General features: G+C 66.3%; 56 protein-coding genes and 1 riboswitch (2 of these 57 cut by a window edge). Of the genes, 28 read left to right on the top strand and 28 right to left on the bottom strand.

The annotated features are described in order from the left end of the window. Positions 1 to 329 carry the end of a sodium:proton antiporter gene (locus CAG29_RS02665; RefSeq protein WP_085630024.1) on the top strand. The gene continues 934 nt to the left of window position 1, outside the view, so 329 of the gene's 1,263 nt are visible here — the last part of the coding sequence; its start codon lies off the left edge, out of view; its stop codon occupies positions 327 to 329. Positions 330 to 391: 62 nt separating this feature from the next. Here the strand turns inward: CAG29_RS02665 and CAG29_RS02660 are convergent, their stop codons facing one another. Together CAG29_RS02660 and CAG29_RS02655 are read right to left on the bottom strand one after the other, a co-directional pair. Next, positions 392 to 1,675 (bottom strand): amidase, encoded by a 1,284-nt coding sequence (locus tag CAG29_RS02660; RefSeq protein ID WP_085693830.1) that lies wholly within the window; start codon positions 1,673 to 1,675, stop codon positions 392 to 394. Further along, positions 1,662 to 2,078, bottom strand: coding sequence for a VOC family protein (locus tag CAG29_RS02655; protein ID WP_085630436.1), 417 nt, complete (start codon positions 2,076 to 2,078; stop codon positions 1,662 to 1,664). The genes CAG29_RS02660 and CAG29_RS02655 overlap by 14 nt, the downstream gene beginning before the upstream one ends. Before the next feature lie 112 nt (positions 2,079 to 2,190). On the opposite strand from CAG29_RS02655, the gene CAG29_RS02650 reads away from it, so the two are divergent. Further along, positions 2,191 to 3,051, top strand: a complete 861-nt coding sequence (locus CAG29_RS02650) for a LysR family transcriptional regulator (protein ID WP_085580764.1) — start codon at positions 2,191 to 2,193, stop codon at positions 3,049 to 3,051. A gap of 11 nt (positions 3,052 to 3,062) precedes the next feature. On the opposite strand, the gene CAG29_RS02645 is transcribed toward CAG29_RS02650, so the two are convergent. Next, positions 3,063 to 3,944: a formate/nitrite transporter family protein gene (locus tag CAG29_RS02645; RefSeq protein ID WP_085580766.1), complete on the bottom strand. Its 882-nt coding sequence runs from the start codon at positions 3,942 to 3,944 to the stop codon at positions 3,063 to 3,065. Between the two features lie 175 nt (positions 3,945 to 4,119). Further along, positions 4,120 to 4,524 (bottom strand): acyl-CoA thioesterase, encoded by a 405-nt coding sequence (locus CAG29_RS02640; RefSeq protein WP_085580768.1) that lies wholly within the window; start codon positions 4,522 to 4,524, stop codon positions 4,120 to 4,122. Between the two features lie 198 nt (positions 4,525 to 4,722). Then, positions 4,723 to 4,822, top strand: a riboswitch (S-adenosyl-L-homocysteine riboswitch). A 23-nt stretch (positions 4,823 to 4,845) separates the two neighbouring features. Here CAG29_RS02640 and ahcY point away from each other — a divergent pair. From ahcY to CAG29_RS02620, 4 genes are all read left to right on the top strand, one after another. Next, positions 4,846 to 6,255: an adenosylhomocysteinase gene (gene ahcY, locus CAG29_RS02635; RefSeq protein ID WP_085580770.1), complete on the top strand. Its 1,410-nt coding sequence runs from the start codon at positions 4,846 to 4,848 to the stop codon at positions 6,253 to 6,255. 192 nt (positions 6,256 to 6,447) lie between these two features. Continuing rightward, positions 6,448 to 7,293 (top strand): methylenetetrahydrofolate reductase [NAD(P)H], encoded by an 846-nt coding sequence (gene metF, locus CAG29_RS02630; RefSeq protein WP_085630028.1) that lies wholly within the window; start codon positions 6,448 to 6,450, stop codon positions 7,291 to 7,293. A 159-nt stretch (positions 7,294 to 7,452) separates the two neighbouring features. Then, positions 7,453 to 8,262, top strand: a complete 810-nt coding sequence (locus CAG29_RS02625) for an ABC transporter substrate-binding protein (RefSeq protein ID WP_085580774.1) — start codon at positions 7,453 to 7,455, stop codon at positions 8,260 to 8,262. 224 nt (positions 8,263 to 8,486) lie between these two features. Beyond that, positions 8,487 to 10,322 carry a DEAD/DEAH box helicase gene (locus tag CAG29_RS02620; RefSeq protein WP_085693829.1) on the top strand — a complete coding sequence of 612 codons (1,836 nt, stop codon included), beginning with the start codon at positions 8,487 to 8,489 and terminating at the stop codon, positions 10,320 to 10,322. Positions 10,323 to 10,575: 253 nt separating this feature from the next. Here the strand turns inward: CAG29_RS02620 and CAG29_RS02615 are convergent, their stop codons facing one another. The 3 genes from CAG29_RS02615 to CAG29_RS02605 all read right to left on the bottom strand — a co-directional run bounded on the left by CAG29_RS02615 (position 10,576) and on the right by CAG29_RS02605 (position 13,878). Continuing rightward, positions 10,576 to 11,169, bottom strand: coding sequence for a YceI family protein (locus tag CAG29_RS02615; protein ID WP_085580779.1), 594 nt, complete (start codon positions 11,167 to 11,169; stop codon positions 10,576 to 10,578). A gap of 30 nt (positions 11,170 to 11,199) precedes the next feature. Next, the gene (locus tag CAG29_RS02610; protein WP_085580781.1) at positions 11,200 to 11,751 is read right to left on the bottom strand and encodes a cytochrome b; all 552 of its coding nucleotides are present in this window, start codon (positions 11,749 to 11,751) and stop codon (positions 11,200 to 11,202) included. Positions 11,752 to 12,090: 339 nt separating this feature from the next. Then, positions 12,091 to 13,878: a flavin monoamine oxidase family protein gene (locus tag CAG29_RS02605; protein WP_085580783.1), complete on the bottom strand. Its 1,788-nt coding sequence runs from the start codon at positions 13,876 to 13,878 to the stop codon at positions 12,091 to 12,093. Positions 13,879 to 14,099: 221 nt separating this feature from the next. On the opposite strand from CAG29_RS02605, the gene CAG29_RS02600 reads away from it, so the two are divergent. Both CAG29_RS02600 and CAG29_RS02595 read left to right on the top strand, forming a co-directional pair. Further along, positions 14,100 to 15,506, top strand: a complete 1,407-nt coding sequence (locus CAG29_RS02600) for an adenosylmethionine--8-amino-7-oxononanoate transaminase (protein WP_085580785.1) — start codon at positions 14,100 to 14,102, stop codon at positions 15,504 to 15,506. A 134-nt stretch (positions 15,507 to 15,640) separates the two neighbouring features. After that, positions 15,641 to 16,360 (top strand): 16S rRNA (uracil(1498)-N(3))-methyltransferase, encoded by a 720-nt coding sequence (locus CAG29_RS02595; protein WP_085580787.1) that lies wholly within the window; start codon positions 15,641 to 15,643, stop codon positions 16,358 to 16,360. Positions 16,361 to 16,496: 136 nt separating this feature from the next. Here the strand turns inward: CAG29_RS02595 and CAG29_RS02590 are convergent, their stop codons facing one another. After that, positions 16,497 to 17,411, bottom strand: coding sequence for a transporter substrate-binding domain-containing protein (locus CAG29_RS02590; RefSeq protein WP_085693828.1), 915 nt, complete (start codon positions 17,409 to 17,411; stop codon positions 16,497 to 16,499). A gap of 29 nt (positions 17,412 to 17,440) precedes the next feature. Further along, positions 17,441 to 18,679 (bottom strand): D-amino acid dehydrogenase, encoded by a 1,239-nt coding sequence (locus CAG29_RS02585; RefSeq protein WP_085693827.1) that lies wholly within the window; start codon positions 18,677 to 18,679, stop codon positions 17,441 to 17,443. 108 nt (positions 18,680 to 18,787) lie between these two features. Between CAG29_RS02585 and CAG29_RS02580 the strand changes: the two genes are divergently transcribed. Further along, positions 18,788 to 19,705, top strand: coding sequence for a LysR family transcriptional regulator (locus CAG29_RS02580; RefSeq protein WP_085636967.1), 918 nt, complete (start codon positions 18,788 to 18,790; stop codon positions 19,703 to 19,705). Between the two features lie 15 nt (positions 19,706 to 19,720). Here the strand turns inward: CAG29_RS02580 and CAG29_RS02575 are convergent, their stop codons facing one another. Next, a complete protein-coding gene (locus CAG29_RS02575; RefSeq protein ID WP_085580795.1) occupies positions 19,721 to 20,338 on the bottom strand; it encodes a hemolysin III family protein in 618 nt (205 codons plus the stop codon). Between the two features lie 141 nt (positions 20,339 to 20,479). Between CAG29_RS02575 and CAG29_RS02570 the strand changes: the two genes are divergently transcribed. Next, complete coding sequence (locus CAG29_RS02570; protein WP_085580797.1) at positions 20,480 to 21,394, top strand: LysR substrate-binding domain-containing protein; 915 nt, start codon at positions 20,480 to 20,482, stop codon at positions 21,392 to 21,394. A gap of 58 nt (positions 21,395 to 21,452) precedes the next feature. Here the strand turns inward: CAG29_RS02570 and madM are convergent, their stop codons facing one another. The 15 genes from madM to pilG all read right to left on the bottom strand — a co-directional run bounded on the left by madM (position 21,453) and on the right by pilG (position 38,796). Beyond that, positions 21,453 to 22,217 carry a malonate transporter subunit MadM gene (madM, locus tag CAG29_RS02565; protein WP_085580799.1) on the bottom strand — a complete coding sequence of 255 codons (765 nt, stop codon included), beginning with the start codon at positions 22,215 to 22,217 and terminating at the stop codon, positions 21,453 to 21,455. A gap of 1 nt (position 22,218) precedes the next feature. Then, positions 22,219 to 22,635: a malonate transporter subunit MadL gene (gene madL, locus CAG29_RS02560; protein WP_085636973.1), complete on the bottom strand. Its 417-nt coding sequence runs from the start codon at positions 22,633 to 22,635 to the stop codon at positions 22,219 to 22,221. Positions 22,636 to 22,701: 66 nt separating this feature from the next. Beyond that, a complete protein-coding gene (mdcH, locus tag CAG29_RS02555; RefSeq protein WP_085693826.1) occupies positions 22,702 to 23,622 on the bottom strand; it encodes a malonate decarboxylase subunit epsilon in 921 nt (306 codons plus the stop codon). After that, positions 23,619 to 24,242: a malonate decarboxylase holo-ACP synthase gene (locus CAG29_RS02550; RefSeq protein WP_371916607.1), complete on the bottom strand. Its 624-nt coding sequence runs from the start codon at positions 24,240 to 24,242 to the stop codon at positions 23,619 to 23,621. The genes mdcH and CAG29_RS02550 overlap by 4 nt, the downstream gene beginning before the upstream one ends. Beyond that, on the bottom strand, positions 24,239 to 25,024 hold the full coding sequence (gene mdcE / locus CAG29_RS02545; RefSeq protein WP_085693824.1) for a biotin-independent malonate decarboxylase subunit gamma: 786 nt from the start codon (positions 25,022 to 25,024) through the stop codon (positions 24,239 to 24,241). The genes CAG29_RS02550 and mdcE overlap by 4 nt, the downstream gene beginning before the upstream one ends. Next, positions 25,021 to 25,872 (bottom strand): biotin-independent malonate decarboxylase subunit beta, encoded by an 852-nt coding sequence (locus tag CAG29_RS02540; RefSeq protein ID WP_085693823.1) that lies wholly within the window; start codon positions 25,870 to 25,872, stop codon positions 25,021 to 25,023. The genes mdcE and CAG29_RS02540 overlap by 4 nt, the downstream gene beginning before the upstream one ends. Next, a complete protein-coding gene (locus tag CAG29_RS02535; protein ID WP_085630038.1) occupies positions 25,865 to 26,164 on the bottom strand; it encodes a malonate decarboxylase subunit delta in 300 nt (99 codons plus the stop codon). Before CAG29_RS02535 ends, CAG29_RS02540 begins: the two co-directional genes overlap by 8 nt. After that, positions 26,164 to 27,036 (bottom strand): triphosphoribosyl-dephospho-CoA synthase, encoded by an 873-nt coding sequence (locus CAG29_RS02530; protein WP_085693822.1) that lies wholly within the window; start codon positions 27,034 to 27,036, stop codon positions 26,164 to 26,166. Before CAG29_RS02530 ends, CAG29_RS02535 begins: the two co-directional genes overlap by 1 nt. Further along, positions 27,036 to 28,706: a malonate decarboxylase subunit alpha gene (mdcA, locus tag CAG29_RS02525; RefSeq protein WP_085580815.1), complete on the bottom strand. Its 1,671-nt coding sequence runs from the start codon at positions 28,704 to 28,706 to the stop codon at positions 27,036 to 27,038. The genes CAG29_RS02530 and mdcA overlap by 1 nt, the downstream gene beginning before the upstream one ends. Before the next feature lie 130 nt (positions 28,707 to 28,836). Then, the gene (locus tag CAG29_RS02520) at positions 28,837 to 29,307 is read right to left on the bottom strand and encodes a chemotaxis protein CheW (RefSeq protein WP_085580817.1); all 471 of its coding nucleotides are present in this window, start codon (positions 29,305 to 29,307) and stop codon (positions 28,837 to 28,839) included. After that, complete coding sequence (locus CAG29_RS02515) at positions 29,300 to 35,197, bottom strand: Hpt domain-containing protein (RefSeq protein ID WP_085693821.1); 5,898 nt, start codon at positions 35,195 to 35,197, stop codon at positions 29,300 to 29,302. The genes CAG29_RS02520 and CAG29_RS02515 overlap by 8 nt, the downstream gene beginning before the upstream one ends. A 20-nt stretch (positions 35,198 to 35,217) precedes the next feature. Further along, positions 35,218 to 37,278, bottom strand: coding sequence for a methyl-accepting chemotaxis protein (locus CAG29_RS02510; RefSeq protein WP_085580821.1), 2,061 nt, complete (start codon positions 37,276 to 37,278; stop codon positions 35,218 to 35,220). A 140-nt stretch (positions 37,279 to 37,418) separates the two neighbouring features. Beyond that, the gene (locus CAG29_RS02505) at positions 37,419 to 37,958 is read right to left on the bottom strand and encodes a chemotaxis protein CheW (RefSeq protein WP_085580823.1); all 540 of its coding nucleotides are present in this window, start codon (positions 37,956 to 37,958) and stop codon (positions 37,419 to 37,421) included. Between the two features lie 10 nt (positions 37,959 to 37,968). Then, complete coding sequence (gene pilH, locus CAG29_RS02500; RefSeq protein WP_003229091.1) at positions 37,969 to 38,334, bottom strand: twitching motility response regulator PilH; 366 nt, start codon at positions 38,332 to 38,334, stop codon at positions 37,969 to 37,971. 60 nt (positions 38,335 to 38,394) lie between these two features. Next, complete coding sequence (gene pilG / locus CAG29_RS02495; protein ID WP_085580825.1) at positions 38,395 to 38,796, bottom strand: twitching motility response regulator PilG; 402 nt, start codon at positions 38,794 to 38,796, stop codon at positions 38,395 to 38,397. Between the two features lie 225 nt (positions 38,797 to 39,021). Between pilG and gshB the strand changes: the two genes are divergently transcribed. The 7 genes from gshB to CAG29_RS02460 all read left to right on the top strand — a co-directional run bounded on the left by gshB (position 39,022) and on the right by CAG29_RS02460 (position 44,985). Continuing rightward, complete coding sequence (gene gshB / locus CAG29_RS02490; protein ID WP_085580827.1) at positions 39,022 to 39,972, top strand: glutathione synthase; 951 nt, start codon at positions 39,022 to 39,024, stop codon at positions 39,970 to 39,972. 107 nt (positions 39,973 to 40,079) lie between these two features. Continuing rightward, entirely contained in the window at positions 40,080 to 40,979 is a 900-nt protein-coding gene (locus tag CAG29_RS02485) for an energy transducer TonB (protein WP_085580829.1), read from the top strand. 111 nt (positions 40,980 to 41,090) lie between these two features. Further along, positions 41,091 to 41,663 (top strand): YqgE/AlgH family protein, encoded by a 573-nt coding sequence (locus CAG29_RS02480; RefSeq protein ID WP_085580831.1) that lies wholly within the window; start codon positions 41,091 to 41,093, stop codon positions 41,661 to 41,663. Then, entirely contained in the window at positions 41,663 to 42,100 is a 438-nt protein-coding gene (gene ruvX, locus CAG29_RS02475) for a Holliday junction resolvase RuvX (protein ID WP_085580833.1), read from the top strand. The genes CAG29_RS02480 and ruvX overlap by 1 nt, the downstream gene beginning before the upstream one ends. Positions 42,101 to 42,181: 81 nt before the next feature. After that, positions 42,182 to 42,685, top strand: a complete 504-nt coding sequence (gene pyrR, locus CAG29_RS02470; RefSeq protein ID WP_085580835.1) for a bifunctional pyr operon transcriptional regulator/uracil phosphoribosyltransferase PyrR — start codon at positions 42,182 to 42,184, stop codon at positions 42,683 to 42,685. 27 nt (positions 42,686 to 42,712) lie between these two features. Continuing rightward, positions 42,713 to 43,717: an aspartate carbamoyltransferase catalytic subunit gene (locus tag CAG29_RS02465; RefSeq protein WP_085693820.1), complete on the top strand. Its 1,005-nt coding sequence runs from the start codon at positions 42,713 to 42,715 to the stop codon at positions 43,715 to 43,717. Further along, positions 43,714 to 44,985 carry a dihydroorotase gene (locus tag CAG29_RS02460; RefSeq protein WP_085580840.1) on the top strand — a complete coding sequence of 424 codons (1,272 nt, stop codon included), beginning with the start codon at positions 43,714 to 43,716 and terminating at the stop codon, positions 44,983 to 44,985. Before CAG29_RS02465 ends, CAG29_RS02460 begins: the two co-directional genes overlap by 4 nt. A gap of 40 nt (positions 44,986 to 45,025) precedes the next feature. Here the strand turns inward: CAG29_RS02460 and CAG29_RS02455 are convergent, their stop codons facing one another. Beyond that, positions 45,026 to 45,457, bottom strand: coding sequence for a TM2 domain-containing protein (locus CAG29_RS02455; protein WP_085580842.1), 432 nt, complete (start codon positions 45,455 to 45,457; stop codon positions 45,026 to 45,028). A gap of 248 nt (positions 45,458 to 45,705) precedes the next feature. Between CAG29_RS02455 and CAG29_RS02450 the strand changes: the two genes are divergently transcribed. After that, positions 45,706 to 46,323: a C40 family peptidase gene (locus CAG29_RS02450; RefSeq protein WP_085580844.1), complete on the top strand. Its 618-nt coding sequence runs from the start codon at positions 45,706 to 45,708 to the stop codon at positions 46,321 to 46,323. A gap of 44 nt (positions 46,324 to 46,367) precedes the next feature. Here CAG29_RS02450 and CAG29_RS02445 read toward each other — a convergent pair whose 3' ends face one another. After that, positions 46,368 to 47,402 carry a type IV pilus twitching motility protein PilT gene (locus CAG29_RS02445; RefSeq protein WP_085580846.1) on the bottom strand — a complete coding sequence of 345 codons (1,035 nt, stop codon included), beginning with the start codon at positions 47,400 to 47,402 and terminating at the stop codon, positions 46,368 to 46,370. Positions 47,403 to 47,458: 56 nt separating this feature from the next. On the opposite strand from CAG29_RS02445, the gene CAG29_RS02440 reads away from it, so the two are divergent. From CAG29_RS02440 to CAG29_RS02395, 10 genes are all read left to right on the top strand, one after another. Next, positions 47,459 to 48,151: a YggS family pyridoxal phosphate-dependent enzyme gene (locus CAG29_RS02440; RefSeq protein ID WP_085580848.1), complete on the top strand. Its 693-nt coding sequence runs from the start codon at positions 47,459 to 47,461 to the stop codon at positions 48,149 to 48,151. 9 nt (positions 48,152 to 48,160) lie between these two features. After that, entirely contained in the window at positions 48,161 to 48,979 is an 819-nt protein-coding gene (gene proC / locus CAG29_RS02435; RefSeq protein ID WP_085580850.1) for a pyrroline-5-carboxylate reductase, read from the top strand. 24 nt (positions 48,980 to 49,003) lie between these two features. Beyond that, the gene (locus CAG29_RS02430) at positions 49,004 to 49,591 is read left to right on the top strand and encodes a YggT family protein (RefSeq protein WP_085630048.1); all 588 of its coding nucleotides are present in this window, start codon (positions 49,004 to 49,006) and stop codon (positions 49,589 to 49,591) included. Then, positions 49,591 to 49,884, top strand: coding sequence for a DUF167 domain-containing protein (locus tag CAG29_RS02425; protein ID WP_085580854.1), 294 nt, complete (start codon positions 49,591 to 49,593; stop codon positions 49,882 to 49,884). The genes CAG29_RS02430 and CAG29_RS02425 overlap by 1 nt, the downstream gene beginning before the upstream one ends. Positions 49,885 to 50,117: 233 nt before the next feature. After that, a complete protein-coding gene (locus CAG29_RS02420) occupies positions 50,118 to 51,257 on the top strand; it encodes a homoserine O-acetyltransferase (protein ID WP_085580857.1) in 1,140 nt (379 codons plus the stop codon). A 7-nt stretch (positions 51,258 to 51,264) separates the two neighbouring features. Beyond that, positions 51,265 to 51,885 (top strand): methionine biosynthesis protein MetW, encoded by a 621-nt coding sequence (metW, locus tag CAG29_RS02415; RefSeq protein ID WP_085580859.1) that lies wholly within the window; start codon positions 51,265 to 51,267, stop codon positions 51,883 to 51,885. Positions 51,886 to 51,911: 26 nt separating this feature from the next. Then, positions 51,912 to 52,346: a DUF4426 domain-containing protein gene (locus CAG29_RS02410; protein WP_085637010.1), complete on the top strand. Its 435-nt coding sequence runs from the start codon at positions 51,912 to 51,914 to the stop codon at positions 52,344 to 52,346. Next, positions 52,343 to 52,939 carry an RdgB/HAM1 family non-canonical purine NTP pyrophosphatase gene (rdgB, locus tag CAG29_RS02405; protein ID WP_085637013.1) on the top strand — a complete coding sequence of 199 codons (597 nt, stop codon included), beginning with the start codon at positions 52,343 to 52,345 and terminating at the stop codon, positions 52,937 to 52,939. Before CAG29_RS02410 ends, rdgB begins: the two co-directional genes overlap by 4 nt. Beyond that, positions 52,936 to 54,141 carry a radical SAM family heme chaperone HemW gene (gene hemW, locus CAG29_RS02400; protein ID WP_085637016.1) on the top strand — a complete coding sequence of 402 codons (1,206 nt, stop codon included), beginning with the start codon at positions 52,936 to 52,938 and terminating at the stop codon, positions 54,139 to 54,141. Before rdgB ends, hemW begins: the two co-directional genes overlap by 4 nt. Positions 54,142 to 54,163: 22 nt before the next feature. Beyond that, a complete protein-coding gene (locus CAG29_RS02395; protein WP_011336381.1) occupies positions 54,164 to 54,487 on the top strand; it encodes a DUF3392 domain-containing protein in 324 nt (107 codons plus the stop codon). Between the two features lie 131 nt (positions 54,488 to 54,618). Here CAG29_RS02395 and trmB read toward each other — a convergent pair whose 3' ends face one another. Then, a protein-coding gene (gene trmB / locus CAG29_RS02390) for a tRNA (guanosine(46)-N7)-methyltransferase TrmB (protein WP_085580866.1) crosses the window boundary here: on the bottom strand, positions 54,619 to 54,839 show its 3' end. Its footprint extends 505 nt past the window's final position; the window shows 221 of its 726 coding nt (coding positions 506-726); its start codon lies off the right edge, out of view; it ends in the stop codon at positions 54,619 to 54,621.

Below are 54,839 nucleotides of genomic sequence, written 5' to 3'. Positions count from 1 at the left end.
ACTGGCTGCACGTGGCGGCGGCGAGTCTGCTGGCGCTGGCGATCCTGCTGTCGCGCCTGCTCACCGTGGCCCCGGCCATCGTCCTGCTGCGACGCTGGCGCACGGTGCCGCGCGGCACCATCCGGATCCTGACCTGGGGCGGCCTGCGCGGCGGCGTCTCGGTGGCGCTGGCCCTGTCGCTGCCGCTGGGCGCTGAACGGGATTTGTTGCTGAGCATCACCTACATCGTCGTGCTGTCATCGATTCTGGTGCAGGGCCTGACCATTGGCCGGGTTGTCCGTAGGGTGACGACTCCACAAGACACCGCCACGGCCAATGTTGCGCACTGACACTGGATCGGACTCCGTCGCAGCGCACCCGCGCTGCGACGGCACTCGCAATATCTCCTTCATCAGTCCGCCGCTCTCAGTACCGCCTCCACCTGCTCGGCCGCGTGCAAAAGAATGCTGTCGTCTCTGAAACCGCCAATCATTTGCAGGCCAGCCGGCAACGCCCCGGCATTGCGCACGAGCGGGATGTTGATCTGAGGTAAACCGAACGCCATCCAGAACTTACTGAAATCGGAAGGCCCGGTCGCGCCAAGGCCCAACGGGGCGACGATGCCGCAGCTCGCACCGAGCATGGCATCAAACGGTTTGAATAGGGCTTCAAGCACAGGAGCCAAAGTTGCCAAGCGCTTCTTCGCCGCAGACTCCTGCTCCCACGTTGTCTGGCGGGCCCGTTCGATCATGGCCAACACTTCATCGCTGAGCAGCTCAGGTCGCGCTTGCAGCTCCTTGGCCAGTGACCGCGCCCCCTCGCAATCGTTGATCAGCAAATGGTCATCGAATACCGTCGCAAACGCCTGCGGCAACTCCACCTCACTCACCTGATGTCCGGCCCGGCGCAGATCTTCAACGGCAGCGTCCAGCGATCTGGCGATGTCCTCATCGACCTGATCCCAGCGCGCTGTACGACAGAAGCCGAACTTGCCTGGACGACGCTCATCAGTACGCTGCGCAATGCCGGGGATCAACACCTCAGCCAACAGTTGCAGGTCACGAACCGAGCGGCCGTACCAGCCCACCGTGTCAAAACTCGGCGCAAGTGGTTTTACCCCCTCCAGAGAAACCAGCCCATAGGTCGGTTTGAAAGCATACAGTCCGCAATACGAGGCGGGTTTGATCAACGACCCGGCAGTCTGCGTGCCCAAGGCGATCGGGAAAAACCCGGCCGCCATCCCCGCCGCCGAGCCGGCACTGGAGCTTCCCGGCGTCCGTTCGAGATCATGCGGATTGCGGGTCGGCCCAGTGTGCATGTAGGCGAATTCGGTGGTGTGGGTCTTGCCCATGATCACCGCGCCGGCCTGACGCAACAGCGCCACAACGTGTGCGTCACGTGAAGGACGGTTGTCCGCATAGATCGGGGAGTAAAACCCCGTGGGATGATCGGCGGTGTCGAAGATGTCTTTGATGCCCACGGGCACGCCGGCGAGAGGGCCTTTGAAGTGGCCATTGTTCAACTGGCGAACTTGAGCGCGCACCTGACCCGGGTCGAACGCTGCAAAGGCTTTTATGCTGGGCTCCCGCGCTTCGACACAGCCCAGAAAATGCTCGGCGACCGACTCTGCGCTCACGGCCTGCGACCGAACGCTCTCGGAAATATCGCTCGCGTCCATCTGATTAAAATTGCGCATAGATACCCTGCAGGTCAGTGAAGCCTTTTATCTCGATCGGGTTTCCGGCGGGATCGAGGAAAAACATGGTTGCCTGCTCACCGGGCTGGCCGGCAAAACGAATGCCGGGTGGCAGAACAAACTGCACCTGGGCCTCGATCAAGCGATCTCTCAAAACGCGCCAGTCCGACATTTCGAGGATCACGCCAAGGTGCGGCATCGGCACGTCGTGATCACCAACCTTACCGGTGTTACTGACTGCAAAAGGCTCGCCCAGATGCAACGACAATTGATGCCCGAAAAAATTGAAATCGACCCAGGAGTCAGTGCTGCGCCCCTCTTCGCACCCCAGTAAATCCCCATAGAACTGGCGCGTAACCTGCAAATCACGGACATGCATAGCAAGATGGAAAATCGACTGCATAAAGAACTCCTGACGATCGCCGGACGAGAGAAACCTCTCAACGGTTGAAGACTGTGCGGTTTTCATCAAAACAGATAGCCTGTAATTCTTTCCACCATCGAAAGCATTTCTTATGGACTCGCGCTATCTGAGAAGTCTGATCACCGTCGTCGAGTGTGGCTCGATTGCCAATGCCGCGCGTGTCGAAGGGTTGACGGCCGCAGCGATCAGCCAGCGCATTCTCGCGCTCGAACGGCAACTCGGCTTTGAGCTGTTGTCCCGCGTCGGCCACGCCGCCAAGCCGAGCCAGGCCTGCCTCGATTTACTGCCCCGGGCCAGGCGCATCGTTCGTGAAGTAGCGCTATTGGCGGGAGATGCCGACGTCGCAGGGCTGACGGGACAGTTGCGCATCGGCGCAATCTCCACGGTTCTGACCGGGCTGTTGCCGGGAGCACTGCGAGCACTGACCGAGCTGGCGCCGGGGCTGACGCCAGTGATCGTGCCGGGAACATCGCGGTCGTTGTATCAAGCCCTGCTCTCGGCTGAGGTGGATGCGGCAATCCTCGTGGTTCCACCGTTCGAGTTGCCCAAAGCGCTGCAAGTGGTGTCCCTGCGCAAAGAACCGCTGGTGTTTCTGTCAAAGGAGAAGTCCACGCAAAGCATCCCCGCACAATTGATGAGCCAGCCCTACATCCGCTATGACCCTGACGCGTGGGGCGGACGGCATGCCGAGCAATATCTGGCGGATCAGGGACTGACGCCGACGCCGCTGGTCGATCTTGATGCGCTGGAGACCATTGCCATGCTCGTGACAGGCGGGATGGGCGTGAGCCTCGTGCCCCTTTGGTCCGGCTTTGAACAATGGGGTCATCAATGTGCGGTGAGCCCGATTGGTTCTGACCGATACGACCGAGAGATTGTGCTGATCAGCCCTGCCCAGACCGATCGGCCGAACATGATCAGCGCCTTGTGCAAGACGCTTTCAAGTGCCTAGCCTGAGCGCACTCAATCCTTCTTCGACTCGCCCCGGTCTTCTTCAGGGGCGTCGGGTGTCGGTGCGCCGCTCTCGCTGCGGATCTGCGCATGGCTGATCAGGGCGAAGATGCAGCTGCCGCCGATGATGTTGCCCGCCAGCGTCGGCCCGGCGAACACCGCCCAGAAATCGCTCCACGGCAGTTCGCCGGCGAACACCAGGTACGACACTTCCGCCGAGCCGACCACGATGTGGGTGAAGTCACCCAAGGCCATGAGGTAGGTGATGAGGATGATGATCCACATCTTCGCGCTCTCCATGGACGGGATCATCCAGACCATGGTGGCGATCATCCAGCCGGAAACGATGCCCTTGGCGAACATCTGGCTGGCGTGGTTCTCCATGACCTTGCGCCCGATCTCAAGGAAGGCCTCGTCGGTCTTGCTGTCGAAGATCGGCAGTTCGAGCATCACGTAGGCCACCAGCAACGTGCCGCACAGGTTGCCGGCCAGCACCACCGTCCACAGCCGGACCAGGCGGCCGACATTGCCCAGGGTCGGTCGGGTCATCACCGGCAGCACGGCGGTCAGGGTGTTTTCGGTGAACAGTTGCTGGCGCGCGAGGATCACCGCGAGGAAGCCTGCGCAGTAGCCGAAACTGGCGATCACCTTGAACTCGTCGCCTTCGGGCAGGCGTGAGTTGAGCAGGCCCATCCCCATCAGCGACAGGCCCATGGTCAGGCCCGCCGCCAGCGCCGACCACCACAGCGCGGCGATGCTGCGCTCCAGTTCCTGGTCGCCCTGGGTGCGGATGATTTCGTGCAGCACGGCCGCGCGGGGCGGCTGGCTCTTCTCGACTTCGTGCCGTTCCTTGGGCGAAAGATCCGGGGTCTTGCCGTCTGTCGGAGTGGTCATGGCAGGCAATCCGGTGGCAGGGTTGTTTAGCTACGACCCGCGCCGCTCGGGACTGTTCACCGGCCTGGAGAATCTTCGTGACTGTGCGGCCGCCATCGCGGGCAAGCCCGCTCCCACAGGGAGCAGCGCTGTCCTTGTGGGAGCGGGCTTGCCCGCGATGGGAGCGAAACCGGTCTTACTGGACCGGCACGTCATCCTTGAACTGGTCTTTGACGTACTTGATCTCGGTGCGCCCGTGCGGCGCCGGCAGGCCGTCTTCGCCGAGGTTGACGAAGACCATCTTCTCCACGGTCAGGATGCTCTTGCGGGTGATCTTGTTGCGCACCTCGCAGGTGAGGGTGATCGAGGTGCGGCCGAACTCGGTGGCGGTGATGCCCAGTTCGATGATGTCGCCCTGGCGCGAGGCGCTGACGAAGTTGATCTCGGAGATGTACTTGGTCACCACGCGCTGGTTGCCCAACTGGACGATGGCGTAGATCGCCGCCTCTTCGTCGATCCAGCGCAGCAGGCTGCCGCCGAACAGGGTGCCGTTGGGATTGAGGTCTTCGGGTTTTACCCACTTGCGGGTGTGGAAATTCATCTTCACTCCTGAGCGTCTTGCCGAATGATGGTCGCCATCATGTCAGACCGAACAGTCACGCTCCATGAGCCATCCGCTATGGCCATCATTGGCAATCTTCATTTGGCCGACAGAAACCCTTTGGAAGATCAGTCTAGACGGCTATAATCGCCCCCGTTTCAAAACGGTAACCTTCACGCGCTACCGTTTTCCCGCCACCTGTCCGAGGGGCGCTGCAGCAGGTTCCACCTGTCAGGCTCGGATGGGGCGTTGACCGGCCTTGCGCCGGACACCAAACGCACAACGGCGCCCATTCGCATACATTACGAATGGAGGCTCTTCATGAGCGCTGTAATCACGCCTGCAGATTTCACCGACTACAAGGTCGCCGACATGTCCCTGGCTGCCTGGGGCCGTCGCGAAACCATCATCGCCGAATCGGAAATGCCTGCCCTGATGGGTCTGCGCCGCAAGTACGCTTCCGAGCAGCCGCTCAAAGGCGCCAAGATCCTCGGCTGCATCCACATGACCATCCAGACCGCCGTGCTGATCGAGACCCTGGTCGCCCTGGGTGCCGAAGTGCGCTGGTCGTCCTGCAACATCTTCTCCACCCAGGACCAGGCCGCCGCGTCCATCGCCGCCGCCGGCATCCCGGTCTTCGCCTGGAAAGGCGAGACTGAAGAAGAGTACGAGTGGTGCCTGGAGCAAACCATCCTGAAGGATGGCCAGCCATGGGACGCCAACATGATCCTCGACGACGGCGGCGACCTGACCGAGCTGCTGCACAAGAAGTACCCGCAGGTGCTGGATCGCGTCCACGGCGTGACCGAAGAGACCACCACCGGCGTTCACCGCCTGCTGGACATGCTGGCCAAGGGCGAGCTGAAGATCCCGGCCATCAACGTCAACGACTCGGTGACCAAGTCCAAGAACGACAACAAGTACGGCTGCCGTCACAGCCTGAACGACGCCATCAAGCGCGGCACCGACCACCTGCTGTCCGGCAAGCAAGCGCTGGTCATCGGCTACGGTGACGTGGGCAAGGGCTCGGCCCAGTCCCTGCGTCAGGAAGGCATGATCGTCAAGGTGTCGGAAGTCGACCCGATCTGCGCCATGCAGGCCTGCATGGACGGCTTCGAACTGGTCTCGCCGTTCATCGACGGCATCAACGACGGTTCCGAAGCGAGCATCGACAAGGCGCTGCTGGGCAAGATCGACCTGATCGTGACCACTACCGGCAACGTCAACGTGTGCGACGCCAACATGCTCAAGGCCCTGAAGAAGCGCGCCGTCGTCTGCAACATCGGTCACTTCGACAACGAAATCGACACCGCTTTCATGCGCAAGAACTGGGCATGGGAAGAAGTGAAGCCACAGGTGCACAAGATCCACCGCACCGGCCCAGGCGCCTTCGACGCGCAGAACGACGACTACCTGATCCTGCTGGCCGAAGGCCGTCTGGTGAACCTGGGCAACGCCACCGGTCACCCGAGCCGCATCATGGACGGTTCGTTCGCCAACCAGGTGCTGGCGCAGATCTTCCTGTTCGGCCAGAAGTACGCCGACCTGTCGCCGGCCCAGAAAGCCGAGCGCCTGACCGTTGAAGTGCTGCCGAAGAAACTCGACGAAGAAGTGGCCCTGGAAATGGTGCGCGGCTTCGGCGGCGTGGTCACCCAACTGACCAAGCAACAGGCTGACTACATCGGCGTGACCGTCGAAGGCCCGTTCAAGCCGCACGCTTACCGCTACTAAGACACGAGCAGCTGCGAGCCTCAGGCTTCAAGCGGCAAGCAAGGCCAAAAGCCGAACTTGCCGTGCGAGGCCTGAGGGCTCCGCCACTATTTCAGAACAGTTTCAGGCAACAGGCCTGCGGCACAAGGGATCAGCGCATCTCCGCTTCTCTTGCGGCCCAAAGCTTGCGGCTTGCAGCTGGAGGCTCCCTCCATGTCCCAAGAACGTCGCTACAGCTTCGAGTTCTTCCCGACCAAGACCGATGCTGGGCATGAAAAGCTCCTCGCCACTGCCCGTCAGTTGGCCACCTACAACCCTGACTTCTTTTCCTGCACCTACGGCGCAGGCGGTTCGACCCGTGACCGCACGCTCAACACCGTCCTGCAGCTGGAAAGCGAAGTCAAAGTCCCGGCCGCCCCGCACCTGTCGTGCGTCGGCGACAGCAAGGCCGACCTGCGCGGCCTGCTGAGCCAGTACAAGGCAGCGGGCATCAACCGCATCGTCGCCCTGCGCGGCGACCTGCCGTCCGGCATGGGCATGGCCAGCGGCGAGCTGCGACACGCCAACGAGCTGGTCGAATTCATCCGTGAAGAGACCGGCGACCACTTCCACATCGAAATCGCCGCCTACCCGGAGATGCATCCGCAGGCGCGCAACTTCGAGGACGACATCGCCAACTTCGTACGCAAGGCCAAGGCCGGCGCCGACAGCGCGATCACCCAGTACTTCTTCAACGCCGACAGCTACTTCTACTTCGTCGACCGCGTGAAGGCCCTGGGCGTGGACATCCCGGTCGTGCCGGGGATCATGCCGATCACCAACTACAGCAAACTGGCGCGCTTCTCCGATGCCTGCGGCGCGGAAATCCCGCGCTGGATCCGCAAGCAGCTGGAAGCCTACGGCGATGACACCCAAAGCATTCAGGGCTTCGGCGAACAGGTCATCACCGAGATGTGCGAACGCCTGCTGCAGGGCGGTGCGCCGGGGCTGCACTTCTACACCCTGAACCAGGCCGAACCGAGCCTGGCGGTGTGGAACAACCTGAAGCTGCCGCGCTAACGGCAGTCAGCTTCACGGGGCAAGCAAGAAGGGAAATCGCAGTTTGGGAAAACGCCTACGGAAGTTTTCGCAACTGCGATTTTTTGCTTTCAACGCCCGAAACAGAGCTTCTGCCGCCGCTTTCTGGCTCTTTCCCGATTCTCGTCGTACTCTCCAGTCATGCCTTTGATCGCGCAGTTTTTCACCGTGCTGGTTTTCGCTTGCCTGAGCTTCGCCGCCCGGGGCGAGAAATTGCGTATTGTCACCGAGCCCTGGGCGCCCTACGTCTATGAGGACGGCGGCAAGAACCTGGGGCTGGACTACGAAGCCACCGCCATCGTCTTCAAACGCCTGGGCATCGAGGTCGAATGGCAGTTCCTGCCCTGGAAGCGCTGCCTGTCGATGCTCGAGACCGGCCAGGCCGACGGTGCGCTGGACATCTTCCACAGCGACGAGCGCGACGCCACCCTGCTCTACCCCAGCGAGCCGCTGTCGGTGGTGGAATTCGTGATGTTCTACGCCAACGAGCGGCCGCACCCGTTCCGCACCCTCGACGAACTCAAGGGCCTGACCGTCGGCACCTCCCCCGGCTACCTGTACAGCCAGGACTTCAGCGAGTCGCCGCTGTTCACCCGGGAACCGGCCCCGACCCACGAGGCCAACTTCGGCAAACTGGTGCGCGGGCGCATCGACCTGCTGATCACCGATCGCCGGGTCGGCCAGCACCTGCTGGACCAACTGGAGATCCGCGACCAGATCACCGAGAACCCGACGGTCATCAGCCGCCAGAGCCAGTACCTGGCCGTGCGGCGCAACGCCGGGATGGATCTGCTGGTGCAGCGTTTCGGCGCCGAACTCAAGCGGTTCAAGCGCGAACCGGCCTACGCCGAGCTCAGCGCACGCTACGGAGCGGCCCCTGCCGCCGCGCCGCTGGAAAGCGCCAGCACCGCCGGCAAGGCCGTTGAGCAGCAGGAACGCAGCGCACAGTGATTGCTCTGTTATACTCCGGCGTTCCCGCCAGGCTCACGCCCGGACGCCCGGATCCGTAACAGGCCTCCCGACCCGCTACAGCGCAGCTTTTCAGCCCGCGCGAGCGCTCCGGACGAGCCTTCGGATGCGCCGCAGGACCGGACGGGACCGCGTCACGTTAAACGCGGTTCGCGCCAGGCAAGACTCCCATTGGGCCCAGCCCTAACTAAAAAACAGGATTACTCATGTCCTTTGCTTCCCTCGGTCTCTCCGAGGCTTTGGTCCGTGCTATCGAAGACGCGGGCTATACCGAGCCTACTCCGGTGCAACAGCGGGCCATTCCCGCCGTGTTGCAAGGTCGCGACCTGATGGTCGCGGCACAGACAGGTACCGGTAAAACCGGCGGTTTCGCCCTCCCGATCCTGGAGCGGCTGTTCCCCAACGGTCACCCGGACAAGTCCCAGCGCCACGGCCCGCGCCAGCCGCGCGTGCTGGTGCTGACCCCGACCCGCGAACTCGCGGCCCAGGTGCACGACAGCTTCAAGATCTACGCCCGTGACCTCAAGTTCGTCAGCGCCTGCATCTTCGGCGGCGTCGGCATGAACCCGCAGGTCCAGGCCATGGCCCGTGGCGTGGACGTGCTGGTGGCGTGCCCCGGCCGTCTGCTGGACCTCGCCGGCCAAGGCAGCATCGACCTGTCCCACGTCGAGATCCTCGTGCTGGACGAAGCCGACCGCATGCTCGACATGGGCTTCGTGCACGATGTGAAGAAAGTCCTCGCCCGCCTGCCGGCCAAGCGCCAGAACCTGCTGTTCTCGGCGACCTTCTCCAAGGACATCACCGACCTTGCCGGCAAGCTGCTGCACAACCCTGAGCGCATCGAAGTCACGCCGCCGAACACCACGGTCGAGCGCATCGAACAGCGCGTGTTCCGCCTGCCGGCCAGCCACAAGCGTGCGCTGCTGGCCCACCTGATCACCGCCGGCGCGTGGGAACAGGTGCTGGTGTTCACCCGCACCAAGCACGGCGCCAACCGCCTGGCCGAATACCTGGACAAGCACGGCCTGCCGGCCGTGGCGATCCACGGCAACAAGAGCCAGAACGCCCGCACCAAGGCCCTGGCCGACTTCAAGGCCAACGAAGTGCGCATCCTGGTGGCCACCGACATCGCCGCCCGTGGCCTGGACATCGACCAACTGCCCCACGTGGTCAACTACGAGCTGCCGAACGTCGACGAAGATTACGTGCACCGCATCGGCCGCACCGGCCGGGCCGGCCGTTCGGGCGAGGCGATCTCGCTGGTCGCGCCGGACGAAGAGAAGCTGCTCAAGAGCATCGAGCGCATGACCAAGCAGAAGATCGCCGACGGCGACCTGATGGGCTTCGATGCCAGCGCCGTGGAAGCCGAGAAGCCGGAGACCCGCGAGCGTCCCGACGGCCGCAACCCGCGCAACGCCCGCAGCCCGCGCGGCGAAGGCCAGAACGGCGGCGGCCGCAAGGACAAAGGCAAAGACAAGGACAAGGAAAAGGACAAGTCCGCTTCCGGCGAGAAATCCGAGCGCGGCGAGCGTCCGGCCCGCCAGCCGAAGCAACGTGAAGGCAGCCGTCAGCAGCGTCAGTCGAGCCAGCCGCCGCGCCCGGCCCCTGACCGCGCCCCGGACGAGTTCCTCGACGACGACATCGACAACTTCGGCAACCGCGTCGACTACGTGCCCAAGCAGGTTCCGGCAGCGGGCCGCGGCCGTCGTCCCGGCGGTTCCGGCCAAGGCCAGGGCTCCGGCGCACCGCGCAACGGCCAGTCCCAGGGCCGCCAGAACGGCCAGCCACGCAATGGCGGCGGCGGATCGCGCAGCGGTTCGTCCCGTGACGGCCAGGGCCGCCGCGACGAGTCGCGCAACCGCCGTCCGAACCGCGACGAAGGCTCCCGCGCCGAACCGGCCGTGCAGAACCCGCGCAGCACCGGGCCGAAGATCATGCACAAGGAGTCCAAGACCGACCGCTTCCCGACCCCTGAGCAGCTCGATCAACTGCCAAGCCGCCCGCGTGGCGAGAAACCGGCGTTGCTGACCCGCAACCGCTGATCTCGCGCCGCTGATGAAAATGCCCTGGTTCGCAAGAACCGGGGCATTTTTGCAAAAGCCATGGGCGATCCTGCCCCTTGTGGGAGCCAGCCCGCTGGCGCTGGGGCCGGCATGTCCAAGGCATTTGCCGACTGACCCACCGCTATCGCCAGCAGGCTGGCTCCCACAGGGGTGCTGCGGCGACGGCAGTCATCCGCAAGGCAAAAAAAACCCTGGCCGCAAGGCCAGGGTTTTTTTGCGCATCGGGCGAAAGTTACTTCGCTTTCACGCCTTCGAACGAGATGTACAGGTCGACGTTGTCGGACTGCGGGCCCAGGTCCATCATCTTGCCGAAATCGGAACGCTTGATGCTGGTGGTGCCTTCGAAGCCAGCGCGGTAGCCGCCCCACGGATCCTTGCCCTCGCCCAGGAACACGGCCTTGACCACGATCGGCTTGGTCACGCCGTGCAGGGTCAGGTCGCCGGTCACGTCGGCGGTGTCTTTGCCGGCGGCGTTCTTGCCGGTGGACTTGACGCTGGTGGAGACGAACTTGGCGTCAGCGTATTTGCCCACGTCCAGGAAGTCTTTGCTGGCGATGTGCTTGTCACGCTCGGCATGGTTGGTGAACACGCTGGCGGTCTTCACGTCGAACTCGATCTTGCTGTCTTCTGGCTTGGCGGCGTCGAAGCTGAACTTGCCGCTGATGTCCTTGAAGGTACCGGTGATGAAGCTGTAGCCCAGGTGGCTGATCTTGAAGTCGACGAAGGCGTGCTGGCCTTCCTTGTCGACGGTGTAGTCAGCGGCCATCACGTTGGCGGACAGCACAGCGGAGCCGATGGCCAGAGCGGCCAGAGTCTTTTTCAACATGCTTTCTTTTCCTTTGAGTCGAGGTTGAGTTCAGGCTTTGCGGCCCAGCATTCGGGTGAGGGTCGCATCACGATCGATAAAGTGGTGCTTCAATGCAGCCAACGCATGGAGGCCGGAAAAAATTACCAGCGCCCAGGCCAGGTACAGGTGAATCGCACCGGCGGTGTCAGCCTGGTCCGGTAGTCCGGACACCAGGGCAGGAACTTCGAACAAACCAAACACCGGGATCCCGACACCGTCTGCGGTGGAAATCAGGTAACCGGCGATCATCACGGCGAACAGGCCGAAATACAGGAACGCATGGCCGAACTTCGCGCCGATGCGGGTCATCCGGCTGTAGCTCTGCAGCGTCGGCGGCGGCGGGCTGACGAAGCGCCACAGCACCCGCAGCACCATCACCGCCAGCAGCACCAGGCCGATGCTCTTGTGCAGGTCCGGCGCGTCTTTGCGCCAGCTGCTGTAATAATCCAGCCCCACCATCCACAAGCCCAGCGCGAACAGCCCGAAGACCGCCAGCGCCACACCCCAGTGCATGAAGATGCTGACCCAACCGTAGCGCGAAGAAGAGTTACGTAGCTGCATTGCCCAAATCCTGTGAGAACCGCGAACCAAGACTATCGACTTATCTATCGAATTAAAGCGGAAAATTTTGCTTTGAAATATCGAGAAATACGATCAAGAGTCTGTAAGTGGCGAGTTAAGGAAAGATTAAAGGCGAAAGTGTGACGGGATGTTGGTGGGGAGATCAGAGAATTTCATGGCCGGTACGGGCCCGATCGCCAGCAGGCTGGCTCCCACAGGGATTGCTGTTCAACTGAACAGATCCGTTCGAATGTGGGAGCGAGCCTGCTCGCGATGACGCTCTGACAGGCAAAAAAAAGCGCGGCCCATGAGCCGCGCTTCTTCATTCAAGCCAAAGCCTTACTGCGTCTTGGCCTCGGTGCTTGCCGCCGGTTTGGCCACAGGCTTCTTGGCCGGCTCGGCCTTTTTCGCCGGTGCCTTGGCCGCAGGCTTTTTCGCCTCGGTCTTGGCCGCCGGTTTCTTCGCCGCCGGCTTGCTGGCGGCCTTCTTCGCCGGTTCGGCCTTCACAGGGGCCGCAGGCTTCGGCGCTTCCGCCGGAGCAGGCGCGGGTGCCGGGGTCGGCGCAGGCGCCGGAGCTGGAGCCGGGGCTGGCGCAGGCTCCGGGGCCTTCACCGGCTCAGGCTTCTTGTCGTCGTCCGAACCGCCGAACAGGTTGGTGAAGAAGTTGCCCTTCTTCGCCGCCACGGCGCCACCCGCCGCACCGGCCGCCACCGCAGCGGCCGCGGCTGTCGGGCCGACCTTGACCGGCGCGAAGGATTTGCCCGCCGCGAGGTCTTCGACCTGGCCGGCGGCGCGCTGGCCGGTGCGCAGCGCACCTTCCAGGGTGCCCGGATACAGGGTGTCGGTGTGCTCGCCGGCGAACGTCACCCGCTGCAGCGGCTGTTCCCACAGGCGCCAGAACTTGCTGATCTGGCCCGGGCCGAAGGCCAGGTACGAACCGCCGGTGGACGGGTCGGTGCTGTAGCGGCGGATCTCATAGCCGGTGAACGAACCGCGGGCCTGCGGATAGAACGCATGCAGACGGATCAGCACCTGATCGACCATCTGCTTGTCGCCGAACGCCTGCATCACCCGCGCGTTGTCGCCGGACAGGTTGATCACCACGTTCGCCCCGCCCTTGAGCGCAGGCTCGACCCAGAGCATGCCCAGGCCGGTGTTGCTGTAGATCTCGCCGGACATCCGCGCCTTGCTTTCCCACACCGGCGTCTTGAACTTGAGCATGATCTGGTCGCGCCAGCCGTAGTTGGTGCCCTTGATCGCCGCCTGGTGCTGGGCGTCCAGCGCCGGGGTCAGCTGGATCTTGCTCAGGGCGCGCAGCGGCACCGCCAGCACCACGTAGTCGGCCTGGTAGCCGACCGCGCCGACCTTGACGGTCACGCCGTCCTTGTCCTGGGTGATGGCCGACACCGGCGAGTTGGTCTTGATGGTCTTCAGTTGCTTGACGAAGGCCTGGGCCAGCACCGGGCTGCCGCCGACCAGGCGCGAGGCGCGCAGGTCACGGTCGGACACGCCGCGGTACACCCGGCTCTGCTGGGCGAAGTACAGCAGCGACAGGCGCGACGGCTCGTCGTAGCGGCTGCGGATCTGCTGGTTGATCAGCTGGCGGGCGGTGGCCGGCAGGTTCTGCTTGTCGAGCCAGCTGGACACGTTGATCTGGTCCAAGGCATGCAGAGTGTTGGTGGACGCCGGGTTCTGCGGATCGTCGATCGAGCGCGCCAGGTCGTCCAGGGTCTTCTCGTAGCGCTTGAGCGCATCGCCCGTGGCCGGCTGCTTGGCGGCGAGGTCGGCGGCGGAGAAGTACTCGCCGTCGATCAGGTAGCCCGGCGTGCGCACGAACTCAGGGGCCGGCGTGGTGCTCAGCTTGAAGGTCGACACGTACTTGTTCAGCACCGGCTGGGTCTTGTCGTTGCCGATCCACTCGCTGGTGGCCATGCCGGAACGGCCGCCGATGCTCGGCTTGGCTTCCAGCAGGGTGACCTGCCAGCCCTTGTTCTGCAGCTCGTAGGCGGCGGTCAGGCCCGACAGGCCGCCGCCGATCACGATCGCGGTTTTATCCTTGGCCAGCGCCGAAACGCTGAACAGCCCCAACACCACCAGCGCACAGGCGCGCAGCCAACCGACAGACATTCAGCGAACTCCGGAAATACACGGGAAAAAACGGTTTTTCGGGTCAGGCGACCCAGAGAACCGCGAAGAATACGTCAGCCATCAAAACGCCGCCAGCGACGTCTATCGCCCCAAGTAAAGTAGCTCAATCGACACAATGGGTTGTCCCGGCGCGACGCATTGCATAGGCTTGCGCGATTGTTTGCCCGCGCCAGGCGCGAGCCGTCCCGAGGAGACCGGAAATGGGCCTGAACGACCAGTGGATGCAGCGTGACCTCAAGGTCCTGTGGCACCCCTGCACCCAGATGAAAGACCACGAACAGCTGCCGCTGATCCCGATCCGGCGCGGCGAAGGCGTCTGGCTGGAAGACTTCGACGGCAAACGCTACCTCGATGCCGTCAGTTCCTGGTGGGTCAACGTGTTCGGCCATGCCAACCCGCGCATCAACCAGCGGATCAAGGATCAGGTCGACCAGTTGGAGCACGTGATCCTGGCCGGCTTCAGCCACCAGCCGGTGATCGAGCTGTCCGAACGCCTGGTGAAGATGACGCCGCCAGGGCTGGACCGGGTGTTCTACGCCGACAACGGTTCGTCCTGCATCGAAGTCGCGCTGAAGATGAGCTTCCACTACTGGCTCAACCGCGGCCAGCCTGACAAGAAACGCTTCGTCACCCTGACCAACAGCTACCACGGCGAAACCGTGGCGGCGATGTCGGTCGGCGACGTGCCGCTGTTCACCGAGACCTACAAGGCGCTGCTGCTGGACACCCTCAAGGTGCCCAGCCCCGATTGCTACCTGCGCCCCGAAGGCATGAGCTGGGAGGAGCACTCGCGCAACATGTTCGCCGCGATGGAGCAGACCCTGGCCGAGCACCATGCCAGCGTCGCGGCGGTGATCGTCGAGCCGCTGATCCAGGGCGCCGGCGGCATGCGCATGTACCACCCGGTGTACCTCAAGCTGCTGCGCGAGGCCTGCGACCGCTACGGCGTGCACCTGATCCACGACGAGATCGCCGTCGGCTTCGGCCGCACCGGCACGATGTTCGCCTGCGAGCAGGCCGGCATCCGCCCGGACTTCCTCTGCCTGTCCAAGGCCCTGACCGGCGGCTACCTGCCGCTGGCGGCGTGCGTGACCACCGATGAGGTCTACAGCGCCTTCTACGACGACTACCCGACCCTGCGCGCCTTCCTCCACTCCCACAGCTACACCGGCAACCCGCTGGCCTGTGCGGCGGCGCTGGCGACCCTGGACATCTTCGAGCAGGACAACGTGATCGAGAACAACCAGGCGCTGGCCCGGCGCATGGCGTCGGCCACCGCGCACCTGGCCGATCACCCGCACGTCGCCGAAGTGCGCCAGACCGGCATGGTGCTGGCGGTCGAGATGGTCAAGGACAAGGCCTCGAAAGAGGCGTATCCCTGGCAGGAGCGCCGCGGCCTCAAAGTGTTCCAGCATGCGCTGGAGCGCGGCGCGCTGCTGCGTCCGCTGGGCAGCGTGGTGTATTTCCTGCCGCCGTATGTGATCACGCCGGAGCAGATCGACTTCCTCGCCGAAGTCGCCGGCGAAGGGATCGACATCGCCACCCGCGACAGCGTCAGCGTGGCGGTGCCGAAGGACTTCCACCCCGGCTTCCGCGATCCGGGCTGATTGCCGCAGAGTCCCCCTGCTCGCGATGAATGCACCTCGGTTCGTCTGACGAACCCCGTCGTCGCCATCGCGAGCAGGCTCGCTCCCACAGAACAGCCGCTGCGTACGCCCCACACCTTTTACAGAGACCCCGCATGAGACTGTCCCGCTTCTTCATCGACGCCCCCCTGAGCCTCGGCGAGCACGAACTGCCCGAAGCCCAGGCGCATTACATCAGCCGCGTGCTGCGCATGACCGAGGGCGATGCGGTGCAGCTGTTCGACGGTTCCGGCCAGGAGTTCCTCGGCGCGCTGGCGGAGGTCGGCAAGAAGCGCGTGACGGTGCGCATCGACGAGCAGTTCGCCGGCCAGCCGGAATCGCCGCTGAGCATCCACCTCGGTCAGGGCCTTTCGCGCGGCGAGCGGATGGACTGGGCAATCCAGAAGGCCACCGAACTGGGCGTGAACGAGATCACCCCGATCTTCAGCGAGCGCTGCGAAGTGCGGCTCAAGGACGAACGCGCCGACAAGCGCCTGCTGCACTGGCGCCAGGTGGCGGTCAGCGCCTGCGAGCAGTGCGGCCGCTCGCGGGTGCCGGTGATCCATCCGCCGGTGCTGCTGGCCGACTGGCTGAAGCAGACCGAGGCCGACCTGAAACTGGTGCTGCACCCGGTGGCGGAGCCGCTGGTGAGCCACGCCAAACCAGCGAGCCTGGCGTTCCTGATCGGGCCGGAGGGCGGGTTGTCCGAGGCCGAGGTCGAGCAGGCCAAGGCCGGCGGTTTCCATGCCGCCCGTCTCGGCCCGCGGGTGCTGCGCACCGAGACCGCGCCGGTGGTGGCGCTGGCGGTGGCCCAGCAACTTTGGGGTGACTTCTAGAGCGCCATCGTCGGATCGCCGCCCGGAACAAGCCCGCTCCCACAGTGTTCCCTGTCGCTCACAAGCATTGCATACGCCACAAATACCTGTGGGAGCGGGCTTGCCCGCGATGGGCGGCACACGGGCCTGAAGCCGGTCACTGCACCGGATCGCTCACCGGCCTGGCGATGATCGCCTTCAGCTCGACAGTCATCGGAAACTCCAGGTTCAGGCCCTTCGGCGGGATCGGCTGTTCGAACCATTTGCGGTAGATCCCGTTGATCTCGCCCGACGCGTACAAATCCCCCAACGCCCCGTTGACCAGCGCCAGGAACGGCGGGTCATCCTTGCGCACCATGCAGCTGTAGATCTCCCGCGACTGCTCCTCCCCCACCACCACCCAATTGTGCGGATCCCGGGCCTTGGCCCGTTCGCCGTAGAGCAGCGCGTCGTCCATGTAGAACGCCGCCGCCCGCCCCGACTGCAGCATCTGGAACGCTTCGCCGTGGTCCTTGGCGCTGATCACGAACATGTCGAGCTTGTGGTCGAGGTTGTAGCTCTTGAGGTAGCGCTCGTTGGTGGTGCCGGCGGTGGTCACCACGTTCTTGCCGCGCAGGTCGTCGAAGCGCTGGATGCCGCTGTCCTTGGCCGTCAGCAGCTGTCCTTTGACGTAGATGAAGCCGTAGGAGAACGCCACTTGCTTCTGGCGCTCGGCCGTCACCCCGGTGGAGCCGCACTCCAGGTCGACGGTGCCGTTCTGCACCAGCGGAATGCGGGTCTGCGAGGTCACCAGGTTGTATTTCACCTTCAGCTCCGGCAACGCCAGTTGCTGGCGGATGCGTTCGACGATCTTGCCCGCCAGCTCCACCGAGTAGCCCATCGGCTGGCCGGTGTTGTCCCCTATGTAAGAGAACGGCACCGAGGCGTCGCGGTAGCCCAGGGTGATGCTATTGGCGCCGGCGATCTTGGCCAGCGTGCCGCTCAGCGGTGCTTCGCCGGCGTGGGCTTGGGTTTGGGCTTGAGCGCCGAGCAACAGACCGAGGGTGCAGCCGAGCAACGTGATTTTTTGCATTGTTGTTCTCCGTTGTGGGTGTTCGGGGTTCAGGCGTGGGGATTGAAGCCGTGCAGGTCGATGGACGGCCGGCGCTGGCCGATCAGCTCGCTGAGCAGTTGCCCGCTGGCGCAGGCCAGGGTGAACCCGAGCGCGCCGTGGCCCAGGTTCAGCCACAGGTTGCGGTAGGCCGTGGCGCCCAGCAGCGGTACGCCGGTGGGGGTGGCCGGACGCATGCCGGCCCATTCCACGGCGGCGCCGTAATCACCGGCCTCGGGGAAAGTGTCGCGGGCCTGGCGCCGGATCAGGGCCAACCGCGCGGGATCCACGGCCGGGACGAAGCCTACGATGTCGACCATCGCCGCCACCCGCAGCTGTTCGCCGATCCGGGCGTAGACGATCTTGCGGTCGTAGTCGGTGATGCTCACGTCCGGCGCCCGATGCCCCTCGCCGATCGGCACGGTCAGGCTGTAGCCCTTGAGCGGGTACAGCGGCAGGCGCAGACCCGGCAGCGCCAGCAGCGGGCTGCGGTGGCCGGCGGCGATCACCAGTTGATCGACCGCCAGCACCTCGTCGCCCAATTCGATGGCCGTGACCTCTGCGTCGCGGTGGCGCAGGCCGGTCACCGTCCGGCCCAGGCGAAACTCACACAACCCGGAGGCCTCCAGCCGCGCCGCCAGGTGCCGGCAAAAGCCGTGGCAATCGCCGACTTCCTCGTCCGGCGTATGGATCCCGCCCACGAATGGCCCGTCGGCCAGCGCCGGTTCCAGCTGCGCGCACTCGGCGGCGCTCAGCACCTGCTGCTGCCGGGGGTCGGCCAGGTGCCGGCGGGCCTGGGCGAAACGGCCGGCATCGCGGAACGTCACCAGTTTGCCGTTGCGCCGCCAGTGGAACCCGGCGAGGCCGTCCTCCTCGCGCCAGGCCTTCAGTGTGCGCTGGCTCAATAGCGCCAGGCGCAGCAGGTGCGCGGCGTTTTCACGGTTCACCGAACTGCGGCAGGCGGCCAGGAACGCCGCCATCCAGCGCCACTGCTGCGGATCCAGGCGCGGGCGCAGCTTGAGCGGCGAGTCGCCGCGCAGCATCCAGCCGAGGGCCTGCCACGGCACGCCGGCGTCGGCCAGCGGCGCGACGTAGCGGTAGGACAACTGTCCGCCGTTGGCGAAACTGGTCTCGGCGCCGAAGCTGTCGCGGGCCTCGACCACCGTCACCCGCAAGCCGTCGCGCACCAATGCATAGGCCGTTGCCAGGCCGATCACGCCGCCGCCGATGATGCACACACGCTGAGCCATGTCCGTCCTTAACCGTTCGTGAAGACGAGGCCGAGGTTAGTGCCAGGTGACAGGCGCCGGACAATGAATAAAGATGCCAGACCCATAAGCAAAGGTTATGGACTTGCCATGCGCCTACGTCACATCGAGGTCTTCCAGGCCATCCGCCAGACCGGCTCGGTCAGCGCCGCCGCGCAGCTGCTGCATGTCTCGCAGCCGGCGGTGACCAAAGTGCTGCAGCACGCCGAACAGCAATTGGGCTTCGCCCTGTTCCTGCGGGTGCGCGGCAAGCTGCAGCCGACCCCGGAAGCGCTGGAGCTGGAGCGCGAAGTCGACAAGGTCAGCGAAAGCCTGCAAGGCGTGCGGCGCCTGGCCCAGAGCCTGCGCCGCACGCCCGGCCGCAGCCTGCGGATCGGCGCGACCCCGGCCCTGGCGCTGTCGCTGCTGCCGCCGGCCATCCACGAATGGACGGTGCGCTGGCCGGACATCGCCTGCGAGCTGTCCAGCGCCCACAGCCGCGAACTGACGCAGAACCTGCTGATGCGCGAGGTGGACGTGGCCCTGACCCTGCAACTGCCCGACCATCCGGGGCTCAAAGCCCAGGCGTTGGCGTCGGGGGTGCTGGTGGCGCTGGCGCCGAAGGGGTTCTGGCCGCCGGAGGACGCCGGCCGGCCGCTGCCGCTGACGGCGCTGGCGGACGCGCCGCTGATCGGCCTGTCCAGCGCCGACCCGCTGGCCGCCCGGCTCGACCGTTACCTCGAAGCGGTGGAGCCGCCGCCTCGGGTGCGCATCGCCGTGCAGACTTACTCGCTGGCGCGGGCGATGGTGGAGTCCGGCGCCGGCGTCGCAGTGATCGACCCGTTCACCGCCCTCGGCGCCGCCCCGGCGACCACGACGCTGCGGCCGCTGGCCCCGCCGCTGCCGATCACCCTGTACGCGGTGATCCGCGCCAGCGAACCGCCGCCCCATGCGCTGAGCGACTTGCTGGAGATCTTCAGCCGCCGGGCCCGGGAACAGCTCGGTGGCCCGGGCGCCGCACAACACTGATCGGCAGGCCGGCGCCTACAAAACGTAAAACCAGATCGCCACGAAGTGCAGCAGGCTCCCGGCGATCACGAACAGGTGCCAGATCCCGTGGGCATGCCGCAGCCGGTGGTCGAGGGCGAAAAAGATGATGCCCACGGTGTACAGCACGCCGCCCGAGGCCAGCCAGGCGAAACCCGCAGGCCCCAGCGCATCGAGCAGCGGCTTGACCGCCACCAGCACGATCCAGCCCATCACCGCGTAGATCACGATGGACAGGATCCGCGCCTCCGAGCGCGGTTTGATCTCCTGCAGGATGCCGATCAGCGCCAGCCCCCAGACGATCCCGAACAGCGTCCAGCCCCACGGCCCGCGCAGCGTCACCAGGCAGAACGGCGTGTAGCTGCCGGCGATCAGCAGGTAGATCGAAAAGTGATCGACCTTCTTCATGATCGCTTTCTTGCGCCCCCGCACGCTGTGGTACACGGTCGAGGCGCTGTACAGCACCAGCAAGGTGAAGGCGTAGATTGCCACGCTGACGATCTTCCACGGACTGCCGTCCAGGCTGGCGATCACCACCAGCCAGATCCCGCCGATGAAGGCCGCCACCGCCCCGACCAGGTGCGTCCAGGCGTTGAGTTTTTCCCCGTGATACATGTGTCGCTGACCTCAGATTCATGACCGCCGCGCGCAAGGCTCGGGCCTTGAGCGTAAAAGCGCAATGTTTCGGTTCGACGCGGGCCTGCGCCTGTCCGGTTAATTGGGCACAATCGACCGATATCAAGAAGAGTCCGCGCCATGCTGATCGACGAAGAATTGACCCTGAAAAAACTCGAGGTGTTCCTCGCCTTCATGCGCACCGGCAACCTCGCCCGGGCCGCCGCCGAGCTGCAGACCAGCAACGTCAGCGTGCACCGCGCCATCCACTCGCTGGAGAGCGCCCTGCGTTGCCCGCTGTTCAAGCACGAGGGACGCAACCTGACGCCGCTGGAAAGCGCCTACGTGCTGGAGGAGCGGGCGCAGAAGCTGATCCAGGACGTGGTCGAGAGCGTGCGCCTGACCCGCGAGGCCGCCGGGTTCTCCGCCGAACGCTTCAAGCTGGGCTCCCTCTACTCGCTGACGGTGAAGACCGTGCCGCAACTGATCATGGGCCTGAAGATCCGCCGCAGCGAACTCAACATCGACCTGATCCTGGGCTCGAACATCGACCTGCTCTACAAGCTCAAGAACATGGAGGTCGATGCGATCCTGGTGTCGCTGGACGACAGCGTCAGCGACCCGGACTGCGAACAGATCCCGCTGTTCTCCGACGACATTTTCCTGGCCACCCCGGCCGACTCGCGGTTCGCCCAACGCAGCGAGGTCGACCTGGCCGACGTGCGCGACGAGACCTTCATCACCCTCACCCAAGGCTTCGCCACCCACCAGGACGGCATCCGGGTGTTCCGCCAGGCGGGGTTCGAGCCGAAGGTGGCGATGCAGGTCAACGACATTTTCACCCTGCTGAGCATGGTCAGTTCCGGGGTGGGCTATGCGCTGCTGCCGGGGAGGATCGCGGCGGTGTACGAAAACCGGGTGAAACTGATCCCGTTGCAGGAAAAGTACCGGTTGCAGCAGCACATCGGCGTGGTGTTCCTCAAGGCCAAGGAACGCGACCCGAACCTGCTGGCGTTGCTGGCGGAGTGCCGGATGTACGCCAACCGCCAGGCCTGAGGCCGGGCGCCCCCGATCGCCGGCCTGCTGGCGATTGAAGGCAACCCGGCACCCGACGTCAGCCGACGATCCCGCGCACGATGAAGAACAGCACCGAAGGCCCCAGCAGGCAGCCCAGCCCTGTGTGGAACGTCGCCGTCAGCGCGCCGTAGGGCACCAACCGCCGGTCCGTCGCCGCCAGTCCCGCGGTCACGCCGCTGACGGTGCCGGCCAGGCCGCCGAACACCATCGCCGAACGCGGGTTGTCCAGGCCCATCCAGCGCGCCGCCACCGGGGTGCCGACCATCACCAGGATCGCCTTGATCAGCCCGGTGGCGATCGACAGCGCCATCACGTCGGACGTCGCGCCGATCGCCGCGCCGGTCACCGGCCCCACGATGTAGGTCACCGCCCCGGCGCCGATGGTGGTCATGCTGACCGCGTCGCGGTAGCCGAAGGCCCAGGCCATGCACGCACCGACGATGAACGGCAGCACCGTGCCCAGCAGCAGCGCGACCACGCCGATCAGCCCGGCCTTCCTCGCCTCGGTGGCCTGCACCTCGAACGCCGTGGCGACGATGGCGAAGTCCCGCAGCATCGCCCCGCCCATCAGGCCGATGCCGGAGAACAGGGTCAGGTCCGCCAGCCCTTTCTGCCCGCCGGTCAGCGTGCCGCCGACCCAGGCCAGCACCAAGCCAATGACGATGGCGATGGCCGAACCGTGGATGCGCCCGAACGTCAGGCGCCTGGAGAGAATCACCGACACCCACATGATCACGCCGACGAACGCGAACGCGGTGACCAGACCGTTGTGCTCCAGACCTTTCTCGATGAGATCCCACATGTCAGCGACCTCCCGCCGGGGCGGCCATCGGGGCCGGCTGCGCCGGCTCGTCCGGCAACGGCTCGCCCTTGTTCGTGCGGCTGATCAGGGCAATGGTGCAGCCGCAGACCACCACCGAACCGATCGCCGCCAGCACCGCCACCGGGCCGCCGTGCAGCGCGGTGACGACGTTCTGCTGCGCGGCCATCGCCACCACCACCGGAATGTACATGGCGCCCCAGAAGCCGACGCCCATCTCGCAGTCCTTGGTCATGCCGCCGCGCCCGTGCATCCACAGCCGTGCGCAGATCAGCAGGATCATGGCGATCCCGACCCCGCCGACATTGGATTTGACCCCCAGCAGCACGCCGAGCAGGTCACCCATGATCACCCCTGCCAGCGTACAGATCGCCAGCAGCGCCACACCGTAAATAATCATTGTCGCAGTCCTCAAGTTGCATCGTCGGATGTTGTTTTTGTTGTTCGAAGCCTGAAGTCGGGTGGTCTAGGGTCGGCGGCCCTCCTCCTCACGCAGCAGCGCCTGCAGGGTGTCGGGCCGGGCGCCGTCGAAGGCGATCACCGTGCCTTGCTCGAACACCCGGCGCGCCAGCCCGGTCAGCACCGCGCCGGGCGGCAGTTCGATCTGCAGCCGCACGCCGCGCTCATAGGCGCCTTGCACGGTGCCGCGCCAGTCCACCACACGGCACATGTTGAAGGCCAGGTCGTCGCGCAGGGCTTCGGGCCTGGTGAGCGGACGCGCACGGCTGCCGCTCAGGTAAGCGATCTTCGGCGCCTGCACCGGCACGGCGGCGAACGCGTCGGCCAGCACCTGCGCGGGCCCCTCCAGCAGCGGGCAGTGCGACGGCACGCTCACCGCCAGCCGTTTCGCCAGGCCCGCCCCACGGCGGCGCGCCAGCTCCGCCACCGCGTGCATCGCGGGATCGCAGCCGGCGATCACCACTTGGCTGTCGGCGTTGATGTTGGCCAGGTAGACCGGGGATTCGCCGCTGTGCACCTGCGCGACCAGCGCTTCCACGGCCTCCGGAGGCAGGCCGGTGATGGCGGTCATGCCGAAGCCCTGCGGATAGGCCTGCTGCATCAGTTCGCCGCGCAGGCTGACCAGGCGCAACGCATCGCCGAAGCTCAACGCCTGCGCCACCACCGCCGCCGGGTAGGCGCCGATGGACAGGCCGGCGACATAATCCACCTGCGCGCCGTCCTCCAGCAGTTGCCGGGCCGCCGCCACGCCGGCGATCAGCAGGCAGAGCTGAACCGCCCGTGTCGTGCGCAGGGCCTGCGGCGAATCCAGCAACGTGACGTCTTCGCCCAGCGCATCGCTGGCCTCCGCCAGCGTTTGCCGGGGCAACGGCCGGAGCATGCCCGGCTGCTGCGCGCCCTGGCCGGGGAACACCAGCAGGCTGCTCACGCCGCCAGCTCCTGCGGGTTCCACGGATCGCTGACCAGGTACGCCCGCTGCGCACTTTTGAGCAGCACCCTTGCCGAAGCGCCCGCCCACTCACGCAGGGCCACCGCCCCGGACGGCGTCTGCAACTGCAGATCGATCCGGCAGGCCGCACGCTCAAGCAGCGCCAGCAACTGGCGCGCCTGCTGACGGGGCAACCGCTGCGGCGTGCGCAGGATCAGGTCGAGGTCGCTGCCGGCGTGCATCGCGGCAAACCCGCTCGCCAGTTCGAACCCGGCGCTGCCGCTGACGCCCCAGGCCCAGCCGCCGTCGTCGAGCAGCGGGCGAAGCTGCCTGAGCGCCCGCATCGCCGGCAGGTCACGGGGGCTGTCGACGTGGCACAGCGCCTCCGGACTGACCCGCCGCACAACCGTCCCGACCGCCATGAACGCTGCCCAACGCTGCTCCCGCGCCGCCCCGCGCAGGCCGACAGCGACCTGGCCGGGGGCGCCCTCTGCGCGCCGCACCACCACCGGATGGCCGGCGCGCAACGACTCGACCGCCCACAGCGGCGCCTGCGCCGGCAGCTGCGCCGGGGTCATGCCCCAGAGCAGATCGTGGGGCAGCGGCCAGGACAGGCTCACCACTGCGCCCTCAGCAGTTCGCGCACCCGGCTCGACGCGGCGCGGTTGGCCGCGCCGAGGCGCCCGCCCAGGTCCGCCGACGACACATCGGCGATGGCCTGCCGCAGGCATTCGCTCACCCGCGCCAGATCCTCCGCCGTCGGCTGTTCGGTCTGCACCACCGACAGGGTTTCCCACAGCAGGCCCAGGCTGGCGTAGCTGTCGATGTCGTAAGCCATGGGCGGCACGCTGGACGCCAGCGCCTCCAGTTCCTCGACGCTGCGCAAGGTCACCCGCGCCGCCGAAGCCTTGCCCATCGCGTGCACCATCACCCCCGGATCCCGCAGGGCGATCAAGCGGTTGGCCTGATAACCGTGGGCCAGAAACGCCCCGGACATGGCCTTGCCCACCAGCAGCGCGATCACCGGGTGCCCGGCCAGGCGTGCTCGGGCATAGCTGTCCGCCGCCCCGGCCAACGCCTGATGGATGCCGAGGGCCTCTTCGTGACGGCCGTAGGCCTGGCTCGGCACATCGACGATGGCGATCAGGGCCCGTTTGTGAGATGCGTCGCGGTCGGCCACAACGGCGTCGTCCACGGCCTTGGCCAGGCCCCAGCCCTCCAGCAGGCCGACCTCGCCCTGACGGGCGCGGGGAAAACGGTTGTCCGGATCGGCCACCACCGCCAGCAGACGGCCCAGCGCGACGTCCGCCACCCGCAGCGACGGCGGCAAGCCTTCGAGCGCCAGCGCACCGCCGCTCAATGCGTTGAACCAGTTCAGGCCCCGCAGGGATATTCCGCTCATGAACGCTCTCCTTGATACAGGTCGCGAACCACCGAGGGTTCGATCTGCGCCTCGGCGTCCAGGCTCGCCAGGCGCTGCAAAAACCACTCGGCGCGCCGGCTGCGCGGGTGCGCCGGCAGGCCCTGGTGCAGCAGGTCGGCGACCTGCCCGCGAATCTGCGCCACGTCATCGGCCACGTAGCGGTCCGCCAGCCCGCTGGCGAAACGCTGCTCGCCGCCGGCCAGGCTCCAGATGAACGGCCGGTCCCGCGAGTCGTACTCGGCGATGCCGGCTTCCTGCTCGATCACCTGCGGCCCGTTCAGGCCCAGCCGGGCTTCCTGGGTCACCAGCAGGTAGCTGCACAGGCCGGCGGCGATCGACATGCCGCCGAAGCAGCCGACGCTGCCGGCCACCACGCCGACCACCGGCCGGTACTGCTGCAGGTCGACAATCGCCGCATGGATGTCGGCAATCGCCGCCAGCCCCAGGTTGGCCTCCTGCAAGCGCACGCCGCCGGTCTCCAGCAGCAGGACGGCGCGGGTCGGGACGCCGTTGCGGTTGTCTTCGGCGGCCAGTTCCAGCGCGCCGGCGATCTTCGCCCCGCCGACCTCGCCGAGGCTGCCGCCCTGGAACGCGCCTTCGATGGCGGCAACGACCACCGGCAGGCCGTCGAGGCTGCCTTTGGCGATCACCACGCCGTCGTCGGCCTGAGGGACGACGCCCTGGCGCTCCAGCCACGGCGACATGACGCGCTGGAACGGGTCGAGCAGCTCGCGGAAGGTGCCGGCGTCGAGCAAGGCCTTGGCCCGTTGCCGCGCACCGAGCTCGACGAAGCTGTGCTTGTTCAGCAACGTTGCGCTGTCAGTCATGGCCGATCTCCTCGAAGCCTTGTTCCAGACGCAGGCGCACCACACCGGGGGTGGCGCCGAAGTCGTGGATCTCGATATTCATGGCCGGCGGCACCGTGCCGTCGAACATCCGCGCGAACAGATGCCGCCAGCGCTGCCCGCTGCCGTTGACCGAGGTCTGCACGCTGATCGACAGCGTGCCGGCCAGGCCCGGTTCGATCAGCACCTCCAGATCGCCGGAGCCGACGCAGCCCACCAAGGCACGTCCGCGCGGCGGCTGACCGGCGGGGAATTCAAACGATAGGGTTTCCATCAATACGCTCCCTGAAGGATGCCGCCGTGACCGATCCGGTCGAGCAGCAAGGTGGCGGCGAGCAGATCGGCGGCGCCGCCGGGCGAGGCATTCAATGCGATGAGTTGCCGGTCCAGCGCGTGCAGATGCCGGCGGCCGGCCAGGCTGGCGCTGCCGCCGCCGTCGAGCACGGCCTGGGCCCCGCGCTGCATGGCGTGCAGGCCGGGTTCCCCGGCGCGGTACAGCACGCAGGTGTCGGCCAGGCCGGTCATGATCGCCAGCAAGGCGTCGAGCCTGGCGTTCTGCTCGCCGTGGCCGGCGGCGCGGCTGCGTTCGAGCTGCGGCAGGCCGCGCCCGGTGACCGCCGGGAAGCCCAGTTGCGCTTCCTCGCGGGCGCCACGGGCGCCGTAGCGCAGGGCGACCTGGGCGCCATGGCTCAACGGACGCGGCGCATGACGGTCCTCCAGCAGCGCCAGGCGCGCGGCGCGCAGGGCGACCGCACCGGCACCGCTGGATTCAGGCGCCAGCGCCGCGGCCGTCACCAGCAGGCCCAAGGCCCAGATCGCGCCGCGGTGAGTGTTGACGCCGCCGGTGGTGGCCAGCATCGCCTGTTCGCCTTCACGGCCGATGCGGCCGACGGTTTCGCGCAACGCCAGGTCAATCGTTCCGGTCTCGGTGGCGGCTTCGGCCATTTCCTTGAAGGCCGGCCAGAGCGCCAGCGCCGAGGCGTGCATCAGCCCCAGGTGCAGATCGGTGTGGGCGCCGTTGCCGCGACGGTCGACCAGGGCCGGTTTCGGCGACAGGTCGGCCTCGTCGATCAGCGCGTCCACCGCCAGGTCCGCCAGGCGCTCGGCCAGGCTGACGGGTTTCGCTTGCGGATGGAGTGCGTGCATCACCAGCTCCTGAACTTGGCGGGCGGGTTGTAGAGGCCGCCGGACCACTCGACCAGGTCGGCCACGCTTTTGGCCGCCAGCAGTTCGCGGGTGGCGTCGGTGCGGCGGATGCCGAGGTCTTCGGGCAGGGCCACGAGGCCTTCGCGACGCAGGCGCTCGGTGTCTTTCGGGTCATGGCGCAGGCCGATGGCGGTGACCCCGGCCACCGCCGCGATCATCGCCCGGCGCTCGTCCAGCGAACGGGCCTTGTACAGGTAGGCGATGCCTTCTTCGGTGAGCAGGTGGGTGACGTCGTCGCCGTAGATCATGACCGGCGCCAGCGGCATGCCGCTCTTCTTCGCCACGTCCACGGCGTCGAGGGTCTCGACGAAGGTCGGCTTGCCGCCCTCCTGGAACGTCTCGACCATCTGCACCACCAGTTTCTTGCCCCGTTCGAGCATCGGCTGCGCCGAATCGGTGTGGCGCATGTCCAGCCAGGCCGGGGTGCCGTGACGGCGGCCGCGGGGGTCGTGGCCCATGTTCGGCGCACCGCCGAAACCGGCCAGGCGCCCGCGGGTGACGGTGGAGGAATGGCCGTCGCCGTCGACCTGCAACGTGGCGCCGATGAACAGGTCCACCGCGTACTGCCCCGCCAGTTGGCTGAACATCCGGTTGGAGCGCAGCGAGCCGTCGCGGCCGGTGAAGAACACGTCCGGGCGGGCAGCGATGTACTGCTCCATCCCGAGCTCGGTGCCGAAGCAATGCACGCTCTCGACCCAGCCGCTTTCGATGGCCGGGATCAGGGTCGGGTGCGGGTTGAGCGTCCAGTTGCGGCAGATCTTGCCCTTCAGGCCCAGGGACTCGCCGTAGGTCGGCAGGATCAGCTCGATGGCGGCGGTGTTGAAGCCGATGCCGTGGTTGAGCGACTGCACGTTGTGTTTTTCGTAGATGCCACGGATCGCCATCATCGCCATCAGCACGTGCACCGGCTTGATGTGCCGGGGGTCGCGGGTGAACAGCGGCTCGATGTAGAACGGCTTGTCCGCCACCACCACGAAATCCACCCACGAGGCGGGAATGTCGACGCGGGGCAATTCGCTGACGTCGTCCACCAATTGGTTGACCTGGACGATGACGATGCCGTCGCTGAACGCCGCCGGCTCGATCAGCGCCGGGGTGTCCTCGGTGCTGGGGCCGGTGTAGATGTTGCCGGCGCGGTCGGCCATGAAGCCGGCCGAGAGCACCACGTTGGGCGTCAGGTCCACCACCAGCCGCGCATAGAGTTCGATGTAGGTGTGGATCGCGCCGATCTCCAGCAGGCCGTCTTCCAGCAACTGGCTGATGCGCAGGCTCTGGGTGCCGGCGAAAGAGAAGTCCAGCTTGCGGGCGATGCCGCGCTCGAACAGGTCCAGGTGCTCGGAGCGGCCGACGCTGGGCATGATCATGTGCAGGTCGTGCAGCTTCGACGGGTCGGCCTTGGCCAGGGCCCGGGACAGGAAGTCCGCCTGCTTCTGGTTGTTGCCCTCCAGGACCACTCGGTCGCCGGGCAGGATCAGCGCTTCGAGCGCCGCGACGATCCGGTCGGTCGGGAGCACCGCACCGTCGGCCAGGCCGCGCACCCGGTCAAGGCGACGCCGCTTCTCGTCACGCCGCCGCGTCCAGCGCGGGTCGGGGGTTATTGTTGTTGTCATGCTCACTCCACGGGGTTCGCTGTCGTGGAGCCAACCTTAGGAGCGGGCGGAGGGAGCATCAATCAAGCAGCGCGGCGAATCGTTACGGTCAGCGTAATGGTTGAGGCCGTGGGTGCCGGGAGCGTCCGGGTCAATCGGTGAGCCCGGCCTCCACCAAAAGCTTCTCCAGCCCCAGCAGATCCGGCACTTTCGCCACCTGGTCGCCCACCTGCACCGCCGCCTGCTCCAGCGCGCACAACGGCACGTCCACATAGCTCAACTGGCTGTCGAGCTTGCACGAGCGCGGGATCCCCTGCACCAGCAGGGCCATGAAGCGCAGCTGCGGCAGGCCGCCCAAGGCGTTGAGGACCACGATCCGCGCCCGCTCGCCGATGACGATCCGGTTGCCGCAGGCCGACTCGAAGCTGAGCAGCGGGATCTGCCGCTCGCGCCAGGTCACCCGGCCCAGGTACCACGGCGGCGTGTCGAGGTCGAAGGCGCCGGCCTGGTAGTCGATCAGCTCGGCCACCGCCACGTTCGGCAGGATCAGGTTGCGGTCGGCCAGCGGCAGCAGCAGGCCGGTGAGCTGGCTGGTGCGCGGGTTATGACGCCGCTCATGCATGTCTCTTGCTCCATTGGGCGATGCTGTCGAGCAGCACCGATTCCTGGTACGGCTTGCCGAGGTATTCGTTGACGCCGATGGCCATGGCGCGGTCGCGGTGCTTCTGCCCGGTGCGCGAGGTGATCATGATGATCGGCAGGTGCTGCAGGCGCTCGTCGCCGCGCACCCGGGTCGCCACTTCGAAGCCGTCCATGCGCGGCATTTCGATGTCCAGCAGCATGACGTCGGGCAGGTGCTCTTCGAGCAGCAGCATCGCATCGACCCCGTCCTTGGCGGTGAGCACGTTCATGCCGTGGCGCTCCAGCAGGCGGCTGGTGACCTTGCGCACGGTGACCGAGTCGTCCACCACCAGCACCAGCACCGGCCGCTGCGGTTCGCTGTCGATGTCCGGCTGCGCCGGCCGTTGCGGCAGACGGGCCTGCATCGCGCGGATCGGCGCCAGCAGGTCGAGGATCAGCACCACCCGGCCGTCGCCGAGGATGGTCGCCCCGGACACCCCCTGCACCGCCGCGAACTGCGGGCCCAGGCTCTTGACCACGATCTCGCGGGTGCCGGCCATGGCGTCCACCTGCACCGCCACATGCCGCTCGTTGCACTGCACCAGCAGCACCGGCAGCGGCAGGCTCTGGCCCAGCAGCTTGGGCCGGGGGACGGTCTTGAGCAGCTCGCCCAGGTAGCACAGTTCGTAGCGCTGGCCGGCGTACTCGTACACCGGCGGGTCGTGCCGGAAGTGTCCTTCCAGTTCGTTCGGCGGCACCCGCACCATGCCGTCGATGGTGTTCAGCGGAATCGCGTACTGATCGTCGCCGCACTGCACCATCAGCGCCCGGTTGACCGACACCGTGAACGGCAGGCGGATGCGGAAGTGCACCCCCTGCCCCGGCACCGAATCGATGCTCATGGTGCCGCCCAACTGGCGCACCTCTTCGTGCACCACGTCCATGCCCACGCCGCGCCCGGAGATCTGGGTGATCTTCTCGGCGGTGGAGAACCCCGGCTGCAGGATGAACTGCAGCACGTCGCGGTCGCTGATCTCGGCGTCCGGCGCCAGCAGGCCGCGCTTGACCGCCTTGCGCCGCACCGCGTCCAGCGGCACCCCGGCGCCGTCGTCGCGGATGTCGAAGACAATGTCGCCGCCCTCCCGGGACAGGTCGAGGGTGATCTGCCCCTGGGCCGGCTTGCCCGCCGCCAGCCGCACGTCGGCAGGCTCCAGGCCGTGGTCGACGGCGTTGCGCAGCATGTGTTCCAGCGGCGCCGCCATGCGTTCCAGCACGTTGCGGTCCATTTCGCCTTCGGCGTTGCCGACGGTGAAGGCCACATCCTTGTTCAGTTCCTCGGCCACCTGACGGACGATGCGCTTGAGGCGCGGCAGCATCCGTTCGAACGGCACCATGCGCGTGCGCATCAGCCCTTCTTGCAGTTCGGAGTTGATCCGGCCTTGCTGCTGCAGCAGGTTTTCCGCGTCGCGGGTGCGCCGGTCGAGGGTCTCCTTCAGGTCCAGCAGGTCCGAGGCGGACTCGAACAGCGCCCGGGACAGCTGCTGCAGTTGCGAATGGCGATCCATCTCCAGCGGGTCGAACTCTTCGTAGCCCAGCCGCTCGTTGTCCACCTGCTGACGGCTGAGGATGCGCCCCTGGGTCTCGGTGTCGAGGCGGCGCAATTGGTCGCGCATCCGTTCGATGGTGGTTTCCATCTCATTGAGCGCCACCTGCGCGTCGCTGACCTGCTGCTCGATCCGCCCGCGCACGATCGAGGTTTCGCCGGCCAGGTTGACCAGATCGTCGAGCAGTTCGGCGGACACCTTGACCATGTCCGCGCCGCTGTCGGCGGCCGCGGCGGCGGGTTCGGCCTTCACCGGCACGGCCGGCACCGGGGCCGCGGCCTGCGGCGCCGCCGGGTGGCTGAAGTCGCGGATCGCATTGATCAGCCGGTCCGCCGGCGGACAAGGCTGCCCGGCGCGCACCGCGTCGAGCATCTGGGCCAGACGGTCGTGGCTGCGCTGCACCAGCGCGAACAGCTCGGCCCCCGGCTGCAGCGTGCCGGCGGACAGGCGTTCGTAGAGGTTTTCCAGCTCATGGGCCAGGTCGCCGATGGGGCCGATCTCCACCATCCGCGCACCGCCCTTGAGGGTGTGCAGGTCGCGCAGCAGGGTTTCGACCTCCTGGCGGTTGCCGGGGTCGGCCTGCCAGCGGGTCAGGGCCGCGCCGGAGCTCTCGATGATGTCGGAACCTTCGTCGAGGAATACCTCCAGCAACTCCGGGTCGTGACCGGCGCTCTCCTCGTGGACGGCCGGCACCGGGTGCGCCTCGGGCTCGCCTTGGCGGAACCGGCGCAGCGCCTCGATCAGCGCCTGCGCCGGTTCCGGCGGCTGCCGCTCGTGCAGGTGACCGAGCTGCAGCGCCAGCCGCTCATGGCACTGACGCAGCAGTTGCCCCAAGGCATCGCTGTGGCGGTGACGGCGCTCCGCCAGCCCCTTGTAGACGGTCTCCAGCTCCTGGGCCAGATCGCCGACCGCATCGACCTCGGCCATCCGCGCGCCGCCCTTGAGGGTGTGCAGGTCCCGTTGCAGCGACGGCAGCGGCGCCCCGTTGGCAGGATCCGCCAGCCAGCGGCGCAGGGCTTGCCCGGCGCTGTCGAGCAGGTCCACCGCCTCTTCCAGGAAGATCTCGACGATCTCGTCGTCCGGCCCGTTGCCGGCGGCGGCCTTGTTCAGTTCGGCGGTGGCGCTGCTCAGTTCGCGGATGCTCAGGGTGCGGCTGCCGTCGCTGCGGATCAGGCCCATGGACGCCGGATCCAGGCTCTGGTCGAGCAACTCGTGCAAGGCGCGGATGCGCTGGGGCTGCGGGGTGATTTCCTGGCCGGCGGCCAGTTCGTCGAGCATGTTGATCAGCGCTTCGTGGGCCAACTGCGCCTGCTCGAAGAACGCCTCGCTGACCGCCAGGCTGCTTTCCTCCACGGCACCGTAGAGGTCGAGCAAGGCTTCGCACAGCACATCCACCGGCAACAGGTCGGCCAGGTGCGCGGCCTCGCCCAGGGTGGTCAGCTCATCCAGCAGCGCGCTCAGTTCCTGGCGTTCGCCGGGGTGCCGCTGCCAACGCTGCAGGAGGTTTTCGGCGTCGAGCAAGATGTCCATGCCCTGGGCCAGAAAGTCGTTGATCAACTGTGGATCGCGCTTGACCCGCAGTCCGCCGCTCGGCCCGTCGAGGATCGACGCCAGCCGTTCGGCCAGCAAGGTCTCGGTGCGCTTGATCAGCGACTGCGCACCGACGATCGGCGCCAGCGGATCGTTGCCCAACTGACGCAGGCCGATGCGCAGCAGCCCTTCGGCCTCCAGCAGCAGTTCCACTTCGTCCAGATCCAGCGCCAGCTGGTGGGCCTTGAACTCCCGGGCCAGGTGATCCAGCGGCGCCGCCAGTTCGGCGATCGGCAAGACGCCAGCCATCGACGCGCTGCCCTTGAGGGTGTGCAGCGCGCGCTGCAATTCGTCGCTGGCCGGCAGCGGCACATGCTCGGCCGCCTGGTCGAGGAAGCGGTTGAGGCTGGCCAGATGGGTTTCGGCCTCGTTGCGGAAAATCTCCAGCAGCAGCGGATCCGTCGCGGCGGTGTCCTTCATGCCTGGGGCGGCCGGCGGCGCATCGCCCCTGGCCAGGGCATGGGCCCGGGCGGCGAGCCGATCGACATCGCTGCGCTGGCGCTGGGCGTTGGCGGCGAATTCGGCGATCAGCTCCGGCAGCAGTTGCAGGCAGTCCGTCAGCACCTGGCCCACCGCAGGAGCAGGCTCGACGCTGTGCTCCAGCACGCGGTTGAGCAGGTTCTCCACGGCCCAGGCCAGTTCGCCGAGGATCAGCGCGCGCACCATGCGGCCGCTGCCCTTGAGGGTGTGGAAGGCCCGGCGCAGTTCGCTCAGGGCCGCGCGGTCGCCGGGGTCGGCCGACCAGCGCGGCAGGCACTCGCCCAGCACCTCCAGCACCTCGTCGGTCTCTTCGAGAAACACCTCGCGCAGCTCGTCGTCCACCGGCGGTTCATCGGCGGGCGGCGGCAACAGGCTTTCGGGGGTGGTCTGCGCCGGCGGGTTGACCGCCGACACCGGGCTGGCCAGCACCTCGGCCAGCGACTGCACGATCCCGGGATCGTCCAGGGCCTGGCGATCCTGCATCGCCTGCGCGTCAACGGGGCTGACCACGTCGGCCAGCACCGGCACATAGGGTTCGTCCGGGAAGTAGCCGAGCTTGGCGAGGCTCTTCTGCGCCACGTCCAGCAAGGGTTCGGTGGCGGCCTGCGGGTCGTCGCCCAAGCGTTCGAGGCAGTACTCGAGGCTGGCGATGGCATCGGCCAGGCTGTCCAGCTGCTGCCAGCCGGGCTCGTGCGGGTCGAGCAGCAAACGCTCGCGGATGAACCCGTTGCAGGCCTCGACCAGGCTCGCCGCACGGCTGAGCGGGATCATCGCCAGCGCGCCGCGCACTTGGGTCAACAGCTCCGGCAGCGGCTGCAGCGGCTGGCGGTCCCAGTCGGCCTCGATGTAGTCGACGATCATGTCCTTGGCCTGCTGCAGGCAGATGCGCGCTTCCTTGATCACGATCTGGTGGATCTGCGTCAGGTCCGTGGTGGGCAGGCGGCTGTCGTCCGGATCCTGCGGCTCGACCGTGCCGACCATGCCGGCCAGGGTCGCCTCGACGTACAGCAGGGCGCCGGCGACGTCCATCAGCGTGGCGTCGTTCGGTACGCGCTGGCCCTGGGCCAGGCCGAGCACCACCGCCAACTGGTCGATGATCACCTTGCGCGGCTGGCCGAAGCCGAGCACCGCCAGGGTGTCGGCGATCTGCCGCAGCGGCGCCAGCAGGCTGTCCAGGTCCGAGACGTGCTGGCGGTCGCTGCGCACGAACAGGTCGAGGCGCTCCTTGACCCGCACCAGCTCTTCGCACAGCGCCACCAGCACCGAGCGCATGGCATCGCGGTCGGGGCCGGCCAGGCGCGCGCGCTCTTCGTCGACCATCGCGCTGTCGGGCAGCGCGTCGTCCAGGGAGTAGCGGTCTTTCATGGTCAGCATCTGCCCGGTGGGATGTTCGGCTTTGGCGATGTAGAACAGCAGGCTCTTGAGCAGCTCCGGCGGGGGCGGCCGGTTCAGGGCCGGCATGCCTTGGTCGAGCAGGCGCTTGAGTTCCTTGTCGGCGTCCTTGAACAGGCTGCGCAAGGCCGGGCTGTTGGCGATCCGCCCTTCGCGCATGCCCTCGACCAGCGCCGAGGCGACCTGCCACAACGGGCTGAGCGGCGCGGCGCCGCTCAGCGCCTCAAGGCGCAGGAAGACCTTGGCCAGGTAAGCCAGGTGCGTCTGGTCGTCCTGTTCGCGCAGCAGGCCGACCAGGGCCATCTGCAGCGTCTGGCGCAGCTTGCGCAGCACGTTGGGCAGGTCCGGCGGTTCAAGCCCTTTGAGGGTCGCGGCGTCCAGCGGCGGGCTGTCGGGCAAATGCGGGCTGAACAGGCTGGTCTCCGACAGCAGGCTTTCGCCACGGGCGCTGCGCAGGTCGTTGAGCAACGGCAGCACCACCAGCGGCAGGTCGCGCCGGGCGCCTTGCACGCGGTCGAGGTAGACCGGCAACTGGCCGATGGCTTGCAGCAGCAGGTGCAGGGCTTCTTCGCGGTGGCTGACGCGGCCCTCGCGCAGGGCCTCGACCAATTGCTCCATCTCTTCGGCCAGCAGCGCCGCGCCGTAGAACTCGATCATCTGCAGGCTGCCGTGCACCTGATGGATGCAGGCCAGGCACTCGTCCAGCCCGGGGACGGACGACGGTTCGTCGAGCACCGCTTCGATGGCCTGGTGCGCCAGCCTCAGGGTTTCGGCGATCTCGCCCTTGACCCATTCCAGGGCCACATAGTCGTGCCGGTCGCCCATGACCGCTCCGTCCGCCGGCCTCACGCTTTGTCCGTTGCCGGCGCCGGCGTCGTCGGCAAGGTGAAGCCGGACACCGAACGGCGCAGCTGGCTGGCCATTTTCGCCAGGTTGCCGATGCTGTCGGCGGTGGCGGTGGAGCCGGACGAGGTCTGCGAGGTGATCTGCTTGATCACGTTCATCGTCAGGGAGATCTGCCCGGCCGACGAGGTCTGCTGCTGCGCTGCGTTGGAAATGCTCTGGATCAGCGCGGCGAGGGTCTTGGACACGCCTTCGATCTCTTCCAGGGCCACCCCGGCGTCCTGCGCCAGGCGTGCGCCGCGCACCACTTCGGTGGTGGTCTGCTCCATGGAGATGACCGCCTCGTTGGTGTCGGCCTGGATCGCCCGCACCAGCGTCTCGATCTGCCGCGTGGCGGCGGAGGAACGCTCGGCCAGGCGCTGCACCTCATCGGCGACCACGGCGAAGCCGCGCCCGGCATCGCCGGCCATCGACGCCTGGATCGCGGCGTTGAGCGCCAGGATATTGGTCTGGTCGGCGATGTCGTCGATCAGGCTGACGATGTCGCCGATCTCCTGGGACGACTCGCCCAGGCGCTTGATCCGCTTGGCGGTGTCCTGGATCTGCTCGCGGATGTTGTCCATGCCGTGGATGGTGTTGTGCACCACCTCGTTGCCCTTGTTGGCGATGTCCACCGAACGTTCGGCCACCGCCGACGATTCGGCGGCGTTGGCCGACACCTGGTCGATGGACTGGGCCATGTCGCTGATCGCGTTGGAGGCTTCGGCGATCTGCTGGGCCTGGTGCTCCGAGGCCTGGGCCAGGTGGATCGCGGTGGCCTGGGTCTCCTGCACCGCAGCGGCGACCTGGCCGGCGGTGAGGTTGATGGTCGCCACCAGGTCGCGCAGCTGGTCGACGGAATAGTTGATGGAGTCGGCGATGGTGCCGGTGAAGTCCTCGGTCACCGACGCGGTCACCGTCAGGTCGCCGTCGGCCAGGTCTTCGATTTCGTCGAGCAGACGCATGATCGCGTTCTGGTTGCGTTCGTTCTTCTCGGCGGTCTCGCGCAACTGACGGTTGGTCTCGCGCACCATGACCATGCCGATCAGGATGATCGACGCCAGCGCCAAAAGGCCCAGCACATAGCCGCCGATGGTGTCGGTGCTGCGCCCGCCGGCCAGGTTCTCGAAGCGGCTGGCCAGGTGCGAGGCTTCGTCGAGCAGGGTCTGCGACAGGCTGAAGATGTTGGTCGCCGACTCGCGCACCTTGAACAGTTCCGGCGAGGTTTCCAGGATCTCGTCCACCGAGCCGGAAACGAACTGGAACAGCTCGGCGATCTCGCCCAGCCGCGCCCGGGCGTCGCGGTCTTCGACCTGGCTGATCTTCAGCGAAGGGTTGCCCTGCAGCATGCCGTTGAGCACCTGGCCGAACCGGGTGGCGTCGCGGCCGAAGGCATCGGCGGCCTGCTGCGAGTTCTCGTCGCCGGACAGCACGGTGTTGACCGCTCCCAGGATCCGCTCCGCCAGCAGCGACTGGCGCTGGGCCATGGCCACCTGCCCCGCCGGGGCGCCGCGCTGGAGCAGGATCTCCACGACCTTCTCGTATTCGATCTGCAGCTGCGGTACGGTTTCGGCCAGGGTCGCCGCCACCTGGTGCAGGGAGAGCACGGTCTGTTCGCTGGACAGGATGGCGTCGGCGTTCTTCAGCAGGCGCTCCCAGTCCAGCTGCACGGCGCGCATCTCCGGGCGCACGGTGGACGGCGCGGGCGGCAGGCCGGTGGCCGCGTCGCCTTTCTTCAGGTAGCCCCAGCGCTGGGCGAAGTCGTTGCGCGCATCGCTCAGCAGCTTGAACGCGGCGGCCTTGCCGGCGGCGGCTTCGGTGGCGTTCTTGGCGATGCGCTGGGACAGCACCCGCAGCTCCCCGGCGTGGCCGATGTACTGCTTGTCGTAGTTGGCCTGGGTGTTGAGGTACGCGAAGTTGGCGAACAGCAGCATGATGAACACGATCAGCGCGATGAACAGCACGATGATCTGCGAGCGGCTGCGCGAGCCTTCTGCGGGCATGCCTGGTTTTGCTTTTGTCATCGGTCCTCGCCTTCGAAACTCGCCACAGACCTGTGGGAGCGGGCTTGCCCGCGAAAGGGCGGCTCAGCCAGCCTCAATGTTGAATGTCAGACCGCATTCGCGGGCAAGCCCGCTCCCACAGGGGCGCTCTGTTGTTGCGGCTATATTGCGACGTTCATGAACCCCGGGGACTGCGCCAGGGCAAACAGGCTGAACACCCGCCAGTCCTGTTCGCGCCGGAAGTGCCCCTTGAGAAACCCGGCCTTCGCACCCTGCCGCTCACTGATCGGCAACGGCTCGAAGCTGTCCTGCTCGAAATGCTGCAGCCCGAAGACCTCATCGACCAGCAGCCCGGCGAACACCTCCCGGTGCTCCACCACCAGCACCCGCCGCTGCTTGCGCAACGGCGACAGCTCATGGCCGAAGAAGCCGCACAGGTCCATCACCGGCAACAGCCGCCCGCGCAGGTTGGCGACGCCCTTGACCCACGGCTTGACCCCCGGCAACTGGGTGAAGCGCGGTTCAGGAAGCACTTCGCTGATCTCGCCCATGGGCGTCACGTACCAGTGCTCGCCCAGGCGGAAGCCGATGCCGCTCCACAGGTCCCGGCTGGCCGGCGGCGACGGCAGCTGCGCCGCCAGCGACCGGCAGCGCAGATCCATCTGCCACAGCAGCTCGAACGCGGTCAGCGACCCGCTCATGGCTGCGCGCTCAACCGGCCAGCACGTTGTTCAGGGTCTTGATCAGGGTGTCTTCCTCGACCGGTTTGGTCAGGTAGTCCTTCGCGCCCTGGCGGGTGCCCCAGACCTTGTCGGTTTCCTGGTCCTTGGTGGTGATGATGATCACCGGGATATGGCTGGTCTCGGCATCCTTGGTCAACTGGCGGGTGGCCTGGAAGCCGTTGAGGCCGGGCATGACGATGTCCATCAGCACCGCGTCGGGCTTCTCCTGACGGGCCAGGGCCACGCCGTCGGCGCCGTTTTCGGCCTTGAGCACCTCATGGCCGTGCTTTTCCAGCATGCCGGTCAGTTTGTACATTTCGGTCGGCGAATCATCGACGATCAGGATACGAGCCATGGTCTTCCCCATTTTTCTTGTCGACGCCCGGCCCGCTGGCCGCGCGTCCTTGTACGTGTCTCACTGCAGCACTGCGGCAAAGCCCGGCACATGGGCCGCTATCGCGTCGAGCAGCTCTTCCTTGCTGAACGGCTTGGTCAGGAATTGGTCGGAACCGACGATCCGCCCCTTGGCCTTGTCGAACAGCCCGTCGCGGGACGACAGCATGATCACCGGCGTCGCCTTGAACGCGCTGTTGTTCTTGATTAAAGCGCAGGTCTGATAACCATCCAGACGCGGCATCATGATGTCCACGAAAACGATGTCCGGATGGTTGTCGACGATCTTGGCCAACGCCTCGAAACCGTCGACCGCCGTGATGACGTCGCACCCTGCGTTTTTCAGCAAGGTCTCGGCGGTGCGGCGAATCGTTTTCGAGTCGTCGATCACCATGACCTTCAAGGCGCTGGACTGCTGTTCCATAAGGGGGCTCTACCGTCGCCTTTGCGAATCAATATGTCCGTTTTGCGATGACTGCCGGCTGCAAACCCTTGCCGTTCAAGGGCCAGCCCGGTATGGCAGCCTTTTTAGCACAGTCTCCCCATGCAATCTATCGACGGGTTTTCCCTTGACCGCAAACCCGCCCGGCGCCACTCTGACGCCACTTTTTCCGCACCGTTTCGGTAGCCCATTTTCGAGGAAAACCCCATGAGCGTTCGCGTCGGGATTGTGATGGACCCCATCGCCAGCATCTCCTATAAAAAGGATAGCTCGCTGGCCATGCTGCTGGCCGCGCAGAAACGCGGCTGGGAACTGTTCTACATGGAGCAGCGCGACCTGTACCAGGCCGAGGGCCAGGCCCGGGCACGGATGAAGCCCTTGAAGGTGTTCGCCGACCCGCAGAAGTGGTTCGAGCTGGGCCAGGAGCAGGATTCGCTCCTCAGCGACCTGAACGTGATCCTGATGCGCAAGGATCCGCCGTTCGACATGGAGTTCGTGTACTCCACCTACCTGCTCGAGCAGGCCGAAAGCGCCGGCGTGCTGGTGGTCAACAAGCCGCAGAGCCTGCGCGACTGCAACGAGAAGCTGTTCGCCACGCTGTTCCCGCAGTGCACGCCGCCGACCGTGGTCAGCCGCCGCGCCGACGTGCTGCGCGAGTTCGCCGCCCAGCATGGCGACGTGATCCTCAAGCCGCTGGACGGCATGGGCGGCACGTCGATCTTCCGCCACCGCGCGGGCGACCCGAACCTGTCGGTGATCCTGGAGACCCTGACCGCCCTCGGCACCCAGCAGATCATGGGCCAGGCGTACCTGCCGGCCATCAAGGACGGCGACAAGCGCATCCTGATGATCGACGGCGAGCCGGTGGACTACTGCCTGGCGCGGATCCCGGCCCAGGGCGAAACCCGCGGCAACCTGGCGGCCGGCGGCCGGGGCGAAGCCCGCCCGTTGACCGACAAAGACCGCTGGATCGCCGCCCAGGTCGGCCCGACCCTGCGCGCCAAGGGCCTGCTGTTCGTCGGCCTGGACGTGATCGGCGAGCACCTGACCGAGATCAACGTCACCAGCCCGACCTGCATCCGCGAAATCGACAACGCCTTCGGCACCGACATCGGCGGTCTGCTGATGGAGGCCATCTGGAAAAAGCTGCAGGCTTGATGTGCGTCACATGCAGCCTGTCGCTTGATGCCTGAAGCCCAAGGCGTACGACCAACATTGCGTTATCATGCGCGGCCTGTGAAAAACGCGATGTTGGTTTCCTTGTCATGACGCTTCCGTCCGATCTGCCCGCAGAACTCGCCCACACCGGCGTGCGCCCGGTCGATCGCCTCGGATTTACCCTGTTCCTGGCGGCGCTGATCCATTTGGCGCTGCTGCTGGGCGTGGGCTTCACCATGGTCGAGCCCAAGCAGATCAGCAAGACCCTGGAAATCACCCTCGCCACGTTCAAGAGCGAGAAGAAGCCCGCCAAGGCGGATTTCCTCGCCCAGGAAAACCAGGAAGGCAGCGGTACGCTGGACAAGAAGGCGATTCCCAAGACCACCGAGGTCGCGCCGTTCCAGGACAACCAGGTCAAGAAGATCACCCCGCCCCCCGCCGCCAAGGCCGAGGTGAAGGAAGCGGCGCCCAAGGCCGCCGTGACCACGGTCGCGCCGAAGCCGCAGAAGGCGCCGACCAAAAAGGAAGAGACCAAGACCGAGACCCGGCCGGCGGTCGACGCGCCGACGTTCGACAGCTCGCAGCTGTCCAGCGACATCGCCAGTCTTGAGGCCGAACTGGCCCACGAACAGCAGTTGTACGCCAAGCGCCCGCGGATCCACCGTCTGAGCGCCGCCTCGACCATGCGCGACAAGGGCGCCTGGTACAAGGACGAATGGCGCAAGAAGGTCGAGCGCATCGGCAACCTCAACTACCCCGACGAGGCACGGCGCCAGCAGATCTACGGCAACCTGCGGCTGATGGTGTCGATCAACCGCGACGGATCGCTGTATGAGGTGATGGTGCTGGAGTCCTCCGGCCAGCCGCTGCTGGACCAGGCCGCCCAGCGCATCGTCCGCCTGGCGGCGCCGTTTGCGCCGTTCACCGGGGACCTGTCGGACATCGATCGGCTGGAAATCATCCGCACCTGGAAATTCGCCCGGGGCGACCGCCTGTCCAGCAACTGACGGAACGCCTTCGCGGGCTTGCCCGCAAAGACGCCATCAAGGGCACCGCAGGGCGCACTTGTCAGCATCCCCGGCTTGTCAGTTCGCCCCTTGACCGCCACACTAGCGCACATGAAAAACGTCAGCCCCAGCTACCTCAAGCATCACTTCCTGATCGCCATGCCGCACATGGCCGACCCCAACTTTGCCCACACCTTGACCTACATCGTCGAGCACACGGCCAATGGCGCCATGGGGCTGGTGGTGAACCGACCGCAGGAGCTGAACCTGGCCGACATCCTGGAGCAGCTGCGCCCGGACATCGAACCGCCGGCACGCTGCCAGCACGTGCCGATCTACATCGGCGGCCCGGTGCAGACCGACCGCGGCTTCGTCCTGCATCCGGCGGGGCAGACCTTCCAGGCCACCGTCGAACTGGACGGCCACCTGGCGCTGTCCACCTCCCAGGACGTGCTGTTCGCCATCGCCGACGGCGTCGGCCCGCAACAGAGCCTGATCACCCTCGGCTACGCCGGCTGGGAAGCGGGGCAGCTTGAGGCCGAACTGGCCGACAACGCCTGGCTGACCTGCCCGTACGACGCCGACGTCCTGTTCAGCACCCGCAGCGACCTGCGCCTGGAAGCCGCCGCCAAGCACCTGGGCATCAACCTGAGCCTGCTGACCAGCCAGGCGGGGCACGCCTGATGGCCCTGCGCCTTATCCTCGGCTTCGACTACGGCACCCGCTCGATCGGCGTGGCGGTCGGCCAGGTCATCACCGGCCAGGCCCGCGAGCTGTGCACCCTGAGGGCACAGAACGGGGTGCCCGACTGGAACCAGGTCGAAGCGCTGATCAAGGAATGGAAACCCGACGCCGTGGTGGTCGGCCTGCCGCTGAACATGGACGGCACGCCCAGCGAGATGTGCGAGCGCGCCGAGAAGTTCGGCCGCCGCCTCAACGGCCGCTACAACCTGCCCTTCTATACCCACGACGAACGCCTGACCACCTTCGAGGCCAAGGGCGAGCGGATGGCCCGCGGCGGCCAGAAGGGCAGCTACCGCGACAACCCGGTGGACGCCATCGCCGCCGCCCTGCTGCTGCAGGGCTGGCTCGACGAAAACACCGCATTGTTTGAATCCTGACAAGCGCTTCGGCGCTTTTCTTTTGGCTACGACCCGGGCCGCCGTCCACACGCGCCGGCCCGCCCCCGAGAAGGAGCAACCATGAGCCTGCCCAATCCCGCCGATCTGATCAGCCAGATGGCGACCCGCCTCAAGGCGCACCTGGACGCGCGCGGCATCGGCGAGCCGCGTTTCATCGGCATCCGCACCGGCGGCGTCTGGGTCGCCCAGGCCTTGCTCAAGGAACTGGGCAGCGATGCGCCGCTCGGCACCCTGGACGTCTCCTTCTACCGCGACGACTTCAGCCAGAACGGCCTGCACCCGCAGGTGCGCCCCTCGGCCCTGCCCTTCGAGATCGAAGGCCAGCACCTGGTGCTGATCGACGACGTGCTGATGAGTGGGCGCACCATCCGCGCCGCCATGAACGAACTGTTCGACTACGGCCGCCCGGCCAGCGTGACCCTGGTCTGCCTGCTGGACCTGGACGCCGGCGAGCTGCCGATCCGCCCGAACGTGGTCGGCGCCACGCTGAAGCTGGCCGCCCACGAGCGGGTCAAGCTGTCCGGCCCTGAGCTGAACCTCGAACTGCAAGACCTTGCCTTTTAATCCGCCCTATTGAGAGTCCCCTTCGCGATGACGCCTCTAGACACCAAGCGCCCGCTGCAGCTCAATGACCAGGGCCAGCTGCGCCACTTCCTCTCGCTCGACGGCCTGCGCCGCGAGCTGCTGACGGAAATCCTCGACACCGCCGACTCGTTCCTCGAAGTCGGCGCCCGGGCGGTGAAGAAAGTCCCGCTGCTGCGCGGCAAGACCGTGTGCAACGTGTTCTTCGAGAACTCCACCCGCACCCGCACCACCTTCGAACTGGCGGCCCAGCGGCTGTCGGCGGACGTGATCACCCTGAACGTGTCGACCTCGTCGGCCAGCAAGGGCGAAACCCTGCTCGACACCCTGCGCAACCTGGAAGCCATGGCCGCCGACATGTTCGTCGTGCGTCACGGCGACTCCGGCGCCGCGCACTTCATCGCCGAGCACGTCTGCCCGCAGGTGGCGATCATCAACGGCGGCGACGGCCGCCACGCCCACCCGACCCAGGGCATGCTCGACATGCTGACCATCCGCCGGCACAAGGGCAGCTTCGAGAACCTCTCGGTGGCCATCGTCGGCGACATCCTGCACTCGCGGGTGGCGCGCTCGAACATGCTCGCCCTCAAGACCCTCGGCTGCCGGGACATCCGCGTGATCGCGCCCAAGACCCTGCTGCCGATCGGCATCGAGCAGTACGGCGTGAAGGTCTACACCGACATGGCCGAAGGCCTGAAGGACGTCGACGTGGTGATCATGCTGCGCCTGCAGCGCGAGCGCATGACCGGCGGCCTGCTGCCGAGCGAGGGCGAGTTCTACCGCCTGTTCGGCCTGACCACCGCGCGCCTGGCCGGGGCCAAGCCCGACTGCATCGTCATGCACCCGGGACCGATCAACCGCGGGGTGGAGATCGAGTCGGCGGTGGCCGACGGCCCGCACTCGGTCATCCTCAACCAAGTCACCTACGGCATCGCGATCCGCATGGCCGTGCTGTCCATGGCCATGAGCGGACAGACCGCCCAGCGCCAATTCGAGCAGGAGAACGCCCAGTGAAGCTCAGCATTCTCGGCGCACGCGTCATCGACCCGGCCAGCGGCCTGGACCGCGTCACCGACATTCACGTCGAAGCCTGCAAGATCGTCGCCCTCGGCGCCGCCCCGGCGGGGTTCGCCGCCGTGGAAACCATCGACGCCCAAGGCCTGGTGGCCGCTCCGGGGCTGGTGGACCTCAACGTCGCCCTGCGCGAGCCGGGCTACAGCCGCAAAGGCACCATCGCCAGCGAAACCCGCGCGGCGGCGGCCGGCGGCGTGACCAGCCTGTGCTGCCCGCCGAAGACCAAACCGGTGCTCGACACCTCCGCCGTGGCCGAACTGATCCTCGACCGCGCCCGCGAGGCCGGCAACACCAAGGTGTTCCCCATCGGCGCCCTGAGCAAAGGCCTGGACGGCGAACAACTGGCCGAGCTTGCGGCCCTGCGCGACGCCGGCTGCGTGGCGTTCGGCAACGGCCTCAAGAGCTTCGGCAACACCCGCACCCTGTGCCGGGCGCTGGACTACGCCGCGACCTTCGACCTGACGGTGATCTTCAACTCCCAGGACCACGACCTGGCCGACGGCGGCCTGGCCCACGAAGGCGCCACCGCCAGTTTCCTCGGCCTGCCGGGCATCCCGGAGACCGCCGAGACCGTGGCCCTGGCCCGGGACCTGCTGCTGGTGGAGCAGACCGGCGTGCGCGCGCACTTCAGCCAGCTCACCAGCGCCCGGGGCGTGGCGCTGATCGCCCAGGCCCAGGCCCGCGGCCTGAAGGTCACGGCGGACGTGGCGCTGTATCAGCTGATCCTCACCGACGAGGCGCTGATCGACTTCAGCAGCCTCTACCACGTCCAGCCGCCGCTGCGCACCCGCGCCGACCGCGACGGCCTGCGCGAAGCGGTGAAGTCCGGCGTGGTCTCGGCGATCTCCAGCCATCACCAGCCCCACGAGCGCGACGCCAAACTGGCGCCGTTCGGCGCCACCGAACCGGGCATCAGCAGCGTCGAGCTGTTGCTGCCGCTGGCGATGACACTGGTGGAGGACGGTCTGCTGGACCTGCCGACCCTGCTGGCGCGCCTGAGCGCCGGCCCTGCCGAGGCCCTGCGCCTGCCGGCGGGCAAGCTGGAGGTGGGCGGCGCGGCGGACATCGTGCTGTTCGATCCGAAGGCGTCGACTGTGGCCGGCGAAGCCTGGCTGTCGAAGGGCGAGAACTGCCCGTTCATCGGCCACAGCCTGCCGGGCGTGGTGCGCTACACCCTCGTGGACGGCCGGATCAGCCACCAGGCGTAACCCTGCGGCGAGGGAGCTTGCTCCCTCGCCGCAATTCGTTTCACTGGAAGGCCCTGCGGTTCTGCTGGTTACGCAGCGAAACCTGGTCGTTCAGCGTCCAGAAGTCATACAGCACACCGATGAAGAACAGCCCGCCGGTCAGCAGGTACAGCAATCCGCTGATCCACTTGCCCTGATACATGCGGTGCACGCCGAACACCCCGAGGAACGTCAGCAGGATCCACGCCACGTTGTATTCGATGGGGCCGGCGGTGAAGCGCAGGTCGGCCTCGCGGTCCATCGCCGGGATCAGGAACACGTCGATCAGCCAGCCGATGCCGAGCAGGCCGAAGGTGAAGAACCAGATCGTCCCGGTCACGGGCTTGCCGTAATAGAAGCGGTGAGCGCCAGTGAAGCCGAAAATCCACAGCAGGTAGCCGATCACTTTGCTGTGGGTGTCCTGGTTCGCGCCCGGCGGTTGATAGCGGTTCATGAAGACCTCGATTCACGCAATAGATAAATATTCTTTAATTCTTTGTGACTTTTTTACAGGTAGCCGACGTACGGCAAATGCTACCGTGTTCCCCGTCAAAGCCTTATAGCACCTGACTTCTGTCCGACAATGGCGTCCATTTGCCGCTTGTTTGGTTCCGTTGCCCCCTGTTCGAATCGACCAACGGCCTCGGAAGGGACAAAAAAGCTGTTATAAAGTTGCGCGCTAACACACAAGAGCCCTGCCTAATGCGTCCATTTTTCAAGACATGGCTGACCATTTGCCTACTGATGCCACTGGCCGCCCACGCCACCAACCGTGAGCAACGACTTCCCAACGTCAACGGCTACACCCCCAAATCCCATGCGTCTGCTCCGTCGAACAAGGGCAAGCAGAGCAAGCACACCACGCTCAGCAGCAACGGCCACAGCAAGGTCGTGCCGCCGATGGCGAACAAGGAAAGCAGCAACGTCCTGAGCCGCGCGGTGAACGTCCTCGGCACGCCGTACCGCTGGGGCGGCAGCAGCCCGAGCAAAGGCTTCGACTGCAGCGGCCTGGTGAAGTACGCGTTCAACGATGCCACCTTCGACCTGCCCCGCACCTCCAACGCAATGGCCAGCGGCCATGGCGAGAAGGTCGAGCGCAAGGACCTGAAGCCGGGCGACCTGATCTTCTTCAACATCAAGAGCCGCCGGGTCAACCACGTCGCCATCTACCTGGGCAACGACCGCTTCATCCACGCCCCGCGCCGCGGCAAGGCCGTGAGCATCGACACGCTGAACAAGCCGTACTGGGAACAGCACTACGTCGTCGCCAAGCGCGTACTGCCCAAAGAACCCAAGCAGATGCGCGTCGTCCAGCGCTGAGCCCCGCCGTGAGGGAGCCTGCTCCCTCACCGCACTCCTCCCCCTCAGAAATTGTCCGGCGTGCGCGCCTTCTCCCGCGCATGCTCGCGGCTGATCAACCCCTTGGTCACCAACTCCTTCAGGCACATGTCCAGGGTCTGCATCCCCAGCGACCCGCCGGTCTGGATCGCCGAGTACATCTGCGCCACCTTGTCCTCGCGGATCAGGTTACGGATCGCCGAGGTGCCGAGCATGATCTCGTGGGCCGCCACCCGCCCGCCGCCGATCTTCTTGATCAGCGTCTGCGACACCACCGCCAGCAACGACTCGGACAGCATCGAGCGCACCATCGATTTCTCGTCGCCGGGGAACACGTCCACCACCCGGTCGATGGTCTTCGCCGCCGAAGTGGTGTGCAGGGTGCCGAACACCAGGTGCCCGGTCTCGGCGGCGGTGAGCGCCAGGCGGATGGTTTCCAGGTCGCGCATCTCGCCCACCAGGATTACGTCCGGGTCTTCGCGCAGCGCCGAACGCAGGGCCGTGGCGAAACTGCGGGTATCGCGATGGACTTCACGCTGATTGATCAGGCATTTGCGCGATTCGTGGACGAATTCGATGGGGTCTTCGATGGTCAGGATGTGATGGTGGCGGTGGGTGTTGAGGTAGTCGATCATCGCCGCCAGGGTGGTGGACTTGCCTGAACCGGTGGGCCCCGTCACCAGCACCAGGCCGCGTGGGGCGTCGGTGATCTTGCGGAAGACGTCGCCCATGGCCAGGTCCTCCATGGTCAGCACCTTGGACGGGATGGTGCGGAACACCGCGCCGGCGCCGCGGTTCTGGTTGAACGCGTTGACCCGGAACCGCGCGACGCCGGGCACTTCGAAGGAGAAGTCGGTTTCCAGATGTTTCTCGAAGTCCACCCGCTGGGTGTCGTTCATGATGTCGTAGATCAGTTCGTGCACCTGCTTGTGGTCCAGCGCCGGAAGATTGATCCGCCGCACGTCGCCGTCCACGCGGATCATCGGCGGCAGGCCGGCCGACAGGTGCAGGTCGGAAGCGCCCTGTTTGGCGCTGAAGGCCAGCAGTTCGGTGATATCCATAGCGTCCCCCAATTCCAGTAGAATGCCGCGAACCCTCAGACCGCCGGCGCCTCTTGATGTCCACGATAGCAGACAACATTTTCAACGTCGGGTCGCGCATCCAGGCCGCGACCCAGGCCGCCGGACGCGGCGAAGACAGCGTCCGGCTGCTGGCCGTGAGCAAGACCAAACCCGCCCGGGCCCTGCGTGAAGCCTATGCCGCCGGCCTGCGGGACTTCGGCGAGAACTACCTGCAGGAAGCCCTGGGCAAGCAGCAGGAACTGGCCGACCTGCCCTTGATCTGGCACTTCATCGGCCCCATTCAGTCGAACAAGACCCGCTCGATCGCCGAGCATTTCGCCTGGGTGCACTCCGTGGACCGTCTGAAAATCGCCCAACGCCTGTCCGAGCAGCGCCCGGCCGACCTGCCGCCGCTGAACATCTGCATCCAGGTCAACGTCAGCGGCGAAGCCAGCAAGTCCGGCTGCGCCCCGGCCGACCTGCCCGCCCTGGCGCAGGCCATCAGCCAATTGCCGCGCCTGAAGCTGCGCGGACTGATGGCGATCCCCGAGCCGACCGAAGACCGGGCCGCCCAGGACGCCGCCTTCGCCGCCGTGCAGCGCTTGCAGGCCAGCCTCGACCTGCCCCTCGACACCCTTTCCATGGGCATGAGCCACGACCTCGAGTCGGCCATCGCCCAGGGCGCCACCTGGGTCCGTATCGGCACCGCCCTGTTCGGCGCCCGCGACTACGGCCACATTTCTCAATAAGGACCTGACATGAGCGATACACGCATTGCCTTTATCGGTGCCGGCAACATGGCGGCCAGCCTGATCGGCGGCCTGCGGGCCAAGGGTCTGGAAGCGGGACGGATCCGCGCCAGCGATCCGGGCGAAGAGACCCGCGCCCGGGTCAGCGCCGAACACGGCATCGACACCTTCGCCGACAACGCCCAGGCCATCGACGGCGCCGACGTGGTGGTGCTGGCGGTCAAGCCCCAGGCCATGAAGGCCGTGTGCGAAGCGATCCGCCCGAGCCTCAAGCCGAACCAGCTGGTGGTGTCCATCGCCGCCGGCATCACCTGCGCCAGCATGACCGCCTGGCTCGGCGAGCAGCCGATCGTGCGCTGCATGCCCAACACCCCGGCGCTGCTGCGCCAGGGCGTGAGCGGCCTGTACGCCACCGCCGCCGTCAGCGCCGCGCAGCGCCAGCAGGCCGAAGAACTGCTGTCCGCCGTGGGCATCGCCCTGTGGCTGGAGCAGGAGCAGCAACTGGACGCCGTGACCGCCGTGTCGGGCTCGGGCCCGGCCTATTTCTTCCTGCTGATCGAAGCCATGACCGCCGCCGGCGTCAAGCTCGGCCTGCCGAAGGAAACCGCCGAGCGCCTGACCCTGCAGACCGCCCTGGGCGCCGCGCACATGGCCGTGTCCAGCGACGTCGACGCCGCCGAACTGCGCCGCCGCGTGACCTCGCCGGCCGGCACCACGGAAGCCGCCATCAAATCGTTCCAGGCCGACGGCTTCGAAGCCCTGGTGGAAAAGGCCCTCGGCGCCGCCGCGCACCGTTCGGCCGAAATGGCCGAGCAACTGGGCCGCTGATCAGCACTTCATAAGGAATCAACAATGCTTGGACTCAACGACGCTGCCATTTTCGTGATCCAGACCCTGGGCAGCCTGTATCTGCTGGTCGTCCTGATGCGCTTCATCCTGCAACTGGTGCGGGCGAACTTCTACAACCCGCTCTGCCAGTTCGTGGTCAAGGCCACCCAACCGCTGCTCAAGCCGCTGCGCCGGTTCATCCCGAGCCTGTTCGGCCTGGACATGTCGTCGCTGGTGCTGGCCCTCGTGGTGCAGATGCTGCTGTTCGCCGTGATCCTGCTGCTCAGCGGCTACAAGGTCGATGTGCTGTTCCTGGTGCCGTGGGCGCTGATCGGCATCTTCGCGCTGTTCCTGAAGATCCTGTTCTGGGCCATGATCATCAGCGTGGTGCTGTCCTGGGTCGCGCCGGGCAGCCACAACCCCGGCGCCGAGCTGGTGCAGCAGATCACGGAACCGGTGCTCGCGCCGTTCCGCCGCCTGGTGCCGAACCTGGGCGGCCTGGACATCTCGCCGATCTTCGCCTTCATCGTCCTGCAACTGCTGCAGAGCTGGCTGATCCCGCGCCTGGCCTACTACGCCCTGATGCCGCGGGAACTGTTCGGCCTGATCTGATGGCCTGGTTCCGCTGGGACGGCGACGACCTGATCCTGGAGTGCCACCTGCAACCTGCAGCCCGCAGCGATGATTTCGCCGGGCTGCACGGCGACCGCCTGAAGATCCGCCTGACCGCGCCGCCGGTCGAAGGCAAGGCCAATGCCTATCTGATGGGATTCCTGGCCAAGGCGTTCGGGGTCTCCAAGAGCCAGGTCAGCCTGGTCGCCGGCGAGCTGAACCGGCAGAAGCGGGTGCGGGTGTGCTCGCCCAAGACATTGCCCGACTTGCCGGGGCTGGTGCGTCCGGCCTGACCCACCGCCCCGACAGCATCAGACCGAGATTCCTGTGGGAGCCCGCCTGTTGGCGATGGCGTCTGCGAAGGCGCCATCGCCAACAGGCTGGCTCCCACCGTTTGAGCGGCACCACAATTGCGACGCAGGGTTTCACAACGCCCACCCAACGGGTGAAATCAGGCCCGACGGTTGCTTGCCGCTGACCCCACCGGTCTTTAGACTTACGCCTCATTTCAACGAGAGCAGGGTCGATGCCAGCTGCCTTTCCCCCCGATTCTGTTGGTCTGGTGACGCCGCAAACGGCGCACTTCAGCGAACCGCTGGCCCTGGCCTGCGGCCGTTCGCTGGCCGCCTACGACCTGATCTACGAAACCTACGGCACGCTGAACGCCCAAGCGAGCAACGCCGTGCTGATCTGCCACGCACTGTCCGGCCACCATCACGCCGCCGGCTACCACAGCCCCGACGACCGCAAGCCCGGTTGGTGGGACAGCTGCATCGGGCCCGGCAAGCCGGTCGACACCAACAAATTCTTCGTGGTCAGCCTGAACAACCTCGGCGGCTGCAACGGCTCCACCGGCCCGAGCAGCGTCAACCCGGACACCGGCAAGCCGTTCGGCGCCGAGTTCCCGGTGCTCACCGTCGAAGACTGGGTGCACAGCCAGGCGCGCCTGGCCGACCGCCTCGGCATCACCCAGTGGGCGGCGGTGATCGGCGGCAGCCTCGGCGGCATGCAGGCGCTGCAATGGACCATCACCTACCCGGACCGCGTGCGCCACTGCCTGGCCATCGCCTCGGCGCCCAAGCTGTCGGCGCAGAACATCGCCTTCAATGAAGTGGCGCGCCAGGCGATCCTCACCGACCCGGAGTTCCACGGCGGCTCGTTCCAGGAACACGGCGTGATCCCCAAGCGCGGCCTGATGCTGGCGCGGATGGTCGGGCACATCACGTACCTGTCCGACGACTCCATGGGCGAGAAATTCGGCCGGGGCCTCAAGAGCGAGAAGCTCAACTACGACTTCCACAGCGTCGAATTCCAGGTCGAAAGCTACCTGCGCTATCAGGGCGAAGAGTTCTCCGGCCGCTTCGACGCCAACACCTACCTGTTGATGACCAAGGCGCTGGATTACTTCGATCCGGCGGCGAACTTCGACGATAACCTGGCGAAAACCTTCGAAGGCGCGAAGGCTAAGTTCTGCGTGATGTCGTTCACCACCGACTGGCGCTTCTCCCCGGCCCGCTCGCGGGAACTGGTGGACGCGCTGATGGCGGCGCGCAAGGACGTCAGCTACCTGGAGATCGACGCGCCCCAGGGCCACGACGCCTTCCTGATTCCGATCCCGCGCTATCTGCAGGCGTTCGGCAACTACATGAACCGCATCACGCTTTGAGGAAGACATGAGAGCCGATCTGGAAATCATCCAGGAATGGATCCCCGCCGGCAGCCGCGTGCTCGACCTCGGCTGCGGCGACGGCGAACTGCTGACCTGGCTGCGCGACCACAAGCAGGTCACCGGCTACGGTCTGGAAAACGACCCGGACAACATTGCCGAGTGCGTGGCCAAGGGCATCAACGTCATCGAGCAGGACCTGGACAAGGGCCTGGGCAACTTCGCCAGCAACAGCTTCGACATCGTGGTGATGACCCAGGCCCTGCAGGCGGTGCACTACCCGGACAAGATCCTCGACGAAATGCTGCGGGTCGGCCGCCAGTGCATCATCACCTTCCCCAACTTCGGCCACTGGCGCTGCCGCTGGTACCTGGCGAGCAAGGGGCGGATGCCGGTGTCGGAGTTCCTGCCGTACACCTGGTACAACACGCCGAACATCCACTTCTGCACCTTCGAGGACTTTGAGGAACTTTGCCGCGAACGTGAGGCGAAGGTCATTGATCGGCTTGCCGTGGATCAACAGCACCGCCACGGGTGGGCCAGTAAGCTATGGCCTAATCTGTTAGGTGAGATCGGCATCTACCGCGTCAGCAGCCCGGCGCTGCAGGATCACAGAATCGCGGTCTGAACCACGACATTGCGAGGAGAACGAACATGGGACGCCTGATTACCACGCTGTTGGCCGCCTGCCTGAGCCTCTCGGCCATGGCTGCCGACGTCATCAAGAGCGAACGCCAGGAAACCTTCGGCGACGTGACGGTGCACTACAACACCTTCAACTCGACGTTCCTGCAACCGGACATCGCCAAAGCTGCCGAGCTGATCCGCAGCAAGTATCAAGGCGTGATCAATGTCTCGGTAATCAAGGACGGCAAACCGCTGATCGCCCATGTCACCGGCACCGTCAAGGATCTGACCAGCCAGAGCGTGCCGCTGACCTTCCGCCAGATCACCGAACAGGGCGCGATCTACTACATTGCCCAATACCCGGTGGAACAACAGGAAACCCGCACCTTCGAGATCAAGGTGCAGACCGACGACAAGATCAACACCATCAATTTCAACCAAGAGCTTTTCCCTGGCCAATGATCAATCTCAAGCAACTCGTACTGGCCAGCCATAACGCCGGCAAACTCAAGGAACTCCAGGCCATGCTCGGCGAATCGGTGCAACTGCGCTCGATCGGCGAGTTCAGCAGCGTGGAGCCGGAAGAGACCGGCCTGTCGTTCGTCGAGAACGCGATCCTCAAGGCCCGTAATGCCGCGCGCATCTCCGGGCTGCCGGCGCTGGCCGACGATTCGGGTCTGGCGGTGGATTTCCTCGGTGGTGCGCCGGGCATCTACTCGGCGCGCTACGCCGACGGCAAGGGCGACGCGGCGAACAACGCCAAACTGCTCGACGCCTTGAAGGATGTGCCTGAAGCCGAGCGCGGCGCACAGTTCGTCTGCGTGCTGGCGCTGGTGCGTCACGCCGACGATCCGCTGCCGATCCTCTGCGAAGGCCTGTGGCAAGGGCGCATCCTGACCGCCGCCAGCGGTGAACACGGTTTCGGCTACGACCCGCTGTTCTGGGTGCCGGAGCGTAACGTGTCCAGCGCCGAACTGAGCCCGAGCGACAAGAACCAGATCAGCCACCGCGCCCGTGCAATGGATCTGCTGCGCCAGCGTCTGGGCTTGAAATGACCCGTGATTCTTCTGCGTCGCCACTGATCGTCGGTGGCGCCGCCTCTTCGCCTCGGGCGCCGTTGCCGACGCTGCCGCCCCTGGCGCTGTACATCCACATCCCGTGGTGTGTGCGCAAATGCCCGTATTGCGACTTCAACTCCCACACCGCCAGCCCGGTGCTGCCGGAACAGGAATACGTCGACGCGTTGCTTGCCGACCTGGATCAGGATCTGCACGCGGTGTACGGCCGTGAGTTGAGTTCGATCTTCTTTGGCGGCGGTACGCCGAGCCTGTTCAGTGCCGAAGCACTGGGCCGCTTGCTCGAAGGCGTCAAACAACGCATCCCGTTTGCCGAGGACATCGAAATCACCCTGGAAGCCAACCCCGGGACTTTCGAGCAAGAGAAGTTCGTCGCCTACCGCAAACTGGGGATCAATCGCCTGTCGATCGGTATCCAGAGCTTCCAGCAGGAAAAGCTCAAGGCCCTTGGCCGTATCCACAACGGTGACGAAGCGGTGCGTGCCGCCGGCATGGCGCGCCAGGCCGGGTTCGATAACTTCAACCTCGACCTGATGCACGGCTTGCCGGACCAGTCACTGGACGATGCCCTGAGCGATCTGCGCCAGGCCATCGAGCTGAAACCGACGCACATTTCCTGGTATCAGCTGACGCTGGAGCCGAACACGGTGTTCTGGAACCAGCCGCCGGTGCTGCCGGAAGACGACACCCTGTGGGACATCCAGGAAGCCGGGCAGGCGCTGCTGGCCGAGCATGGCTACGCGCAGTACGAAGTCTCGGCCTACGCCCAGCCCGGCCGGGCGGCGCGGCACAACCTCAACTACTGGAGCTTCGGCGACTTCATCGGCATCGGCGCCGGCGCCCACGGCAAGCTCAGCCATCCGGACGGGCGCATCGTGCGTACCTGGAAAACCCGCCTGCCGAAGGACTACCTCAACCCGGCCAAAAGCTTTCAGGCCGGCGAGAAGGCCCTGACCGACGACGAAATGCCGTTCGAATTCCTGATGAACGCCCTGCGCCTGACCGCCGGCGTCGAATCGCGCCTGTACCCGGAACGCACCGGCCTGCCGCTGGAGACGCTGGCCGAAGGCCGCCGCGAAGCCGAACGAAGCGGCCTGCTGCAGGTCGAACCGTCACGTCTGGCGGCCACCGAGCGCGGACAACTCTTTCTCAACGACTTGCTGCAGACATTTCTGAGCTGATTTCAGCCCTAAGGAAACCCGCATGGATCTGATACTCGACCTGCTCGCCACCGTCTCCCGGTGGAGCCGCAGCAACCTTTCGGAAATCGCCCTGGCGCTGGTGGGTTGCCTGCTGGTGCTGTTCGGCGCCGACTTCAAGGGCTGGGTCGAGCAACGCCTGGGCAGCATCGCCGGCGCCTTGCGCGTCCCGCTGATGGCCCTGCTGTGCATGATCGGCAGCGGCGCGGCGCTGATCTACGCCACGCCGTGGGTCGTGAAGGGGCTGAGCCAGTTCAACAACTACAGCCTGGCGCCGGTGTTGCTGGTGGTGCTCGTATTGATCGGCGTGGTCGCGGATCGCCGCTGACTTTGAGTACGCCATGAAAACTTGTGGGAGCGGGCTTGCCAGCGATGGGGGCGCAACAGTCGACGATGATGTTGAATGTTATGCCGTCATCGCTGGCAAGCCAGCTCCCACAGGTTTATCTACAGCCTGAATCAGGACTGCTTTTCGAACTTCAGGTCCCACACGCCATGCCCAAGACGTTCGCCGCGGCGTTCGAACTTGGTGATCGGACGTTCGGCCGGGCGTGGCACGCACTTGCCGTCTTCGGCGAGGTTGCGGTAGCCCGGGGCGACATTCATCACTTCCAGCATGTATTCGGCATACGGCTCCCAGTCGGTGGCCATGTGCAGAATGCCGCCGACCTTCAGCTTGC

The sequence above is a fragment of the Pseudomonas sp. B7(2017) genome (assembly GCF_002112745.1).
Lineage (GTDB): Bacteria > Pseudomonadota > Gammaproteobacteria > Pseudomonadales > Pseudomonadaceae > Aquipseudomonas > Aquipseudomonas ekonensis.
Note: the sequence above shows the minus strand (reverse complement) of the source record. Positions and strands in the feature narration are given on the sequence as shown.

Excerpts from the sequence above, each read along its gene's own strand:
- CAG29_RS02660 (WP_085693830.1), bottom strand. The coding sequence starts at position 1,675 with ATGCGCAATTTTAATCAGATGGACGCGAGCGATATTTCCGAGAGCGTT.
- CAG29_RS02655 (WP_085630436.1), bottom strand. The coding sequence starts at position 2,078 with ATGCAGTCGATTTTCCATCTTGCTATGCATGTCCGTGATTTGCAGGTT.
- CAG29_RS02650 (WP_085580764.1), top strand. The coding sequence starts at position 2,191 with ATGGACTCGCGCTATCTGAGAAGTCTGATCACCGTCGTCGAGTGTGGC.
- CAG29_RS02645 (WP_085580766.1), bottom strand. The coding sequence starts at position 3,944 with ATGACCACTCCGACAGACGGCAAGACCCCGGATCTTTCGCCCAAGGAA.
- CAG29_RS02640 (WP_085580768.1), bottom strand. The coding sequence starts at position 4,524 with ATGAATTTCCACACCCGCAAGTGGGTAAAACCCGAAGACCTCAATCCC.
- ahcY (WP_085580770.1), top strand. The coding sequence starts at position 4,846 with ATGAGCGCTGTAATCACGCCTGCAGATTTCACCGACTACAAGGTCGCC.
- metF (WP_085630028.1), top strand. The coding sequence starts at position 6,448 with ATGTCCCAAGAACGTCGCTACAGCTTCGAGTTCTTCCCGACCAAGACC.
- CAG29_RS02625 (WP_085580774.1), top strand. The coding sequence starts at position 7,453 with ATGCCTTTGATCGCGCAGTTTTTCACCGTGCTGGTTTTCGCTTGCCTG.
- CAG29_RS02620 (WP_085693829.1), top strand. The coding sequence starts at position 8,487 with ATGTCCTTTGCTTCCCTCGGTCTCTCCGAGGCTTTGGTCCGTGCTATC.
- CAG29_RS02615 (WP_085580779.1), bottom strand. The coding sequence starts at position 11,169 with ATGTTGAAAAAGACTCTGGCCGCTCTGGCCATCGGCTCCGCTGTGCTG.
- CAG29_RS02610 (WP_085580781.1), bottom strand. The coding sequence starts at position 11,751 with ATGCAGCTACGTAACTCTTCTTCGCGCTACGGTTGGGTCAGCATCTTC.
- CAG29_RS02605 (WP_085580783.1), bottom strand. The coding sequence starts at position 13,878 with ATGTCTGTCGGTTGGCTGCGCGCCTGTGCGCTGGTGGTGTTGGGGCTG.
- CAG29_RS02600 (WP_085580785.1), top strand. The coding sequence starts at position 14,100 with ATGGGCCTGAACGACCAGTGGATGCAGCGTGACCTCAAGGTCCTGTGG.
- CAG29_RS02595 (WP_085580787.1), top strand. The coding sequence starts at position 15,641 with ATGAGACTGTCCCGCTTCTTCATCGACGCCCCCCTGAGCCTCGGCGAG.
- CAG29_RS02590 (WP_085693828.1), bottom strand. The coding sequence starts at position 17,411 with ATGCAAAAAATCACGTTGCTCGGCTGCACCCTCGGTCTGTTGCTCGGC.
- CAG29_RS02585 (WP_085693827.1), bottom strand. The coding sequence starts at position 18,679 with ATGGCTCAGCGTGTGTGCATCATCGGCGGCGGCGTGATCGGCCTGGCA.
- CAG29_RS02580 (WP_085636967.1), top strand. The coding sequence starts at position 18,788 with ATGCGCCTACGTCACATCGAGGTCTTCCAGGCCATCCGCCAGACCGGC.
- CAG29_RS02575 (WP_085580795.1), bottom strand. The coding sequence starts at position 20,338 with ATGTATCACGGGGAAAAACTCAACGCCTGGACGCACCTGGTCGGGGCG.
- CAG29_RS02570 (WP_085580797.1), top strand. The coding sequence starts at position 20,480 with ATGCTGATCGACGAAGAATTGACCCTGAAAAAACTCGAGGTGTTCCTC.
- madM (WP_085580799.1), bottom strand. The coding sequence starts at position 22,217 with ATGTGGGATCTCATCGAGAAAGGTCTGGAGCACAACGGTCTGGTCACC.
- madL (WP_085636973.1), bottom strand. The coding sequence starts at position 22,635 with ATGATTATTTACGGTGTGGCGCTGCTGGCGATCTGTACGCTGGCAGGG.
- mdcE (WP_085693824.1), bottom strand. The coding sequence starts at position 25,024 with ATGAGCGGAATATCCCTGCGGGGCCTGAACTGGTTCAACGCATTGAGC.
- CAG29_RS02540 (WP_085693823.1), bottom strand. The coding sequence starts at position 25,872 with ATGACTGACAGCGCAACGTTGCTGAACAAGCACAGCTTCGTCGAGCTC.
- CAG29_RS02535 (WP_085630038.1), bottom strand. The coding sequence starts at position 26,164 with ATGGAAACCCTATCGTTTGAATTCCCCGCCGGTCAGCCGCCGCGCGGA.
- CAG29_RS02530 (WP_085693822.1), bottom strand. The coding sequence starts at position 27,036 with ATGCACGCACTCCATCCGCAAGCGAAACCCGTCAGCCTGGCCGAGCGC.
- mdcA (WP_085580815.1), bottom strand. The coding sequence starts at position 28,706 with ATGACAACAACAATAACCCCCGACCCGCGCTGGACGCGGCGGCGTGAC.
- CAG29_RS02520 (WP_085580817.1), bottom strand. The coding sequence starts at position 29,307 with ATGCATGAGCGGCGTCATAACCCGCGCACCAGCCAGCTCACCGGCCTG.
- CAG29_RS02515 (WP_085693821.1), bottom strand. The coding sequence starts at position 35,197 with ATGGGCGACCGGCACGACTATGTGGCCCTGGAATGGGTCAAGGGCGAG.
- CAG29_RS02510 (WP_085580821.1), bottom strand. The coding sequence starts at position 37,278 with ATGACAAAAGCAAAACCAGGCATGCCCGCAGAAGGCTCGCGCAGCCGC.
- CAG29_RS02505 (WP_085580823.1), bottom strand. The coding sequence starts at position 37,958 with ATGAGCGGGTCGCTGACCGCGTTCGAGCTGCTGTGGCAGATGGATCTG.
- pilH (WP_003229091.1), bottom strand. The coding sequence starts at position 38,334 with ATGGCTCGTATCCTGATCGTCGATGATTCGCCGACCGAAATGTACAAA.
- pilG (WP_085580825.1), bottom strand. The coding sequence starts at position 38,796 with ATGGAACAGCAGTCCAGCGCCTTGAAGGTCATGGTGATCGACGACTCG.
- gshB (WP_085580827.1), top strand. The coding sequence starts at position 39,022 with ATGAGCGTTCGCGTCGGGATTGTGATGGACCCCATCGCCAGCATCTCC.
- CAG29_RS02485 (WP_085580829.1), top strand. The coding sequence starts at position 40,080 with ATGACGCTTCCGTCCGATCTGCCCGCAGAACTCGCCCACACCGGCGTG.
- CAG29_RS02480 (WP_085580831.1), top strand. The coding sequence starts at position 41,091 with ATGAAAAACGTCAGCCCCAGCTACCTCAAGCATCACTTCCTGATCGCC.
- ruvX (WP_085580833.1), top strand. The coding sequence starts at position 41,663 with ATGGCCCTGCGCCTTATCCTCGGCTTCGACTACGGCACCCGCTCGATC.
- pyrR (WP_085580835.1), top strand. The coding sequence starts at position 42,182 with ATGAGCCTGCCCAATCCCGCCGATCTGATCAGCCAGATGGCGACCCGC.
- CAG29_RS02465 (WP_085693820.1), top strand. The coding sequence starts at position 42,713 with ATGACGCCTCTAGACACCAAGCGCCCGCTGCAGCTCAATGACCAGGGC.
- CAG29_RS02455 (WP_085580842.1), bottom strand. The coding sequence starts at position 45,457 with ATGAACCGCTATCAACCGCCGGGCGCGAACCAGGACACCCACAGCAAA.
- CAG29_RS02450 (WP_085580844.1), top strand. The coding sequence starts at position 45,706 with ATGCGTCCATTTTTCAAGACATGGCTGACCATTTGCCTACTGATGCCA.
- CAG29_RS02445 (WP_085580846.1), bottom strand. The coding sequence starts at position 47,402 with ATGGATATCACCGAACTGCTGGCCTTCAGCGCCAAACAGGGCGCTTCC.
- CAG29_RS02440 (WP_085580848.1), top strand. The coding sequence starts at position 47,459 with ATGTCCACGATAGCAGACAACATTTTCAACGTCGGGTCGCGCATCCAG.
- proC (WP_085580850.1), top strand. The coding sequence starts at position 48,161 with ATGAGCGATACACGCATTGCCTTTATCGGTGCCGGCAACATGGCGGCC.
- CAG29_RS02430 (WP_085630048.1), top strand. The coding sequence starts at position 49,004 with ATGCTTGGACTCAACGACGCTGCCATTTTCGTGATCCAGACCCTGGGC.
- CAG29_RS02425 (WP_085580854.1), top strand. The coding sequence starts at position 49,591 with ATGGCCTGGTTCCGCTGGGACGGCGACGACCTGATCCTGGAGTGCCAC.
- CAG29_RS02420 (WP_085580857.1), top strand. The coding sequence starts at position 50,118 with ATGCCAGCTGCCTTTCCCCCCGATTCTGTTGGTCTGGTGACGCCGCAA.
- metW (WP_085580859.1), top strand. The coding sequence starts at position 51,265 with ATGAGAGCCGATCTGGAAATCATCCAGGAATGGATCCCCGCCGGCAGC.
- CAG29_RS02410 (WP_085637010.1), top strand. The coding sequence starts at position 51,912 with ATGGGACGCCTGATTACCACGCTGTTGGCCGCCTGCCTGAGCCTCTCG.
- rdgB (WP_085637013.1), top strand. The coding sequence starts at position 52,343 with ATGATCAATCTCAAGCAACTCGTACTGGCCAGCCATAACGCCGGCAAA.
- hemW (WP_085637016.1), top strand. The coding sequence starts at position 52,936 with ATGACCCGTGATTCTTCTGCGTCGCCACTGATCGTCGGTGGCGCCGCC.
- CAG29_RS02395 (WP_011336381.1), top strand. The coding sequence starts at position 54,164 with ATGGATCTGATACTCGACCTGCTCGCCACCGTCTCCCGGTGGAGCCGC.